The organism is Enterococcus sp. LJL99 (genome assembly GCF_054871725.1).
This window is the reverse complement of record NZ_JBTXLT010000005.1, coordinates 230,687-288,357: the sequence shown is the minus strand read 5'-3', so window position 1 is coordinate 288,357 and position 57,671 is coordinate 230,687. Positions and strand designations below refer to the sequence as shown.

General features: G+C 33.9%; 48 protein-coding genes (2 of these 48 running past the window's edge). 10 read left to right on the top strand and 38 right to left on the bottom strand.

Translation table 11 applies throughout. The features are described 5' to 3' along the window. From ACYSNW_RS10055 to ACYSNW_RS10010, 10 genes are all read right to left on the bottom strand, one after another. Positions 1 to 300 carry the 5' portion of an HsmA family protein gene (locus tag ACYSNW_RS10055; RefSeq protein ID WP_461744362.1) on the bottom strand. The gene continues 78 nt to the left of window position 1, outside the view, so only the first 300 of its 378 coding nucleotides appear in the window; its start codon is at positions 298 to 300; its stop codon lies beyond the left edge, outside the window. An 18-nt stretch (positions 301 to 318) separates the two neighbouring features. Continuing rightward, on the bottom strand, positions 319 to 735 hold the full coding sequence (locus tag ACYSNW_RS10050; protein ID WP_461744361.1) for a DUF2871 domain-containing protein: 417 nt from the start codon (positions 733 to 735) through the stop codon (positions 319 to 321). Continuing rightward, positions 735 to 1,157, bottom strand: a complete 423-nt coding sequence (locus ACYSNW_RS10045) for a hypothetical protein (protein WP_461744360.1) — start codon at positions 1,155 to 1,157, stop codon at positions 735 to 737. The genes ACYSNW_RS10050 and ACYSNW_RS10045 overlap by 1 nt, the downstream gene beginning before the upstream one ends. 61 nt (positions 1,158 to 1,218) lie before the next feature. Then, complete coding sequence (locus ACYSNW_RS10040; protein ID WP_461744359.1) at positions 1,219 to 1,776, bottom strand: TetR/AcrR family transcriptional regulator; 558 nt, start codon at positions 1,774 to 1,776, stop codon at positions 1,219 to 1,221. A gap of 364 nt (positions 1,777 to 2,140) precedes the next feature. Continuing rightward, positions 2,141 to 4,420 carry a glycoside hydrolase family 65 protein gene (locus tag ACYSNW_RS10035; protein WP_461744358.1) on the bottom strand — a complete coding sequence of 760 codons (2,280 nt, stop codon included), beginning with the start codon at positions 4,418 to 4,420 and terminating at the stop codon, positions 2,141 to 2,143. Between the two features lie 3 nt (positions 4,421 to 4,423). Further along, positions 4,424 to 5,173 (bottom strand): maltodextrose utilization protein MalA, encoded by a 750-nt coding sequence (locus ACYSNW_RS10030; RefSeq protein WP_461744357.1) that lies wholly within the window; start codon positions 5,171 to 5,173, stop codon positions 4,424 to 4,426. A 100-nt stretch (positions 5,174 to 5,273) separates the two neighbouring features. Further along, on the bottom strand, positions 5,274 to 6,122 hold the full coding sequence (locus tag ACYSNW_RS10025; protein WP_461744356.1) for a sugar ABC transporter permease: 849 nt from the start codon (positions 6,120 to 6,122) through the stop codon (positions 5,274 to 5,276). A gap of 2 nt (positions 6,123 to 6,124) precedes the next feature. Further along, positions 6,125 to 7,384, bottom strand: coding sequence for a carbohydrate ABC transporter permease (locus ACYSNW_RS10020; RefSeq protein WP_461744386.1), 1,260 nt, complete (start codon positions 7,382 to 7,384; stop codon positions 6,125 to 6,127). An 889-nt stretch (positions 7,385 to 8,273) separates the two neighbouring features. Continuing rightward, positions 8,274 to 9,518, bottom strand: coding sequence for an extracellular solute-binding protein (locus ACYSNW_RS10015; RefSeq protein ID WP_461744355.1), 1,245 nt, complete (start codon positions 9,516 to 9,518; stop codon positions 8,274 to 8,276). Positions 9,519 to 9,539: 21 nt separating this feature from the next. Further along, entirely contained in the window at positions 9,540 to 11,318 is a 1,779-nt protein-coding gene (locus ACYSNW_RS10010; protein ID WP_461744354.1) for a glycoside hydrolase family 13 protein, read from the bottom strand. 423 nt (positions 11,319 to 11,741) lie between these two features. Between ACYSNW_RS10010 and ACYSNW_RS10005 the strand changes: the two genes are divergently transcribed. Both ACYSNW_RS10005 and ACYSNW_RS10000 read left to right on the top strand, forming a co-directional pair. After that, on the top strand, positions 11,742 to 12,203 hold the full coding sequence (locus ACYSNW_RS10005) for a hypothetical protein (protein WP_461744353.1): 462 nt from the start codon (positions 11,742 to 11,744) through the stop codon (positions 12,201 to 12,203). Positions 12,204 to 12,588: 385 nt separating this feature from the next. Then, positions 12,589 to 13,545, top strand: a complete 957-nt coding sequence (locus tag ACYSNW_RS10000) for a LacI family DNA-binding transcriptional regulator (RefSeq protein WP_461744352.1) — start codon at positions 12,589 to 12,591, stop codon at positions 13,543 to 13,545. Positions 13,546 to 13,883: 338 nt separating this feature from the next. Here the strand turns inward: ACYSNW_RS10000 and gshAB are convergent, their stop codons facing one another. From gshAB to ACYSNW_RS09980, 4 genes are all read right to left on the bottom strand, one after another. Beyond that, entirely contained in the window at positions 13,884 to 16,151 is a 2,268-nt protein-coding gene (gene gshAB, locus ACYSNW_RS09995) for a bifunctional glutamate--cysteine ligase GshA/glutathione synthetase GshB (RefSeq protein WP_461744351.1), read from the bottom strand. Positions 16,152 to 16,828: 677 nt separating this feature from the next. After that, complete coding sequence (locus ACYSNW_RS09990; protein ID WP_461744350.1) at positions 16,829 to 20,107, bottom strand: polysaccharide lyase family 8 super-sandwich domain-containing protein; 3,279 nt, start codon at positions 20,105 to 20,107, stop codon at positions 16,829 to 16,831. Positions 20,108 to 20,147: 40 nt separating this feature from the next. Then, positions 20,148 to 20,840, bottom strand: a complete 693-nt coding sequence (locus ACYSNW_RS09985; RefSeq protein ID WP_461744349.1) for a SipW-dependent-type signal peptide-containing protein — start codon at positions 20,838 to 20,840, stop codon at positions 20,148 to 20,150. Further along, positions 20,815 to 21,351 (bottom strand): signal peptidase I, encoded by a 537-nt coding sequence (locus ACYSNW_RS09980; RefSeq protein WP_461744348.1) that lies wholly within the window; start codon positions 21,349 to 21,351, stop codon positions 20,815 to 20,817. Before ACYSNW_RS09980 ends, ACYSNW_RS09985 begins: the two co-directional genes overlap by 26 nt. Before the next feature lie 604 nt (positions 21,352 to 21,955). On the opposite strand from ACYSNW_RS09980, the gene ACYSNW_RS09975 reads away from it, so the two are divergent. Both ACYSNW_RS09975 and ACYSNW_RS09970 read left to right on the top strand, forming a co-directional pair. After that, the gene (locus tag ACYSNW_RS09975; protein ID WP_461744346.1) at positions 21,956 to 22,468 is read left to right on the top strand and encodes a GNAT family N-acetyltransferase; all 513 of its coding nucleotides are present in this window, start codon (positions 21,956 to 21,958) and stop codon (positions 22,466 to 22,468) included. A gap of 198 nt (positions 22,469 to 22,666) precedes the next feature. Next, positions 22,667 to 22,942, top strand: a complete 276-nt coding sequence (locus ACYSNW_RS09970) for a hypothetical protein (protein ID WP_461744345.1) — start codon at positions 22,667 to 22,669, stop codon at positions 22,940 to 22,942. A gap of 367 nt (positions 22,943 to 23,309) precedes the next feature. Here ACYSNW_RS09970 and ACYSNW_RS09965 read toward each other — a convergent pair whose 3' ends face one another. After that, the gene (locus ACYSNW_RS09965; RefSeq protein WP_461744344.1) at positions 23,310 to 23,726 is read right to left on the bottom strand and encodes a replication initiation factor domain-containing protein; all 417 of its coding nucleotides are present in this window, start codon (positions 23,724 to 23,726) and stop codon (positions 23,310 to 23,312) included. A 153-nt stretch (positions 23,727 to 23,879) separates the two neighbouring features. Between ACYSNW_RS09965 and ACYSNW_RS09960 the strand changes: the two genes are divergently transcribed. Next, on the top strand, positions 23,880 to 24,860 hold the full coding sequence (locus tag ACYSNW_RS09960; RefSeq protein ID WP_461744343.1) for a trypsin-like serine peptidase: 981 nt from the start codon (positions 23,880 to 23,882) through the stop codon (positions 24,858 to 24,860). Positions 24,861 to 25,612: 752 nt separating this feature from the next. Here ACYSNW_RS09960 and ACYSNW_RS09955 read toward each other — a convergent pair. Further along, positions 25,613 to 26,389, bottom strand: a complete 777-nt coding sequence (locus tag ACYSNW_RS09955; protein WP_461744342.1) for a hypothetical protein — start codon at positions 26,387 to 26,389, stop codon at positions 25,613 to 25,615. Between the two features lie 1,424 nt (positions 26,390 to 27,813). Here ACYSNW_RS09955 and ACYSNW_RS09950 point away from each other — a divergent pair. The 3 genes from ACYSNW_RS09950 to ACYSNW_RS09940 all read left to right on the top strand — a co-directional run bounded on the left by ACYSNW_RS09950 (position 27,814) and on the right by ACYSNW_RS09940 (position 29,536). Then, positions 27,814 to 27,987, top strand: coding sequence for a VOC family protein (locus ACYSNW_RS09950; RefSeq protein WP_461744341.1), 174 nt, complete (start codon positions 27,814 to 27,816; stop codon positions 27,985 to 27,987). Next, entirely contained in the window at positions 27,981 to 28,235 is a 255-nt protein-coding gene (locus ACYSNW_RS09945) for a hypothetical protein (protein WP_461744340.1), read from the top strand. The genes ACYSNW_RS09950 and ACYSNW_RS09945 overlap by 7 nt, the downstream gene beginning before the upstream one ends. A gap of 416 nt (positions 28,236 to 28,651) precedes the next feature. Then, positions 28,652 to 29,536 carry a YitT family protein gene (locus ACYSNW_RS09940; RefSeq protein WP_461744339.1) on the top strand — a complete coding sequence of 295 codons (885 nt, stop codon included), beginning with the start codon at positions 28,652 to 28,654 and terminating at the stop codon, positions 29,534 to 29,536. 913 nt (positions 29,537 to 30,449) lie between these two features. Here the strand turns inward: ACYSNW_RS09940 and ACYSNW_RS09935 are convergent. Beyond that, the gene (locus ACYSNW_RS09935; RefSeq protein WP_461744338.1) at positions 30,450 to 31,130 is read right to left on the bottom strand and encodes a winged helix-turn-helix domain-containing protein; all 681 of its coding nucleotides are present in this window, start codon (positions 31,128 to 31,130) and stop codon (positions 30,450 to 30,452) included. Positions 31,131 to 31,895: 765 nt separating this feature from the next. Between ACYSNW_RS09935 and ACYSNW_RS09930 the strand changes: the two genes are divergently transcribed. Beyond that, entirely contained in the window at positions 31,896 to 32,048 is a 153-nt protein-coding gene (locus ACYSNW_RS09930) for a transposase domain-containing protein (RefSeq protein ID WP_461744337.1), read from the top strand. 558 nt (positions 32,049 to 32,606) lie between these two features. Here ACYSNW_RS09930 and ACYSNW_RS09925 read toward each other — a convergent pair. The 11 genes from ACYSNW_RS09925 to ACYSNW_RS09875 all read right to left on the bottom strand — a co-directional run bounded on the left by ACYSNW_RS09925 (position 32,607) and on the right by ACYSNW_RS09875 (position 43,656). After that, positions 32,607 to 33,197 carry a hypothetical protein gene (locus ACYSNW_RS09925; protein ID WP_461744336.1) on the bottom strand — a complete coding sequence of 197 codons (591 nt, stop codon included), beginning with the start codon at positions 33,195 to 33,197 and terminating at the stop codon, positions 32,607 to 32,609. Between the two features lie 6 nt (positions 33,198 to 33,203). Further along, complete coding sequence (locus ACYSNW_RS09920) at positions 33,204 to 33,371, bottom strand: hypothetical protein (RefSeq protein WP_461744335.1); 168 nt, start codon at positions 33,369 to 33,371, stop codon at positions 33,204 to 33,206. A 378-nt stretch (positions 33,372 to 33,749) separates the two neighbouring features. Then, on the bottom strand, positions 33,750 to 37,007 hold the full coding sequence (locus ACYSNW_RS09915; RefSeq protein ID WP_461744334.1) for an isopeptide-forming domain-containing fimbrial protein: 3,258 nt from the start codon (positions 37,005 to 37,007) through the stop codon (positions 33,750 to 33,752). 276 nt (positions 37,008 to 37,283) lie between these two features. After that, positions 37,284 to 38,102, bottom strand: coding sequence for a WxL domain-containing protein (locus ACYSNW_RS09910; protein ID WP_461744333.1), 819 nt, complete (start codon positions 38,100 to 38,102; stop codon positions 37,284 to 37,286). Between the two features lie 63 nt (positions 38,103 to 38,165). Continuing rightward, positions 38,166 to 38,948 (bottom strand): WxL domain-containing protein, encoded by a 783-nt coding sequence (locus ACYSNW_RS09905; protein WP_461744332.1) that lies wholly within the window; start codon positions 38,946 to 38,948, stop codon positions 38,166 to 38,168. Then, the gene (locus ACYSNW_RS09900; protein WP_461744331.1) at positions 38,932 to 39,261 is read right to left on the bottom strand and encodes an LPXTG cell wall anchor domain-containing protein; all 330 of its coding nucleotides are present in this window, start codon (positions 39,259 to 39,261) and stop codon (positions 38,932 to 38,934) included. Before ACYSNW_RS09900 ends, ACYSNW_RS09905 begins: the two co-directional genes overlap by 17 nt. Positions 39,262 to 39,299: 38 nt before the next feature. Further along, entirely contained in the window at positions 39,300 to 39,812 is a 513-nt protein-coding gene (gene lepB, locus ACYSNW_RS09895; protein ID WP_461744330.1) for a signal peptidase I, read from the bottom strand. 9 nt (positions 39,813 to 39,821) lie between these two features. Next, positions 39,822 to 40,496, bottom strand: a complete 675-nt coding sequence (locus tag ACYSNW_RS09890) for a hypothetical protein (RefSeq protein ID WP_461744329.1) — start codon at positions 40,494 to 40,496, stop codon at positions 39,822 to 39,824. Further along, positions 40,493 to 41,581 (bottom strand): DUF916 and DUF3324 domain-containing protein, encoded by a 1,089-nt coding sequence (locus ACYSNW_RS09885; RefSeq protein ID WP_461744328.1) that lies wholly within the window; start codon positions 41,579 to 41,581, stop codon positions 40,493 to 40,495. The genes ACYSNW_RS09890 and ACYSNW_RS09885 overlap by 4 nt, the downstream gene beginning before the upstream one ends. A gap of 10 nt (positions 41,582 to 41,591) precedes the next feature. Then, entirely contained in the window at positions 41,592 to 42,269 is a 678-nt protein-coding gene (locus tag ACYSNW_RS09880) for a winged helix-turn-helix domain-containing protein (protein WP_461744327.1), read from the bottom strand. 598 nt (positions 42,270 to 42,867) lie between these two features. Next, positions 42,868 to 43,656: a TraX family protein gene (locus tag ACYSNW_RS09875; protein ID WP_461744326.1), complete on the bottom strand. Its 789-nt coding sequence runs from the start codon at positions 43,654 to 43,656 to the stop codon at positions 42,868 to 42,870. Between the two features lie 445 nt (positions 43,657 to 44,101). Here ACYSNW_RS09875 and ACYSNW_RS09870 point away from each other — a divergent pair, with 445 nt between their 5' ends. Next, positions 44,102 to 44,386: a hypothetical protein gene (locus tag ACYSNW_RS09870; protein ID WP_461744325.1), complete on the top strand. Its 285-nt coding sequence runs from the start codon at positions 44,102 to 44,104 to the stop codon at positions 44,384 to 44,386. Between the two features lie 168 nt (positions 44,387 to 44,554). Here ACYSNW_RS09870 and ftsY read toward each other — a convergent pair whose 3' ends face one another. The 10 genes from ftsY to ACYSNW_RS09820 all read right to left on the bottom strand — a co-directional run. Then, the gene (ftsY, locus tag ACYSNW_RS09865) at positions 44,555 to 45,853 is read right to left on the bottom strand and encodes a signal recognition particle-docking protein FtsY (protein WP_461744324.1); all 1,299 of its coding nucleotides are present in this window, start codon (positions 45,851 to 45,853) and stop codon (positions 44,555 to 44,557) included. Further along, complete coding sequence (locus tag ACYSNW_RS09860; protein WP_461744322.1) at positions 45,854 to 46,681, bottom strand: Cof-type HAD-IIB family hydrolase; 828 nt, start codon at positions 46,679 to 46,681, stop codon at positions 45,854 to 45,856. Positions 46,682 to 46,703: 22 nt separating this feature from the next. Beyond that, positions 46,704 to 50,282 carry a chromosome segregation protein SMC gene (gene smc / locus ACYSNW_RS09855; protein ID WP_461744321.1) on the bottom strand — a complete coding sequence of 1,193 codons (3,579 nt, stop codon included), beginning with the start codon at positions 50,280 to 50,282 and terminating at the stop codon, positions 46,704 to 46,706. 22 nt (positions 50,283 to 50,304) lie between these two features. Further along, a complete protein-coding gene (gene rnc / locus ACYSNW_RS09850; protein ID WP_461744320.1) occupies positions 50,305 to 50,997 on the bottom strand; it encodes a ribonuclease III in 693 nt (230 codons plus the stop codon). 352 nt (positions 50,998 to 51,349) lie between these two features. Next, positions 51,350 to 51,589, bottom strand: coding sequence for an acyl carrier protein (gene acpP, locus ACYSNW_RS09845; RefSeq protein WP_461744319.1), 240 nt, complete (start codon positions 51,587 to 51,589; stop codon positions 51,350 to 51,352). A gap of 137 nt (positions 51,590 to 51,726) precedes the next feature. Then, positions 51,727 to 52,728 carry a phosphate acyltransferase PlsX gene (gene plsX / locus ACYSNW_RS09840; RefSeq protein ID WP_461744318.1) on the bottom strand — a complete coding sequence of 334 codons (1,002 nt, stop codon included), beginning with the start codon at positions 52,726 to 52,728 and terminating at the stop codon, positions 51,727 to 51,729. Between the two features lie 177 nt (positions 52,729 to 52,905). Continuing rightward, positions 52,906 to 54,948 carry an ATP-dependent DNA helicase RecG gene (gene recG, locus ACYSNW_RS09835; RefSeq protein ID WP_461744317.1) on the bottom strand — a complete coding sequence of 681 codons (2,043 nt, stop codon included), beginning with the start codon at positions 54,946 to 54,948 and terminating at the stop codon, positions 52,906 to 52,908. Positions 54,949 to 55,174: 226 nt separating this feature from the next. Further along, entirely contained in the window at positions 55,175 to 56,857 is a 1,683-nt protein-coding gene (locus ACYSNW_RS09830; protein WP_461744315.1) for a DAK2 domain-containing protein, read from the bottom strand. A gap of 113 nt (positions 56,858 to 56,970) precedes the next feature. Then, entirely contained in the window at positions 56,971 to 57,333 is a 363-nt protein-coding gene (locus ACYSNW_RS09825) for an Asp23/Gls24 family envelope stress response protein (RefSeq protein ID WP_461744314.1), read from the bottom strand. A 155-nt stretch (positions 57,334 to 57,488) separates the two neighbouring features. Further along, positions 57,489 to 57,671, bottom strand: partial view of a DUF441 domain-containing protein gene (locus ACYSNW_RS09820; protein ID WP_461744313.1) — the final stretch only. The gene runs 279 nt beyond the window's last position; only the last 183 of its 462 coding nucleotides appear in the window; the start codon falls outside the window, past its right edge; the stop codon is at positions 57,489 to 57,491.

Sequence of the window (57,671 nt, the reverse complement as noted above, 5' to 3'; positions counted from 1 at the left end):
AAACGTGTGTTTAGCTTTAGTATCTTTTTTAATCAAAATAATCGTTGCCCAAATCGCATGAAACGCCATCAGCAATAAAGCAATCAAACCTGTGATTCCATGAAGATTGAAGGAAAAACCACTGCCTGAAATTTTACTCATAATTGTTGTCCCAGTTGTATCAAAGACAAAACCACACCAGAAAATGATTGCATGCCATGGCAATAACATCCCTTTTTTTCTTTCAGCAAAAACCCCAATTGTATAAAAGGTCAACGCTAAAGTCATACAAATTATCGCTAATAATAATAATGTCGACATCTTTTTTCCTCCTAACTATTAGCTATTCACCAATTCTTTCTTAATTGAAATTAACAACATAAATAACGCAACTGCCAGTCCAATATGAGACAAACCAGCAATGCCAGAAATCATTGCATCGACGCCACGGCTGATAGTAGTGTTGGTAACTTCCACTACACCTCGAGTGCTCATCATCACAATCATTAATGGGAATGACACATTATACAATACATAGAATTTTTGATACAATTGATTATTTTCTAAATTTGTCACTTTAAATAACACTGCAATTATCAAAAAGACCGCTGTTCCTAATGCCAATAGATGAGTATGAAGGACACCTAAAACGGTTTGACCTGAGAAGTCATTTAATTTGGTGAATTCCCGGTAAAAAACACCGCCAATCATCGCTAACACAAAATAAACAATCGCTGTATTCATTACTTTTTTCATTATTTTTCACTCCTTATTTTCTTTATTTTAAAATAGTTATAACTAAAAAGTACCCCTGCTAAAAATAGTGCGGCGCCTAACCCGCTATAAAAAACGGCAATAAATCGATTAGGCAATAAATTAAATACCCGGATTGTCAAACCACCAGTAATCATTACTGCCATAATAATAAATGACTTCACATCAAAGAATTTGATGAATAACTGTTTTTCTGCTTGATAATTCATAATTCTCGTCGTATGTTTGACCGTTAGTTTATGAAACACCAGCCACCAAAAAATTAAAAATACTACCACGGATAATAATAAATTGATTGGTTGAACAAAACCATGGTATGTTTCTATCCCGATTTTCAATACATTAAACCCTGCAATCATCCATACAAGACTCGCTACTACTAATAAATTTGCTTTTTTAATCATTAAATTTCAGCCTCCACCAAATGTGAACAACGTTCACTTTACTCTAAAAAATAGCGATTCACTAGTAAATCGCATTGCGTACTAGTTGTAATAATCCTTCGTATTCATTGTTTTCATCTATTAATGTATATAAAAACAACTCGAAAATATAATCAACAAACCGTTCCGCCGTTAGTTGATGATTAAACACATCTTTTCGTACCTTAGAATCTTTCGCTAATATCTCCACTAGACTTTCTTTAATATGAGACCAGAAGTTTACCATCATTTTTTCACTCATATTTTTTTCATCAAACGCCATCACTAAAGAATGATTGGTAAAAAAATTGGGATATAATTTTTTCCCTGCTTCAATACTTTTGAACAATGCGACTAAACAATCGATAAAGTCATTAAATTCAAATGACTCTTCTGAGCGATGAAAAATATCCGCCCAAATACTACCAATCGTTGCCGCTAATAATTCTTTTTTGGATGGAAAGTAATTATATACCGCGCCCACAGAAATACCACATTTTTCAGCAACGGAACGAATGCTAATCGCTTGAATATCCTTTTCTTGCACGATTTCTTTACAGTAAGCAATGATCTCTTCTTTAGAACTGACCGATATATTCATTTTTTCCGCTCCCCTCAATATGAACAACGTTCATTTTGAATAATAACTCCTAATTAGATGAAAGTCAACAGAAAATTGAGTCTACGATATAAAATTGATGAATCTTGATTATTTTATCGTAGTTATTCCTCTTGAAATTATTGTTCAGTTTCTTAGAGTTACGATTGATTTATTTCAAACTGTTATTGTTGAATAAAAGTTTTACAAAAATATTTGTCGTTTCGCCTATACGTGTATACATAAATAAAGAACAAACAGAAATTTTCCCTGTTTGCTCTCTTTTATTCATCTAGGTTTGAATTTACTTCTGTATTTTTTTCATAATGGAGTCTAGAAATGAAAAGTTACAAAAATACAGAAATTATTAGTATTTTAGTTTCTCAGCAGAATTCACTACTAATTCAAGTTCTTCTTCAAATAGTTTAACTTTTAAAGGGTCGCCTGAAAGAAGACGGATAGTTGCTTCTTTATGACCTACAGAAATATGAAGTAGCCTTCCTCGATAGTTAACAGAAAAAGAATAGCTTTTCCATTCAGTCGGACAAAATGGCGAAAAACTTAAGATCCCATTTTTCGAACGCATTCCTGCAAACCCTTGTACAATAGCTAGCCAGCTTCCGCTCATCGAAGTTATGTGCAGACCATCATCTGTATCATTATTATAATTATCTAAATCTAAACGCGCTGTTCGATTGTAAAGTTCAACTGCTTTTTCTTGCTTTCCTAATTCGGCTGCTAAAATCGAATGAACCGAAGGCGAAAGAGAAGATTCATGTACCGTCATAGGTTCATAGAAATCAAAGTTTCGTGTTTTTTCTTCTTTCGTAAACTGGTCATTAAAAAAATAGATTCCTTGTAATACATCCGCTTGCTTAATAAAACAAGAACGTAAAATACGATCCCACGACCACTTCTGGTTAATAGGTCGATTTTCTGGTGTCAATTGACTCACTGGAATCAACTCTTTATCAAGAAACGTATCATGTTGGACAAAAATACCTTCTTGATCATCTTTTGGAAAATACATCTTTTCAATGATTTCTCGCCATTTTTTTTGTTCATTTATACTCACTTGTAATTCTTCTTGTATCGTTTGGTCGCTCCTTGGATAATGTTCCAATGTATATTTTAATACCCACGTAGCAATATAATTGGTATACCAATTATTATTGACATTGTTCTCATATTCATTAGGTCCAGTGACGCCATGAATCATATACTGTTCTTTGTTTTTTGAGTAATGAACACGTGAGGCCCAAAATCTAGAGATAGCAACTAATACTTTCATTCCTTCTCTCAAAAGATATGAATCGTCTCCAGTATAGTTAGTATAATTATAAATGGCATACGCAATTGCTCCATTTCGATGAATCTCCTCAAATGTGATTTCCCATTCATTGTGGCATTCCACACCTGTAAATGTAACCATAGGGTATAAAGCACCAGAAAGTCCTTGACGTTGAGCATTTAGAAAAGCTTCCGCTAACTGATTGTAACGATACATCAATAGTTTCTTCGTCACTTCTGGATCGGCAACAGATAGATACATTGGGACAATATACGCTTCTGTATCCCAATAGGTTGCTCCCCCGTATTTCTCACCCGTAAAGCCCTTAGGACCAATGTTCAAACGTTCATCTTCTCCATAGTAAGTGGAGAACAATTGAAATAGATTAAAACGAATTCCTTGTTGTGCTGCTGAATCTCCTTCAATTTTCACATCTGATTTTTCCCAACGTTTGTTCCAAGCTAAAGATTGTTCTTTTGCATGGATTTCAAAATCTTTAAGAGTTTCTTGAGTTATCAGTTGCTGTACTTTTTCAATTTGTTTCTTGGGTAATATATCTCTGCTTGTTACAACAACAACTTGCTTTTCAATCGTCATTTCCGCACCTTCTTCTAAGGTAAAATGACTTTCTTCAACAATTAATAGGGGGAGCACCTCTTGTTTTATGTCACAAGACTTACTATACGAATGGTGCATTCCTGTCGTCACTGTATATTGCGGTACTTCGAAAGGGTTAGGAATAGTTTGTGTAGTCAAATAACCGCACGCAGAATCAAAACCACTAGCTTGTTCTAACCAAAAGTTTTCCTCATAATTACTATCTTCATTTTTTACTTGTCCATCCAAAGTACTCCTAACAGAAATAGACGCTTTTCCAGATAAAACTTCTATCTGCAGACGTTGAACTGCTAACTCTTGAGTAACAATACTTACAAAACGCTGAAAAGTAAAACGAATTGCAGTTGATTCATTTTTGTAAATAAATGAACGAGTCAAGATGCCATTACGCATGTCTAATTCTACTAAAAAATCTGTCACATCAATGGTTGCTAAATCAAGTACTACTTCATCAATTGTAATTTCCATACCAATAAAATTAGTGGCATTGATTACCTTACCAAAATAATCTGGATACCCATTTTTCCACCAACCCACTCTTGTTTTATCTGGAAACCAAATACCCGCTAGATACGTTCCTTGCAACGTGTCTCCAGAGTATGCTTCTTCAAACATCCCACGCATTCCCATATAGCCGTTACCAATTGATGTCAAACTTTCCATTAGTCGTTTATGTTCTTTATCTAAATGATGCGTGGATAAGACCCACGGATCTACTTCAAATAATCGTTTATACATCTTTTATCCCTCCACTAATTGCCCTTTAAATCGCGTTTTTACATAACTAAACATTAACATTACTACTAAAAATAAAGATTGAATTCCTACCATAACAATGATGTCAAAATAAACCAACCCAACTAAAAATGCAACGATCGATCCTGACCCTAAACTATTTATCACCATGTTTAAACTTTCCTTAAATGAATGAATCGTTGAAAAGCGACTTTTACGTGTTAACCACAGAAAGAATGCCGCTCCTAATACCAATAGTAAGTTCATTGCAAATAAGAAAAAACCAACAGTAAAACTTATGGATAAAAGAATACTTGCTTGATTACTTAAATAGAATTGTTCGTTGATAAACGTATTAAATGACTCTTTATCAGTGACTAGTTTGGGATCAAACTGAGTTGAATAACCCATCGTAAATGTAACCGGTTTTTCTTTTGTCGAATCAATTATCTCCCATTTTTCTGGATAAAAGACCATACTCAAACGTTTATTTTTGATCACATTTGACGATAAATCCACTCCTGAAATCATTGCTCCATTTTCAGATAGTATTAATGTATCTTTTGTTTCTAATTGACCATTTTTAACAACTAATTTTTGAAAAGACCGAGCTGCATCATCAGTCAACAAGAATTCCATATTGGGCAATGCTTGATTTACTGGGTATTGTTTCGATTGAATTAAATGGAGAGTTGTTGGAATGACCAGTAAAGCGGTCAAAAACAGATATGTAAAAATGAGTTGAAACCAACTCAAGTTTTTTCTCCCTTCAAAAACTTTTCTAGGTGAAAAAATGCACTGTATATAGTTGAAAGGGTAGTTCATTTCTTGCATGATCAATTCCTCTTTTCTACATTTATCCTTTCGTTCCTCCAGAAGTCAATCCAGTTACAAAATGTTTTTGTAAAAAGAAGAATAATACTGAAATTGGAACAGCAATCAAGATGGCCCCTGCAGCAAACAATGTCACTTGGGGATTTCTCGAATCACTTACAAAAGTTTGAAGTCCGACGGCAACTGTTAGGCGTTCTGGTGAGCGTAACAAAAATCGTGCTAACATGAAATCCCCAAACGGTCCCATGAATGCCCATAAGGCTTGAACTGCCACCATTGGTCGAACCAACGGTAAAACGATCTGAGCAAAAATTCTAAAGTGCCCCGCCCCGTCTAATTTAGCTGATTCATCTAAATCAATTGGAACAGTATCAAAATACCCCTTCATTAACCACGTATTCATAGGAATTCCTGTTCCTATATAAATCAGCGTTAAGAACCAATAGTGATCTAACCCATCTGTTAAAACAGCCATTACATAAAAAGCGGTTAAAGCAGCCATTGTTGGAACCATTTGAATAATTAGAAAGAAAATCAAACTTTTTTTGCGACCAGCAAAACGATAACGACTATATGTATAACCTGCTAAAGTTACAATAATTACTTGAAAAATCATCGTTGCGGTTGCAACAAATAACGTATTTTTATACCAGTCTCCATAAAGCGTATCATTAAAAAGTCTAGCAAAATTATTTAGCGTCCATTGACCAGTAAAATCTAATTTAAATGCGATTAAATTACCTGACTTAAAAGCAGAAGTTGCTGTGATCAAAAGCGGATAAACAATAATAACTGATAGCCCTATCAAAAAAAGATAAGTGAAAATCTTCGATAAATTTCTGTTTCTTTTTTCTGAATGTTTTATTTTCATCGTCAATCCTCCATACTAAAGGCATTTGTCCGCCTAAATACAATGAGTGATATAGTGATTACAATAGCCGAAATGATCAGTGTAATAGCTGAAGCCATTGAATACTGCGGTGAACCACCCGTAGTCAGCTTATAAATCCAAGAAATAAGAATATCTGTTGAACCAGCTCCTCCGCCTAGACTACCAGGACCACCTTCATTAAATAGATAAATCATTGAAAAGTTATTGAAGTTTCCTGTATATTGTGTAATAAATGTAGGTGCTGCAACTAGAAAAATGGCTGGCAATGTAATACTACTAAAGCGTTGCCACGCATTTGCACCATCCATTTTTGCTGCTTCGTACAAATCCTCTGAAATCGACTGTAAAATTCCCGTTACCATTACGTATATATAAGGGAACCCTAACCAACCTTGAATCATAATAATTGCTGTTTTTGTCCAAAACGGATCTGTTTTCCAAGCGATTACTGGAATATTTACGAAAGGGATCGCATTAAGTAAAGGAATAACTTGCGTGTTAATGGCACCTGCACTATCATTGAAAATATTTGAAAAACTCAAAATGGTAATAAAAGCTGGCACTGCCCACGGGAGTAAAAAAATCACTCCAAAAATCCGACGGAATTTGATAAATTTTTGATTGGCTACAACCGCTGTCAATATTCCTAAAGTAATTTGCAACGTAGTCGCGCAAACAGTCCAAATAATTGTCCAACTAAATACTTTTAGAAATGTATCACGGTAAGAACTTAGTGTAAAAATACCTGAAAAATTCTTCAGCCCAATCCAATCTAATAAGTTAGCTGGTGGAATATGTTTGAAGTCATAATTTGTAAAAGCCATAAATAAGGTTACTAGTACAGGAAAAATAATTGCTACAGTCATAACTAAATATGCCGGAATCGTTAATAAATAAGGAAATCCATTTTCATAAACACTTTTTGCAATTTCCTTTACAGTAATAGCAACTTTTTCACCACGATTAATCGCTTGCGCCACTTTTTTTGCATCTCTAATATTTAATAACATGAAAATAAGAAAAATAACGGTAATAATCACTTGTAGTGTTCCTTCAATGAGAAGAAATAAGGAGTTATCTTCCATTGGCACACTTCCCAAAGTAATCAAACCTATTAAAGCCTGCCCACCAAAAAGAATCATTTCTAAAATAAATAGAGCTGTAACAGCTAGAAAGATAAGCCCCTTTATCATTTGTTTGTTATATAATTGACCTAATCCAGGTATGCACGAAAGTAACATTGCCAACCTAGGATCTCTTTTTTGTATATGCGGTTCCACTATCATTGCCTCCTCTTTAATAACAGTCGGTTGATGGAGCAAGAAAATTTCAAAAAAATGATAAGATTGTGACAAAAATCGTTTTAGCTTGAATCCTAAGAATAAAATCCTCAAGTGACTAGTGAGGTTGGGACAAAAGCGGTTAGCTCCGAGAACCGAGTAGGTATGATACATCATCGAATCACTACGTTCTTCGTGATTTATCGCAATAAGAAGGAATTTCCGAAAATGACAAGAAACACGAAAGGTTTCCTTTCGATGTTGAATGATTCCTACTTGGTGTTCTTAAAATTTTTGGTAACCGAGTAGGTATTGTGCAACATCAGCTCATTTCATTCACTGTGTTTTACAACAATTTCGGCTTATTTCTGAAGCCTTCAATTCTTAGAGCTTTAGCTCTTAGAAATTGTTGTGATCGAAGCGCAGCGTAGTAGCTGCTTTTGCATCACCGTTTATCAGGCCATAAAACAATCGTTTAGAATCGAGCAATTGGACAAACTAGCAATTATTGCGCTCTTTGCAATGAATGATGGTTAGGAAATTGCCGAGATTCTGATTGTTTTATGCCGTTTGTTCGGTTTTAAGAGATAAAGCAAAAGTGTTCTTTACTTTTGTCTCACCCACCTCTTGATAATTCATGGTGGGAATTTTAATCCAATAAATCATCAACTTTGCTCAATTTACAAAGCTTAACGATTTTATCACAATATCAATCATTTGATTAAATTATTAAAAAATTATTTTTTATTACTATCCTTATCAATACCAATAAAATCAACTATAAATGAACTCTCTGATGAGAACATTTTCTATTTCTAAAAAAACATCTTCTTCATCATAAATAATTTTGTTAATATTTTTGTTTGATTGCATCTTCTATCGTCTTCACTGCACTATCCGCAGCTTCTTTAGGCGTCATTTTGCCTGAACCAGCATCAAACATCATATTCTCTCCGCCAGACCAAACTTCTGCCATTTCTGGAACATTCGGCATTGGTTGCGATACGCTATATTGTTCAATTACTGCTGTAGCAAGAGGATCATTTTTTGCTTTAACTTTTTCTTGAGCTTGTTTGTTTGCAGGAACATCATTTCTCATAGCGTATAATTCTTCTTGATTTTTTTCGTTCGTTACATAATCTAAGAATTTCTGAGCCATCTCTTTATCTTTCGCAAAGTTACTCACAACCCAAGCTTTTCCACCGCCGAACGTTTCGTAGTCATTACCATTATCTAGTGTTGGAATTTTTGCCACACCATAGTTGATTCCAGACTCCTTAAAGTTGACTGCTCCCCAAGGCCCATAAATAATTGCTGCTGTTTTTCCATTTGTAAAGTAGTCCAACATCAAATTTTCATTTGAACTAATATCAAGCATTCCTTGAGGCCATACATTTTTAAACCAATCTGTCGCGTAAGTAATTCCTTCAATTGCTCCAGTATTGTTTAATCCAATTTCATTTACATTTTTTCCATCATCACCGAAAATATACCCGCCATAACCTGCTAGTAATCCATACGTATAATAAAAGTCTGTCCAACGGGCTAAGAACCCAACATTTTTATCCCCATCTGCATACTTACTATCTTTTGACAATGCTTCTAGGTCTTTAAATGTTTTTGGTGCTTCAGCAATCAAATCTTTGTTATAAAACAAGATAACGGATTCGACTGCTGCTGGGGCACCATAAATCTTGTCATCGATCATCACTTGTTGCTTATCACGATCAGTATATCGATCTTCTTCTGGCAATTTCACTTCTGCAAGATTCCCTTGAGACCCTTGCTGACCCACACGATCATAAGGTGACATTGTCACATCTGGACCTTTCCCAGCAGGTCCATCTAATTGTAGGGCATCCATTTGATCAAACATGTCTTTTTCAATAACTTCAACTTTTATATCGTTTTCTTTTTCAAAATCTGTTTTTATTTTATTCATGTACTCGACATAATCTTTACTGACTGACACTTTTAACGTTTTTTCATCGTTACTTGCTTTTTTGGAACTTCCTCCATCGCAAGCAGCTAATCCAACCACTGCTATCGCTGCCAAAGCAACCAATCCTGTATTCCGCCATAATGTTTTCTTCATTTTCGTTCCTCCTAGTAAGATTTATTTTTTATTTTTTTCTACTAAAACAATTAATCCATGCTCACTTAACGTCGCTAATTCTGAATCGATAAATACTGCATTTTGACTCATCACTGGTTGACCTGTGATTGCAATTTGCTGTTCTTCAAGTGATTCATTAAAATAGGCAGTCAGTTTTATTCCTTGATACGTTTTTGAAAAACCGATAAAATCATGTGTATCATCAACGATTTCCCACTGTATATCTCCATAAGAAATAACTGGTTGATAATCTTTTCTTAATTGAATCAAGCGTTGTGTAAAAGTCAACATTGCTTGATTCTGTTGTTCTGTTTCCCAAATCATACACTTGCGACAATCTGGATCATCCGCACCTGTCATACCAATTTCTGTTCCGTAGTAAATGCAAGGAGAGCCTTGCTGTAAAAATGTAAAAGCTAGTGTAGCACGAGCTAAATCATGATTGTCGTTGCAAATCGTTAACAGTCGTGCCGTATCATGAGAATCCAGGACATTAAACATTACTTCATTAACTTGTTGCTGATAGAGCATCGTTTGTGCATTTAACCCATCAACCATTTTTGATACAGATAATTTTCTTTTCACAAAGTATTCTTTTATCATATCTGTAAAAGCATAATTCATGACCGCATGAAATTCATCTCCTTGTAACCAAGCTTGTGAAGAGTGCCAAATTTCACCTAAAATATAAATATCCTCTTTAACAGCCGTTACTTCTTTATGAAATCTCTTCCAAAATTGGTGATCCACTTCATTGGCAACATCCAAACGCCATGCATCAATATCGAATTCTTCAATCCAGTATTTCGCAATGCTAATCAAGTAGTCACTTACCTCTTTATTCGCGGTATTTAGTTTTGGCATATGTGGGGTGAAAGCAAACGTATCATAGGTTAAATCTCTAGCTGTTTCTGGGATATCACTCATTTCATAACTAATTGGAAATGAATGAATATGGAACCAATCTAGGTATTTTGACTTCTCTTCATCTTTCAAAACATCTTGCCATTGTGGAGAATCATCCCCAATATGATTAAATACCGCATCCAGCATGATTCGAATACCTCGTTTATGCGCTTCTTCAACCAACTTTTTAAACAATTTTTTATCGCCAAAATCAGGATCAATTTCAAAATAATCAATCGTGTCATACTTATGATTAGACGTTGCTTTAAAAATAGGACAGAAATAAATACCATTGATTCCCAGTTCAACAAGATAATCTAAATGATCGATCACCCCTTGCAGATCTCCTCCAAAAAAATCAGAGCGGTCAGGTGCTTTACTCCCCCATGGAAGTACTTCTTTACGATCATTTGAAGAATCACCATTCGCAAATCTTTCAGGAAAAATTTGATACCAAACAGTTTCTTTGACCCACTCTGGTGTTTTAAATCGATCAACCTCATGAAAATAGGGCATTTTAAAGTAAAAGTTACCCATTTTTATTATTTCTTCAGTATGTGGATATACTCCTTGATCACAGTAAAATACCTCAGTTCCATCATTTCCTTCAAGATAAAAACCATACTGTAGACGGTTGTAGGATGCATCTGTCTCAATTTCCCAGTAATCAAATAAACCTGTCGAAACACCTTTTTTCATTGGCATCCGTTCTAAATACCATTGCTCCGAGGTAAAAAGATACGGGTCTCCTTGAATAAGTTCAACTCGTTTCACATCTGAGCGTGCAGTTCTAATGCGTAGATGAATTTTTCCTTTCTTGTAGAGATAAGCAAATTCACTTTCAGGACGATGATAAATAGCTGCTGTATTCATGGCACTACTCCTTCTTGTTCTTTTCATGACCATCTTATCGGAAAGCGTTTACTTATTCAATTGATTTTTCTTTGTTACCGATAACAATATTTTTGTCCGTTTTAAATAATAAAAATTAAAATCTTCATTACAGAGAGTATCAACTATTCCCACGGTACTTATTCATTTTTTTACTAAGAGTTAGAGCAGCAGTGTGTAACCCCAAGAACCAAGTAGATACCACATCCATCGAATCACTTCGGACGTAGCGCAATAAGCGACAACTCACTAAAATGACAAGAAACACGAAAGATTCCCCTTTGATGTCGAATGATTTCTAGTGAGTGTTTCGCAAATTTTTGTGAATTCTCGCTTCTTTACGTAGAAGTTGCTTTTGCACCACCGATTATCAAGGTCATAAAACAATCGCTTAGGTTCGAGCAATTGGACAAAACATCAAGTATTGCGTTCTTTGCAATGAATGATGGGTTGGAAATTGCCGAGCTCCTGATTGATTTATACCGTTCAATCGAGGTCATAAAACAATCGCTTAGGTTCGAGCAATTGGACGAAACATCAAGTATTGCGTTCTTTGCAATAAATGATGGGTTGGAAATTGCCGAGCTCCTGATTGATTTATACCGTTCAATCGAGGTCATAAAACAATCGCTTAGGTTCGAGCAATTGGACGAAACATCAAGTATTGCGTTCTTTGCAATAAATGATGGGTTGAAAATTGCCGAGTTCCTGATTGATTTATGCCGTTCAATCAAGGTCATAAAACAATCGCTTAGGTTCGAGCAATTGGACGAAACAGCAAGTATTGCGCTATTTGCAATGAATGATGGGTTGGAAATTGCCGAGTTTCTGATTAGTTTATGCCGTTTGTTCGGTTTTAAGAGATAAGCCAAAAATATTCTTTACTTTTGGGTCACCTATATCCACATTTCTTTTTTATCCTTAGACTCGCTTTTATTTCTTTTATAATGGTCTAGTTATTGTTCAATGTTAGATAAAATCGACTTACTTTAGAAGCTATTTTCTGCTGTCTAATATCCCAATACATAAGCAATAAATAAAAAAGAAAATGAGCGTTTATCAATTAGTGGTTTTTATTCAAATGCTTGACATAAAACCTTCACTAAGTTTATAGTCAGAAAAAGTGCTAGTTTTCTCATTGCGTAAAAGAATACTCCGTATGAAAATCGACTCTAATATTTTTTTTAAGCGCAACATTAATTAAAACTAGTTATTTTATTTAAATTTTTTAGGGGAGGTTGGCCTTGGAAAAATGGCGAAAGTGACTTTATTGGATGTAGCCAAAAGGGCAAATGTATCAAAAATGACCGTTTCGAGAGTGATAAATCACCCAGAACAAGTGACAGATGAGTTAAAAGAACTTGTTTTTGCGGCTATGAAAGAATTAAATTATCAACCAAATATTGCAGCGAAAGCTTTGGCCACTAGTCGTTCTCAAATCATTAAACTATTTATTCTTGAAGAGATCGACACTACTGAACCATACTATATGAATTTATTGATGGGCATTGCAAAATCTGTTGGCGATGCTCACTATTCCCTGCAATTAATTACGACTAATGGTTTTGATGTTGGAATCTGTGATGGCTATATTATTACAGGCTTTCGAGAAAAAGATTTTGAGTGGATCAACCGATTGGAAAAACCTGTTGTTTTGTTTGGTGAAAATACCCATGGATTTGATTTCGTAGATAGTGATAATGAATATGGAACAACAATGACAACAAAATACGCACTGAAATCTGGCTATAAAAACTTGATCTACATTGGTATTGATGTCGATGAGCCTTTTGAACTATCTAGAGAAAGGGGCTATTTCAACGTCATGAAAGAGGTACGAAAAACGAGCTCGATTTATCGTTTTTCAAACCGTTCAACAGAAACAGAAAAATTTATTTTGGCTAATTGGTCGTTATTTAATAAAGGAAATTGTTGTTTTATTTGTAGTTCAGATCGATTAGCTTTAGGTATCGAGCGCGCTATTTTACGCAGAGCTGGTAGCATTCCAGAAGACTTTGGGATAATTGGTTTTGATGGTGTTTTCTTAGATCAAATAGGATCGCCTAAGATTACAACTGCAAAACAAGATATTATTAAAATGGGGGAAGTTTGTGGTGAAATGTTAGTCAAAAAAATCGAATCTGGAGGGAAATCACAAGGTTCTAAACGTTACCTACCTAAACTGATCGTTCGAGAATCAACTAAGTAATCTAACTTTTAAGAATATCGCTTATCATTTAAGCTCAGAGGAAATTTTCTTTTTAGTCCGATATAAAATATGAAAAAATCAAATTAGTTTTCTATTCTTTTACACCAAAAGGTATCCGTGTTTTTTCACCCCATCAAAAATCTAGCAGTAACTAAAATTGGCTCAAACACAAGAAGCGTACGAAACAAAAAGAAAATCGATTTTATTTTTATCTTTTGAAATTGAACAAAAGGAACCAACCACAAAGATATTAGAAACTATTTTCGTGGTTGGCACCTTATTTTTTTCTTCGTAAAGCCTCTATCTCAACTTCGTTAGATCCTTTATTTTATATAGATTTAAAAAATTTCTGGATACAACATTTTGAGAACAGCAAGAGTCAATTGACGATTTTTTCCTCTATATGGGTACATATGCATATGCATCGCAGGATTAAAGTTTGCTTCAATAATGCCATAGGTCTTGCTATGCTTCGAACCAGGTACATTTTTATCTGGAATGATTAAGTCAATTCCGCAAACTTTAGCGCCTAACGCAGCAACAGCATCAATTGCAATTTGCTTGTAACTTTCAGCTAATTCATCCGTCACATCGATTGAATCTCCACCTGTACTAACATTAGAATTTTCACGTAAATAAACAACTTGCCCTTGTTCTGGAACTGAGGTAATCAACAAGTTTTGCTCTTTTAGCATCAACTTTTCAACCGCACCTAATTCAATCAATTCTAATGGGGAACGATGATTCGTTCCTCTTAAAGGATCTAGGTTTTTCTCTGCTACTAAAGCTTCAACTGAACGAACGCCATCTCCAATTACATTTGCTGGAACACGTAGTAAAATAGCGTGAACTTCACCATCTAATACAAAGAAACGATATTCTGTTCCTGGAATAAATTCTTCGATTAAGACAGATGTATCTTCATTAAATGCAATTTTTAACGCTTCAGTATAATCTGCAAGCGAGGCGCCATCTTTGAAAATTGAAATTCCGATGCCATAGTTCGTCGATTTAGGTTTGATTACAAATGCTTTTTCAGAATATTTATCATAGGCAAACTCAGCTCTTTCAAAAGCATCGAACTCATCCCCTTGAGGGACAGTAAAGCCTGCTTCCGCTAAAACTTTTTTCGTCACAATTTTATTTTCCATCATCAACGGAACAATGTAACTATCTTTTCCTGTCATATTTGCATTTTTCACATATTCAATATGATCATTGTGTTTTAATTTCAAAAATTGATCTTGTTCATCTAGCACTTCAAAGGCAATTCCTTTTTGAATACTATCAAACAAAAATAATTGTGTGGATAATTCCATTGTTTGGAATCCAGCAAGTTGATAAGGAAACTCGTAAGCCATCGCTTGATACTCTTTCCCAAAAATAATACCTAGTTCTCGATTCGAGTTGTTTTCAATGATATTCCACATCTTTCCAGCAACCGTTAAACCTGGCGACTGTAATTGTAAATGATGTAGTCCAATAGTTTTTTTCTCTGTCATCAAACCTAGTTCATCGCACATATCTAGCATTTCCTCAAAAATACGTTCCCCTTCTGCTACAATGTTAACTTGGGAATACGGATGACCTAAAGCAACTTGTTCATTCACAATATCGCCAGTTGCTACCCAGTCATTAGGAGCTTCTTTTTCATCCGTCCAAAGTAAGAACAACATAAATAAATGTAGAAATTGTAAGGTATCTGCTTCAATTCCTAGACGAGTAAAAGGATTCAAATCCAGATTTCTTAACTCGATATAACGGACACCCTTTTGAGCCAAGTCTGCCATTTTAGCCCCGCCGCGTAAACGAACAGGAGAATAGAATTCTTTTTCTTCTGATAAAATCCCATTTTCAACCATTCGCTCAATATCTTGTGTGTATTTTGCTAAAGACTCATAGGATACTTTTACATCTTCATGATTTTTATAGCCAAACGAACTATTTCGAATACTACGAACTGGTTCTTGTGGACGACGTTCTCCATCCTTAAAATAGCCATCTTCACTAACTGGTGAAGCGCCAAACAAATACGTTACTAACCAACGATATCTTAAATAATTACGAGCAACCTTCATATACAAAACAGTTTTGAAGTCTTCAATTGTTGAATATTCTTCTTGCGCTAAAAATAATTTTTCAATCAAGTCAATTCCATATTCAAAATTAAAATGAATTCCACTTACCATCTGTTTTCTTTTTCCATAAGTTCTTGCCAAATAACGACGATAAAGAACCGCATCAAATTGTTCAAGCTTAGCAATTTTGATTTCTTCATCTTTTTTCGGTAATTGCGGCGGCATACTTAATGGCCACAACATTTCGTCTTTTCGCATTGAGCGAATCGTTACATCATGCATCGCTGCTAAATAACGCAGCATCTCATTAATCGAATTAGCAACTGGAGTAATTAATTCTATTTGTGTTTCACTAAAATCGGTTTGAATATAGGGATGGTAGGAACGATCACCTAAACTATTAGGATGGTCTGTTTTTGCTAAATCTCCATCCATCGTACTACGTTGACTTTCCTTCTCTAAGCCAAAACGTGCGGATAATGTAAATGGACGCACTGTTTTTTCCTGGAGTAACTCTTTAAATTTCATATTGTCACCTTTCTTTTCACAAACAATCTCTTCCACCTATTATATATAAAAGCAACGAGAAAAAACATCTTTTCACTCACTATTGTTTACATAATAGTTATAACGCCAATATTCTTTTTTATAAGTAGAGTATTCCTTATTTTACCTCGTATTGACTCAAGTTGGTAGTCTTCATTTTAAGGAATAGTCAGAAAATTATTTTTCATAATGAAAAAGATATATATATCAATAAATTATCGGAATAATGCCAGATGATATGGAAACAATATCGTTTAAATAAAAAAAATAAACATTCAATTTACAAATAATCAAACAAAAAAACATAATGTCATTAATTCGTAATCAACTTCTTATTTTCAGCGGATTAATCAACTTAAATTTTAATAAAATAACTTTTTTTTCCTTTCTCAATAAAAAAATTTGTGAAATATTTACCACTTTATCCAAACATTTTTTCTATTAAACACAATGAGCCAAAAAAATCAAGAAAATAAAAATGAATAGAAGGAACAACGAAACGTAATAAAAATTTTTTCTGATTACTATTACATTTTATTCCTCATTTAGTGCTACGCTGTTCATTTTTTCTTAAGAGGGTTCTTGTCCTTAAGCAAAAAATCCCCCTAAAAAGCGTGAATCAAGCTTTTTAGGGGGCATCATTTGAATCAAATACTTACTTAAGGCGTGACTCTTAATACAAAATGATCTGATAAACCATTTTTAGTCGTTACTGTTACTCGTGTTGTACCTGCTTTTTTCGCTACTAATTGATTATTTTCAATTGTTGCGATTGAAGCATCTTCTACTTTCCATTCAAATGAAGGATCTGTTGCATTTTCTGGTGAAATTGAGCAATCTAAAGGTAGTTTTGCTCCCTTTTTCAGCATCGTTAAACTATTTTGTTTTGACTTTACCCCTATCACATCAACGGTTTCATCTGCTTCTAATTCAACAGTAATACTCATCGTTTTTCCTAAAGCATTTTTAGTATTCACAGCAATCGTTTGGCCATCTTCTTTTAAGCTAATCGCTTCATCTTTTTCATGAACTGCTTTGACAGCGTTTGGTAACTTCACATCGATTACTTCATTTGATTGGCGTGGATCTGATACATTAATAGTATACTGGTTGCCAACTTTCTTCACTAATAATGCTGCAGGTTTATTGGTAGAAATATCCGCAATTGTTACGCCATTCGCTGCCCAAATATTTACGCCGATCGTTCCTGATTGATTGTCTTTTACCGCTTGAACTTCTTTAGTATTCGCTAAAACACTAAGTTGATTGTTGGCAACTAAATCATTCAATTTTTGTTCAGTTGCATCTGGATACGTCACATACGCATAATGTCCATCAGTCACTTTTTGCCCATGCTCAATCAAAACTTTTTGATAAGTTCCATTATATAGTTTATCACTAGGGAAGGCATCATTGATTTCTTTATAGGTTCCTGTTCGAGTTTCTTTTTGAGTCGTAATTGTTTGATCTTCGAGCATTAAGTAACCAATACTTTGATTTTCTTTCGTCGAATCCAATAAGAGCCAGTCATTGGCTTTGACTGTTTGATTCGTCCTATTTTCACTTAATTTACCTGCTTGATTTTTAAATTCATACTGACTTGTTTCATCTAACAAACGGTTTTCTACGACGGTTTCAATACTTGCATTCGTTGTTCCATTAATTCCAGCGCCTAGCTGAACGATTTTTCCATCAAGAATAAACCATGATTTTTTCGCTTCTAAATCCATCGTCGTTGCTTGGCTATTATTCAACGTTCCTTTTTTATTTAAATTCATTGCGACTGTAGCATCTTCGCCATCTGTCACGCCACCCACATGGGCTTCTTTCGAACGATAGGAAGTAAACTGGTCTTCATTTTTTAATGCCACAGTATCCACTGTTGTTCCTGGTAAACGATAGAAATCAACCGTTGGCCAATAGCTGTCACCAAATTGCTGGTCACTATTATACAAGTAAACCATGCCGTCTGATGTATGCCAGCCTTTTTTATTTTCTTTATTAATCGCTTCAAATGCCGAAATACGCGTAGAATACATGCTGATCCCGACAATATTAGAAGTATCGCCATAAACAAAACGATCCATCGCACCATAGACATGACTGCCTGTAAATGGACGCGTCTGACTGTTGACCGCATCATTTGCCATTAATTCTTTCGTTATCAATAAATCTTTAAAATCTCTCGTGTGCTTGTAGTAGTAATTAGGATTTTGAACCATCCAATATTTCGCCGTTTCTTGTAGACGAGCCTTACTTGTCTCATTCGCAAACTCTGATGTAATCAACAAATTATATAAGGTAGTTGAACCAAATCCCTCTTTTGTTCCAGCGGGTGCTCTTGAAATCGAACGTCCATTGACCATTGGCATGGTTTCACCATTAACCACTAATGGAATAAACGCATTTTCCACGTTCGTCACAAATTGATCAATTAATTCTGTTTCTAACTGCCAAGGTGTGTCTGCAACAATCGAGAAGATTTTACCCACACCTTTTACTAATACATTTCCATAAGAACCATTGTAAGGAATATCGTAGTGTTGAATAAATGAACCATCTTCATAAAAACCATCGCCAGATGAAACGATTTCGAAAACTTCTTTGATACTAGCAACTGCTTGAGTGATTTTACCTGAATCGTTCGCTAAGATTCCAATCCCTAAACAAGATAAGGCTTGATCGGTACGATTCGCACCTGAATTCGCAAAATTCGGAATAAAGTGTAGTTCTACAATTGTATCTTGCGATTTTCCATACAGTTGTTGTGATGGATTTGGTAAATAGCTAGATAGAATATTGGTATATTTTTGTAATTGCTGTTTCGGTATTTCTTCATGCATAATAAATAAAGTTGTGATGAATTCTTGCGGTACACCTACTTGCCAATCCCACCAGTTACCATAATATTTACCACCTGCATAACGACCCGTTTCAGTCATAAACTCCAAACCTGATAAAATAGCTTCTGCAACTTCTGGTTTCTTGTATAAACTCGTTCCTTTTGTGCCATATGCTTTCGCCAATGTATTCAGCTTTTTAAACTGAGTCGTTAAGTCAGCACTTTTGGTATCAGAAGCAACTTTTGCCCATAAATAGGTACGCCCTTCACTTTGATCCATTTGTTCATATAAACTTTCCGCGTTTGCTGAAAGTGAATCGATATATTTTTTTACATCTGGATCATCTAGTAATTCTGGAGAACGTTCAAAGTCACCTACTGCATTCGTTCTCCAACGATCACGCATCAAAGCCAATGATTCTTCATTTTCTGGTTCTGGCTCATTTGAAAAAGCACCTACTGGACCAGATTTCAACGCATTAATTTTTAAGGTTGAACGATTACCGAAAAATCTTACTCCTGTTTTTCCTTGCCAATCATTTGAAATCGTTCCTTTATTATTCGGGTAAGTAACTACCTCATTTTCATAGAAGACTTCGCCATTTAGATAGGCTTTGATTGATACCCCACTGTAGCGAATTAATAATTGGTAACGCTCACCCGCTTCAAGGGTTGGGCCTGCTATTTCAGAAATCCATTTACCACCAGGCTCACCCAAGGTCCATTTTCCTTCTGAATTATAAGCAAAGGTTTGCCAATTAGATGATTTCGTGTCATCCGCTCTAAAAATTAGACTAAAGTTTTTTTGTCCTTCATAGAGAAAATCTAATAACACTTCTCCGTCTTTCATAACTGGTGAGTCTGTTGCAATAGCGACCGATTCAATAGTACTGCCCGTTGTTGTATTACTAGCAACCAATTGTTTGGAAGAAACGGATAAATCGGTTGTTCCAACAATATCTTTCCAATTGCCCGTTTTACCATCTTCAAACGTCAATTCGAACGAATCATCTGCGGCTTGCACCTTCCCTCCCACTACTAAAAATACAATGCTTAAAACTATTGTTAAATATAAGTTTCTTTTCTTTCTGATCATAACATTTCTCCTCTATAAAAAAGTGATTATTGTTTTAGGTTCAACGATTGACTAATTCTTGTAATCTAAGTACAGCTCTATTATCTGCAAAAGCTCTCGTTTGATCCTCTAATCCAACTAATTCTTGGCTATTTATCTCAAATTCGCTTTTGATTGCTCCTTCTAAGACTTGTGTCGCACGCATCTTTGTTTTCACTTGAATCAATGATTCTTGATAACGTGCCCCCATGATATCACCATCAAAATACGCAGTACAGATAACTTCTACCTTCCCTTTAGGATCAAGTAAAAGATACGTGTTGTCTTGCCCATCTTTAAACCAATACGCCGTTGAATTACTTGGATCATTATAAAGACCTGATGTAGGTTTCATGCTCAATTGCACGCTGCCTTCTTGATCACTCACAAATTTGCGATCATTTGCTGGAATCAATGTCAATGCATCGTCACTATATACAAATTTGATTTGACTATTATTTTCAAGTCGAATAAGCGCCGGAATCGTTCCTGTATTCTTAATTTCACCAGACATCTCAGCAGACGTTCCCGGTTCATAAAGAGCCGCTTCTAATTGTGGAAAGTTTCCCGTAATATTCAAGTTTCCCATCGTGATATTTTGCGTTGTTTCAAACTGTGCAGTCCACCAAGCATAAGTCGTTCCAACAATTGACAGCAACAAAGCAATTCCCGTTAAAATAATCTTCGTTTTATTCGATAACTTGCTTTTTTTCATCCTTCTCAAACTCCTTCTTATTTTCTTTCATCTCAATTAAAATCAATCCAATAAAATGTTCTAGTAAGACCATATTTAACACTGATGAAACAAGGGCAATTTTTCCTGAAGTAGATTGAAGCAACCTAAAAAAATAGCCAACCTTTGGCATTGATACCAAAACCTTCCCAATTATCTCTTTTTCATAAGTCGCATCCTCGTAATTATTTGCATCTCCTTTCGTAATGATTTCCCCTGTATTTTCAATGAAAATAATCCTGTGTGTAATCACTTGACCATTCGCAGAAAAACTAATGATATCGTCCACTTTAAGTTTTTGTGGTGGTGTTCTTTTTACAACGACTAGACTGCCTACTGAAATATTCGGCTCCATACTGCCACTTAAGACAGATTTAAATTGATAGGGTCCATACCCATTCTTGTTTAGAAATATCGATAGAAGAGATGAACTAATAATAATCAATAAGAAAGTAATATAAATCCATGAAATTATTTTTTTGCAACGAATCATCTTTTTCTCCTATACTAATAAAAAACCGCGACATTATTTACACAAAATAAAAAATACTTTTCACCAAACTGTATAAAAACGCTTTCAAATAAAATGGAAACAAAGACAGTTTTTTATTGTTCTTCCAATCACTTTAAACTTTAAATTTAATTATTAACAAAAATCACATCAATTGGTTATTAATTCAAAATAATTAACATATCATCTTAACAAGAATATCACAAGTTAACATATTAGTAAATAATTAATTTAATATAATAACTACCTCTGATCCATCAATAAACTTACTTAGCGTCACAAAAAACGTCCTATCTGTAGCTTATACCCATAAAATTAATCTATTTATCAAAATTAAAATAAAATAAGCAGACAATCATGACAGGGAACAGCCAGAACCTCTTAACTTCTTCGTAACCTGTTTTATCTACTTGATTGTTGAAGCCTAACACTTAGAACAACCTTATTCTACAAACTAAAAATTTCTTTAATAAAAAAATGAATCTTTTTACTGAAATACCTCCCAGCTCATCGACTTCTTTTCAAACTTCATCTATGCTATCATGAAGCTAAATAATACTATAGAAGCGGATGTGGCGATAAACAAATGGGAACCATCAAACAACTTACGAAAGCAGATTTAACAACACTTAGAGACTTAAGTATCCGCACTTATTCGGATACCTTTGCACAATATAATGATCCTCAAGATTTAGAAGACTATTTAGCAACTGCCTACAATACAGAAAAATTAACTTTAGAAATGGCTAATTCAGAAACTGAGTTTTATTTTATTTATGTAGATGATCAATTAGCAGGTTATGTAAAAATAAATATCGGAACGGCTCAAACAGAACCTGTTAACGAAAACGGACTCGAAATAGAACGAATCTATGTGGAACGCGATTTCAAGGGGCAAGGATTAGGAAAACAACTTTATGCTAAAGCTTTAGAAAGAGCAAAACAATTAGGAAAAACCTCTATCTGGCTTGGAGTTTGGGAACATAATGCACCTGCTCTTCAATTTTATAAAGGTTTGGGTTTTACTAGAGTTGGTGAACATTCCTTTTTTATGGGAAAAGACGAACAACTTGATTTCTTGATGGAAGTACCGATTTAAAACTAGCAGAAATACTTATAAGAAGGTGCGTCTTTCTCTTATTTCAATTTCTACATCTTTACTTTAAATTTTAAAATTGAATCTCTTCCTGATTCAGATAATTTACATTGTGAAAACTATAAAAATACTTTTATACAGATAACCTATTCAACTTCTTTTCTTAACGAGGTATAATGACATAAAAGGGAGGTTTTTATCATGTCAATAAAAGATAAAGTACAGAAGAAAATTGATGACGCATTTGGAACAGTAGATCTTATCATCTCGTTTAAAAATGATAAAGAAATTGATGTTAAAAAGTTTAACGAACTAAGAAAAGCTGGTAATTGGATCAAATCAAATGGATCTCAAATTAGAGTACAAACAACCTTATCCCCAAAGGACTTAGCAACCCTGATAAAAAAAGAAACAGGAATTTGCCTAGACGATTTCAATATAACCAACGCAGCGGGTCTATATGTTCCGTTTGTTTAGTTTTTAAATAACTATCCTTTTGATTATGTACGCTCTATGTTCACATAAGCCTAATTAAACAAAATAGTCCACCAGTCATGTGATTGGTGGACTCTCTTTGTGAAATTCAATTGGTCTACCTAAACACCCACTGGTATCCCTTATTTTTCACTTCAAAAAGTTTATGAAATATGAAAAATCAATATAAAGGTTTAAAAAAGATATTAAAATAATATAGAGTATCCTACCTATCTTTCCAAATACTTTTTTTAGAACAAAAAAGAATAACTTTTAAGTGTAGTTAAATGCTAGAAAGAGAAAAATGCTCATTTGTTCATTTAAAACGTCTTAAAACACATAATAGAGTGCTTAGAATTCATCTAAACACTCATGAAATAATTTCACCTGTTTCTTTAGCAAGCAATCTTCCTTTATGACTTAATAAGTCCATTTCTTTTGCCAATTGCCATTCCAATACTTTTTGATTGGCTTCACTCAATTCTTCCACATTGGTTATTTGTTGTAAGTAATCAATTCCTAGTTGTTCTCCTGCTACTTGCATAACATAAATGGATTGACCACAATAATTTTTTAACCAACGGAACTTTCGGTCAAAACTCGGCTTAATTGGTTTCATACTTAAATCGACATATTTTGTTGCACCAATAAACCGTGTCCATTTTAGCCATTCATAAAGATCACCATATCTATTCTTTTCAAGTAAACAAATTTGTTGGTATACCACACTTCGAGCAGACCGCAATAACCATATGTCTTCTAAGTAATTCTCAATAAATCGTTGCACTTAAACTGTAACACTAAGAGAATCAAAAGAACATAAGTTCCCTTATTCCGTTCTGCCATATTTTTCAATAATCTCAACTTATTACAAAAAATATATTGCAACATATAATGTAAGCGCTTATTATTAATCTATATAAATAAAGGAGGAATTTAAATGCACAAAATTAGATTAAGAAGCTTATTTACTAGTTTGTTGTTGGTATTATTTTTTTCTGTTGGACCTATCCCTTCAAATGCAGAGGAACAAATTGTCAGTAATAATGGTGATATATCAATATTAGAAGAATCCAATCCTAATTCACGAACAGTTAAAAGTTCAGAAGCATTTGTTGTTGAAAATGACACAGCTGTTTCAAGAAGTATTAAAACAGAACTACCTGATGATATAGGTTTTCCTAGAACAACAGAAGGTTTTGACTATTCATTTGAAACATTACAACCTAATAACAATCTAAACAGTAGAGCAATACCAGCAGTTAATAACAGACAAAGGGTTTCTAATCCTAATTCTTTTCCCTATAGAGCTTCTGTCTTAATAATATGTGATTATAGAACTAAAAATGGAGGAACAGTTAGAGGTCATGGATCTGGAAGCATTATTGGTCCCAACAAAGTTGTTACTGCAGCACATGTCATTTATGATAGAGAACTTGGTTGGGCTAAAACAGTAAGAGTCTATCCAGCTGTAAAAAATAATGCTACTGATTTTAACATGGCTTATGGAAGCATACTATACACTTTTGGCGGCTATATTCAGTCAAGTGGGACTTCATTAACTGCCCAACAAAGAGATGTTAGTGTAATAAAATTAGATAGTAATCTTGGGAATAGCACCGGTTGGTTTGGATATACAACTGCAAAAAGTAGTTATTTAAGACTTAACGGATATGATGGTGATATAGATGATGGACGAACATTGGTAACTAGATATGGCACTAACACTTGGATTGATTCTGGAATTCTAAAATATCCTTGGCTTACTGCTGGAGGTTCAAGTGGAGGTGGAGTATATAATCCTAGTAACAATCAGTTAGAAGCAACTCATGCTTATGGCTATTCTGAAGGTAAAGTTAAAACAGGTGGGGGAGGAGCTAAAATAAATAATGCTATTTTTGACTTCATGTCTAAGTATTAAAATGAATAAACATATAAAAAAAATATATATAATTATATGCATGATAACTATAATTTGTATTTCATTCCTATTTTCTAAGAAAGAGAATTTAGATACTTTAACAAATAGTAGTGAAAACAACAATAGAGAATCAATTAAAAATACATCCGAGAAAGTCTCAGATGATTTTAGAACTACATTAACTAGTATTTATGATGAAAGTGATCCAAATATACAACACAAAAGAACTAAATAAGATATATAGTATAGTTATCCAAAGTGAAAATTCGTAAATTGAGTTTTAAATAGTAATATGCTAAAATATACTTGCAAAACGAAAGTAATTCAAACATTTTATACATCAAAAAACCACCCTATTGCGAGTAGGGTGGTTTTCTTTTCGCTGTTGCGACTCAGCGTTTGAGCTAGTGACAACTGCTTGATTCTCTTCTAATCACCTAGCCAATGATCAACTAATATTAGTCAACAAAAAACGGTGCGATAACCAACGAAAGTAATATTTCAAACATTTTATACACCCCCTTACGGGCAGTTGCCATTGTCAATTATACCCTAACAGAATATCAATTATTTTAAATTTAATACTATTCAATATATTAGTCTTTATTAAGGCTATCAATACTTTTAAGTTTTGACAGCTTGGTTATATTTACAAAAAAAGATAATCTTAGTAGATCATCTTTTTTGTTAAATATTAAATTTTGTTAATTAAAATCAGGATAGTTAAGACAGTTCATATATATTTTTGACCTTTAATACCATGACACAGGAATGATAAAATTTTGAGTCGTCAAAAATCCCTCTTGCCATGTGAACGTTTCAGAGGACCCTTCTAAAATTAATCTCACTTCTTTTGTATTTATATCCAGATTATCGATTACTAATGCATTATTTTTTTCTTCTACAAATAGTTCGTCTGATTTGTCACTACTTGCCTCAATATTTCTTTTAGTAAACTGTGATGAATATTTTACAGGATTTTTAACAATAAATTTTCTGGTTTCTTGACTGACATATACTGTTGGTAATTTTAATTCATCACCAAATGAATAATAATATTTCAAATCTTTTAAATTTTCTATTGGCGTTAAATCAGTTACATTAGCGTATCCTAAATTTAAACTTTCAAGCTTATTTAATGGTGAAAACACTCTTAAATCAATAATTTTTTCCGTGTTTTGATCCATAGAAGAGTATGAGTAATAAGTTTTTAAATTAGTTAAAGATGAAATAGGTCTATAATCAATTACATTGGAAGACTCAACGCTTAATTTTTCAGTGTTTTTCGCATATTGTAAACCTTCTAAACTGCCATAAGTAGAAAATAAACCAAGTTCATCATTTAAGAGTAACATATCACCAACTGTAGGAAGTTCATTTTTGATTGTGGTAGGTTTCAAAGCAGATAAGATATTCCGTCTGATATCGGGATCAGGTATAAATACATTATTTTCTGCCGCTTCGCTAAGAGTAGAATAACTCAACAAACACGCCATAAACAGACATAGACTTAAAATTTTTTTTTTCATTTTTAAAACTCCATTTCTTACCAACTGATTAACTAAAACTGAATTAGCTCATTAGTGGAAATTTATTTTATTTAGAAAAATTCTACTATTCACAATTTATTGTCAGTTATTTTCCACTCCTTTCTAAGGTAAAAATTATATATATCAAATATTTTATATTTGATATAAAAGTATACATACTAACAATAATGTGAGAATATTTCTTTTTTTACTATAACAATAAAAAAGTATAGATAAAATGTTTTTTTACTAAAGATACAACTTTATCAGAGATAAAATACTTATAAAATAACTATATATTTCTATAATCTAATAAATTTTATTAGCTAACAGAACTTTTATTTTCATGATCCTAATTAAATATGGTAAACGAAATTTACATTCTCTCCGTTTAAATAAATTACTTGATAATTAATAATATTTCATAACCCTTAAATTTAGGTAGTCGAACAAACACGAGACGATTATCCCATAATAAAATAAAAATCCCCAACTTCTAAAACTAATTTTTTCGTTATTTTATCTTATATATAAGGAACGACTTTTTGTTGTTATTTAATTATTAATTGTCGTTTTTTTGTTGTGAATCGTCTGATTTTTATGAATAATTATAGCTATAGGATAGAAATACAAAACAAAAGAATAAATCCTCTTTTTATTTAGTCTGGTACTTAATGAACATCTTCTTTTGACATTAAAATAAATCATTGGCGCTTTAGTGTTTGGCTACCACCCAACGCATAAAGTCTTGATTAAACAACATACTCTGCTTAACCAATTGCCAATAGCGTAGCCTTAATGACCTATTTTCTTTTGTGTGCCCGTCAATTCTCTTTGCCCTTTAGCCACAAAGCCAGAAAAAGATGGTTCTTTAGCATACCTATTGTGTGAACGAGTGCAGGAAAAGCTGTTCTCGTTTTTTTGTTTTCTATCCTAGATTCACCAAGAAAAAGAAATTAGATGTAGGGTGAAAAGATAACACGATAGGAATAGTGAATTTTATCTGAAACTACATTTAAGAAAAAAATAAATAGGCACTTCATTTACTAGTACCACCTAATAAATGAAGCCCCGAATAGACGTCATACTCCATCTATCCAAGTTGCCTGATTACTAGTACCATAGCACTAGCTTCTTTATTGTACATAATTTTTGTAAGAATTTCTAGACACTTTTTGGAATTTCTTTCAATTCGATAAAGATTCTTATGGTTTAGTGATCATTTCAACGGTAGAGGCTGCAAACTCTACCGTTTTTCTTTTTCTTTGGTGTTTTGATAGTACGCCTATTTCAAAATACCTTGTTTTGCAAAATTTATGGATACGCATTTTTTACATAAATCGAATTACTCTAATTTATTATTACTCTTGACATTAACTCAACGTCAATCATTATACTCTTAAGTAAGAGAGGGGAGTTAAGCTATGGAATTTTATATAATGCCAGCATTTAATAAGATTATGGTCAATGATATTACTAAAGCTACTAGATGGTATGAGAACACTTTAGGATTTAAATCATTATTTAAATTTAGGAATGAAAAAAATGAGGTTATCATGGATCATTTACGCCTTTCAAACTATCAAGATATATGTTAATCCAATCTAATGATTTTACTGTCGGAAATGGTTTAAGATTGAATTTATCGATTAATACTATTGATAATCTAAAAAATAAACTGGCTAAAAATGATATTATTGAACCAAAAACAGTTCAACCCTGGAATGCTACAGAAATTACAATTAAAGATTGTGATGGGTATTTAATTACGTTGACACAAGTAAATATAGAGAATCCCAAAACGTTTGATACTGTTATGGAAAGTAGTAGAAAAAGTTACAACTAAGTGATTTATTCATTCTTTCAAATAGTTTCAATTATTGTGCATTTTAAAAAAGGATTAACTACAGAAGTAAGTACCTCATCCAATCACTTCGTTCTTTGGATATATCGCGATAAGAAGGAATTGTCGAAAATGCCAAGAAACACAAATGGTTTACTTTGATGTCCTATTATTTTTATTTGGTAGTTTTTATTTTTTTGTGAGTTCTTGCGCTCTTTGTATTAAATAATGGTTTGGATATTGTCGATATTTCGATTAGTCTATGCCAATTATTCAGTTTTAGCGGATAGAACCAGAGTACTTTTTATTTTGTCTCACTCACTTCTTGTTCTACATTAAAACAATTTAATGTTTTTGCTTCTATTTCGTGATAGTATAGCTAAGGAATTAGCAATTATTTTTATGATATGGAGGGAATTATGAAAGCATTTATTCGAAAAAAACAGTTTCTAGACACACTTTATGTTACTTTAGGTTCTCTTGTTTTAGCGATATCGATCAATTGTATTCTATTACCGAATAAGCTGGTAGCTGGAGGAGCTAGTGGAATCAGTGTTGTAATCAATTATTTATTCGGGATTAATCCTGCGATTGTTTTATATGCAATCAATTTACCACTATTAGTTCTTTGCTTTTTTCTGCTTGGCAAAGAGGTAGGAATCAAAACAATTTATGGTGGCTTGATTTATCCATTCTTTGTAGGAATCACAACTGATTTACCAACGTTGACACATAATCTTTTTTTAGCAACCATCTTTGGTGGTGTTCTAACGGGAATTGGTTTAGGTTTGGTATTTAGAGGAAATGCTTCTACTGGAGGAACCGCGATTATTTCACAAATCGTTAATAAGTATTTCAACATTTCACTTGGTGTTTCTATTTTGTTTGTTGACGGTTTGGTTATTTTATCTGCCTTATATGTATTCGACATCGATACAGTACTGTTTTCATTGATTTGTCTGTACTTGATTGGTCGTGTGGTCGATTTAGTCCAAGTTGGTTTTGCTCGTTCTAAAAACGTCTTGATTATTTCGCCTAAATATATGGAAATTAAAGAGAAAGTATTAGTCGAATTAGACAAAGGATTAACGATGATTCCTATCGAAGGCGGTTATCAAAAAGAGGAAAGTATGTTGTTGATGTCTGTGATTAGTGAAAAAGATTTTAGTAAAATGAAAGATCATGTTTTAGCTATCGATGAACATGCGTTTATTGTTTCGATGAACGCAAGCGAGGTCTTTGGTCGTGGCTTTAGTTTGAAAAAAATGGCGGAAGAATACGGAATCGAGACAAATAATCTTTAACTCAACTCCAACATTTATTTCCCACCTATTTTCTTAAACAAACCTAAAAGAAAATAACTCAGGATTAATTTTTTACCCTAAGAACTAAATTGATGTCTAACGACTTCTTTCTCCAAATGTATCGTAATAAGCGACTACTCACAAAAATGTAAAAAAACACGAAAAATTACCGTTTAAGGCTGAATGATTTCTATATGATGTTTTTCAACTTTTTGTGAGCGTTCACTTATTGTTTCATCATTATCTATTAAGGTCTTAAAACTATTGTTTAAAATCGAGCCATTGGATGAAGCATCCGTTATTGCGTTCTTTGCAATGAATGTCGGGGCGGAAATTGCCAACATTCTGTGGAAAAATCGATAGAACTATTCAGGGCAATCTCATTGTTGCCTTCTCTCAACAAAGTAACAATTACATAATATGTTCATTTTTTATACGACAGCCATTGTTGTGCTAAACCGTAGTCTCGCTTTCTTTAACTTTTAAGTCAAACCACTTGCAATAATATCTTCATAAGTAACTTCCGCCATCTTAATTATTAACTATAGTGTCTTTGTTTTTTCAAGTTATAATACTATATATTTTTCAATAGTAACCACGATATTACAATCAATCACTAAACGATGCACCTTTATCACACTTCGTTTGATTGTATTCAGTGAACTCATTACTGTTTGTTTTTGCTAAATCTGATATCTTCTCGATAATTGGTTCTTACTCTGATAAATGGATCAATGTAACTTTTTTCTGTCCTATATGAGAAACCAATCACAAGGTTTTCCACATAAGTTAAACAAAAAAACAATACTAACAATGGTATAAACAGTAAGAAATTCGACCAGTTACTTTAATTTTTGTTCAAAATAACTGTTCTAATTAATTGCATATGTACAAATTCTTTTAGAATACAAAATCAGCATTCGACTTCATTTTTTGTAAAAACATACCCCTTTCCACGCGTCGTTACAATATCAAAATTACTAAGCTTTATTTTCTCTCGTACATGAAAAACAACATTCGCAACTTTCGGTCTAATTTCTTCTTTTTTTTCAGTTGAAAGATCTAGCCAAATAGATTTTGCAATTTCCTCATAAGTCACAGTACTATTCATTTTACTAACTAGTAAAGAGAGAACTTTATATTCCATCCCAGTAAGCGAGCGTTCTTCATTATCAATTACAATGGATTGATTACTTTCATTTAATATTGAATGATCTTCCATTTTTTCTTTTACCAATGTTTCCATCATCGACAAACGACTAAACATATTTTTTATAATATAATTAAGTTTTTCTAAATCCTCTGGGAATGACAACACACTATTGACTCCCATTTCAAGTAGTATTCGTTGCTCCTCTCTTTCCAAATGGGAAATTCCTACCCACAAAAACATAGTTGGCATCGATTTGAAGCACAATAAACAATCAATAATTCTGGCAAAATAATTATCGCTGCTAAAATACATAATTACTCCATCTAAATTTTCTACCTGTTTCTTCTCTTTAACCAAAATAAATGTTGTATCTTCCAAGTCAAAAACATTTGTTATTTTTTCGTATATATCATTACAATCTGTGATAATACCTATTTTCATAAATCAGTCTCCTTATCCTTATTAAAGTATATATAGCAATCTTTTAGCACACTATACAACTCCAAAAAATATAATGATTTTTTCAATATCATTTTCGTCCAAAGTTATATTATATTATTATTTTTTGATTGTCTATACAAAAAAACTCATATTTTTTTCATATTTTTTTATTTCGGTAAAAAAAAATGATAATTAATTCTACAGCAAATGAAATAAAATCATTTCTATACAATATACTAAGAAATAAAAAAATATTCTAAAGAATATAATAATGAACTAAAAGATAATTATTCAATGCCAAAAAAAGTTAAAATCAGCTGAAAAAAAGTCTACTTAAAAACATATTCTTGTCTTCCTCTTCTTTATTTAAAGCAAATCGATTCATCTCCCTCCATATTCCATTTTTTTATTTCACATCATTTTAACTGGCAATAAACAAAAAAAACGAAAAATAACTATATATTTACGCCTCAAAAAATACAATTAAAGCGAACTGTTAGTGCAAATAATCTAACTAAAAAGGAAATAAAATATGAAATTGTAACATGCAGTTAGCGAATTAAGTTTTATAGCAACAACATTTAGCTTCGAAATCAAGTTTATACGATGTATCATCGATTTACTTCATTCTCTGTAATTCATCGCAATAAGAAAATGATAGGAAACACGAAAATTCCTCTTCCAAAGTCTGATAATGCCTATTTGGAGCTTTGCATTTTTTGATAATCAGAGGTTGGGGCAATAGCTAATGGCATTTCTTATAGCTTGATTGACACAGCCAAATCTAATGGGCTCGATCCAACCAAATACTTAGCTTTTTTATTTGAAAAACTACCCAATCTTAAGGATTGGTCAAATTCTATCGAACTTGAAACTTATTTACCTTGGGCAAAACAAGTTCAACTTGCTTGTAAATAAACGAATGGGACTCACTATGTATACTATACAACTGTGAATCCCTATTTGACATATACTTTATTATTTCCCGCTTACATTTTATTCTCTTTATGTCGCAATAATTCCACTTCATTACTGAGCGCTTCAATTCTCAAACGCAAAAAATAAATGAACACTAATTCCCGTGTATACAAATCGTAAGAGGAACTCTTGCCCATAAGTACTATCCTTATTGTTATATCCATTTTAAACAAGCCTAAAATAAGGTTTTTATCTTATTAAAGAATCCCTACCTACTTCAGATGAATAATTTAGTGAAAAGCGACGAACTCATTTTAGATTTGAACAAGGAATGTACAATCCCCATGACTTATCTATACTTTAAGATTAAAAGAGTACCAAAACACATACCTTAAACATATTTTTTATAGATTTAAATCATTTAAGAACACAAAAATATGATTTTTTCTGAGCAATAGCTTGATTCAGACAACATAGCAAAAAACAGAAATTACATTCATTAAAAAGCATGTGCCCTGCTATTATTTACGCGTTAAATTACTTCTTTAAAAGATACTTTTAGTACCATGAAACAGGAACACTAAAGCTCATTGTAGAACTAAATCCTTCATTCCAATCAAAAGAGTCGGATTGACCGTTCATTGAGAGAGTTATTTCCTGTATATTTGGATCTAGATTTCTAATAATAATAGCATTATTAGAAAATTCGCAAGCTAGCTCTCCACCGTTTGCTTGGACATCTATTTTAGTGAATTGCGACGAGTATTTAACAGGACTTTCTATAATAAATATTTTGTTTTCTTTGCTGATATAAGTTTTTGGTAATGTTATAGTGGAACCCTGACTAAAGAATGATGTTAAATGGTTTAGATTTTCTAATGGGGTTAAATCTGTAATATTTGCGTAACCGAAGTATAAACTCTCAACATTATCCAGTTGAGAAAAAGGACGTATGTCTATTATGGAATTCGTAGCTGAAACCATAGAGTTATAGGTATAATATGTTTTCAAATTTTTCAAATTTGAAATTGATCTGTAATCTACAATATTTTCAACTGGATTTACGTTTAGATTTTCGACATTACTTGCATATTGTAATCCTTCAATAGTTCTAGCTGGATTTGTTCCTAGAAATGTCAACTTAGACATTTCAGCTTAATTAGGTAATTGATAAGAATTATTTATTGTTTCAATTTGACCAACTACCGCATTTCTCATATCCTTATCAGGAATATATACATAGTCTTCACTCGCTTGAACTTGTGTCGTACAAGCAATGCCTCCCAAAAATAAAAATCCTAAACCTAACAAAACTTTTTTCATAAAAAAATCTCCTTTATAAATAATGTATGATGATATTAATTCTGTTACAAAACTTCAAAACGAATGAACCATTCTTAAAATTCTAACTACTTAGACAAAAATTCTTAGTAGTATTTTAATTTTTTATAAACTGAAAAGCCGAAAAGAACCCCTTCTTTTCGACTTTTCTTATATCTCTCTCAAATTATTCCCATGCCTTTTATAGTGATTGTGGCAGTTCATAACTTTCGATACAATTCTTTAAACCGACTCGTCTTCGTTCCAATATAAATACTTTATATTGGCGGAAAACTTTGCAGTAGAACCGTTTAATTTAGCCTGTCAGTTCGATTTGAAAAGAGCTGGTAAAAATAATCGTACTCCTTTTCACATCGCGTATTATAGTTTAGGGACTTCTGATAATGTCCACTGAATCGTTCCAGTGAAATCACCTAATGCATTACCTGAATTCATTGACGCAGGATTATACATTAGTTTAACCCCATTAGAATCATCCGTTGTACCCCAATCTGAAGATATATTCACGCTACCTTTTGATGTTCCATTTTGGATTGGTAAATCATCTCCACTTAGAACAACTGAGTTCTGACCATTGTTACTATTGTATTTCAAAGCGTTTGGCATAACCATTCCAGTCACATCATTTGTCATTGGTTTGGTTACTTTCGCTGACAATACCCAGCCAATTGTTTGATTAGATCGTGTATCAGAAACGGTCAAGTCACCATCTATAGTTGGATCATCTACGGTTTGTATATTGCTGGAAACTTTCAATGAACCAAAATCAATTGACTTAGGTGCTGAAATAATTTTCAATACTCCGTCAAAAGTATATGTTGCATGATCCCCTTTACCAGAAATAACAATAGTAGATGGATTTGGCGAACTCATTAATTGATACTCTGTTGCAGTTAATTTAGTGATAACTTTTTGTACATCAGTATTTTTGTTTAAATCGATAGACGCATTTACTGAAGAATCTATAACGATAGGATCGTTTAACACATTTCCATCTAAATCAACAAAGTGAACAGTTAAAGAAGTATCTAAAACTGTATCTGTAGTGACCGTATTAGATTCTCTTTCAAAAACAGCTCCAATATCGTCTGTACCAGAAGCCTTCGCTGTATTTGAAATCGTTGTTAATAATTTTTCTTTATTAACTTTTGCTTTGAATGTAACGGTCATTTTGTTTTCATTTTTAGAAGTTGTCGGCAAAATAGTTCCTAACGGTACTTTTAGCGTCCGTGAATTTGCATCATACGTTGCATTTTCTACTGAGTTCCCGTTTACTTTTACATCTGCCGTCTTTAGATCAAAGTCTAATCCTTCATCAAGAACATCTGTTAATTCAACATTATTCCATTTTATATTGCTACCTTCATCTTCATCATTTGAGACAACAACACTGTAGGTAAGTGTACTACCAACACCGATTTTATCTGTATCAATTGAATAGTTTTTCCCAACACTACCTTTAGTAATAACTCCTTTTTCAACTACATAAACAGTTGCAGGTTCAAACGTGGCATCCGCATATTTCAAAACTGCTGAAGGATTTATATTACCAACTGAATTATTTGTAATAGGTAACGGTTGTGTTTTCAGATTTGTTGGTGCCAACCCAGCACTATCTTGCAAATAGAGCTCCACTTTATCCCCAACAGATAATGGTGTTGTAAGCGGAAAATCAAACTCTCCATTTGAGTTAACATTAACAGTATCAGATAGCAAATTCCCATTTACTTTTACAAGTAATTTGGCCCCAGGTTCTGCACCTTTACCGGAAATGCTAGTATCTATGTTATATATTTTCCCAGAACTAACTTTCGCTGGTAAAGGAGGTGTTATTTTGAAAACTGCTTCTGAATCTGTAGGATCTGATACCAACTTCCCTCTCGTTGCAGTTGCTGTTAACTTGGTTCCAGCATTATAGAAGTCGTTTACTATCGTAGATACATATCCATCTTTATCTGTAGATAAATCTATAACTTCACTATTAGCGCTATTACTAATAGTTACTGGAAGACCCAAACCGGCATATTGTTCTATGAAAGTTAGATTACCATTTTCATCTAAACCTGAATCATCAGGAATTAATCCTAATACGACTCTTGCCATATTTTGAAGTTTTGAATCTGCATCTGATAAACGATATTGCCAATTTACTACTGGCTTTGAATTTAATCCAGTAATTCTGGAAATATTTAATCTAGAAGTTGTCGTTATACTGTTTATACTTTCCGCAAGTTCTGTCTCACTACTAGTAATAACGTTTCCTTTGGTGATTGAAAATGATCCAACATCGGAGTAATTAAAATCCGCTGAAGTACTAAAGGATGTCCCTAATTTCCAAAGTGATAGATTACTATTTAAGATATCTAGACGATTTCCAGATCCATTATTTTTAACTTGAACAGCATCAAATCTATTGTTATTTCTAGATCCGTTATTTCTAATATCAAATTGTTCTGGATTATCTATAGTAATTACATTATTTGTATTGGCAGCATTCGTCCCCAACTGAATTAGTCCGTTTGAAGCGCTCGTTGTTGAACCAATTATAAATAAGGATGATCCTTTTTGAAAATCCATATTTAAATTCGTAGCATAAGAACTATTCCAATTCATTATTGGAGTGCTTGCATTTGAAGACTCTGCATTTATATAATAGTTCTGCTCATCTTTAATAGATGGATTACTATTTAGGGAAGTAAGTGTCACAACAGATCCTTTTTTAGCAGTAAATTTTTGTCCATTACCTGCGAATTGTAACGCCGATCCAGGAACGGTAGAAGTAAATTTACTATTTTCTCCTACTTCTATATTCCTAAAGAACAAATAAATAGCTGGATAGTTCGTTCCAGTACCAGTATTTCGTAATTTAACATCGGCATTATCTCCGATTATAAAATCACCTGTACCCGTGTCCGAAGCGCCAACTTTTGATCTAAACCACATAATAGAATAATTAGAACTTGTTATTTCTCCATAATATTTTGTTCCATCAGCAAAGTTAATTCCACCTAAATAAAAATTCTCAGAGGTAGTAGAAACATAGTTTGTTCCAGAAAAGTTCATTTGTGCTCTAGGTGTTCTTGCAAGCCTAGAAGTTCTTCCTTTAGGAACATAAATATTTTCATAGTCAAATGTCCAATACTGCCCATATTGATTTCTACTAGCAGTATCATAACCACTAGGTGTACTTATAAACCCAGCATTCGTACCTGTACCATCATCACCTCTATTACTCACTGTAATATTAGATAGTTTCATAGTAGCATAACCTGAAGCTTCAGTCGGTTGACCTATTCGTAGGCTCGTAGCACCAAGTGTTATAGAGTAGTTTTGAAAATCTCCTGTCGTACCAGGTTTTGTTCCATCAATTTCTATACTAGTCGTTCGAATTGCAAGATATGTTCCACCCGTATAAGAAACATCATTTGTTAACGTTATTTTTGTTGTCGCTGGATTTTCGTATGCTGATTTAAACTCATCCCAAGTACCTGCTGTCACCTCTGCTGAAAACGCAGACTCTGCATGAAATAATCCTCCCAAAAATACTAGTATTAGTACTAGTGTAAATTTAACAAAATAATTATTAAAAATTCTTTTGTTATTTGTTTTTAGTTTCATTCATTCTCCCTCCATTCGTTCATAAATCACTAGCTGCAATCTATTAGTTAAAGAATTTCTAATTTTTATAGTTACTTTACTTTTTCATTTTCTATGCTCAAAAGAAAAAAGTAGCTTTGCATTTCGCGAAATTCTTTTTCACCCTAAGTTCATGCAACTAGCATAAAACTGGAGATTTTATTACAAAGTGATTTTAAGTAATTTTTCTTTTCAGTATATTACAATATTACAGAACAGGCAGGACTTCTAAAGCCCTACCTGATTCAATACATTTTATTATTGAGCTGGGTCAGTTGGCGCAGCCACGATAGACCAAGTAACAGTTGATGTATAATCACCTAATGTCATTGATGCTACTGTTGCTTGAGGAACAGTTAATTTAACAGAAGAAGCAGTTGTATCTTCACCCTTTGGTGTAACGCTTGTTCCAATAACCGCATTTGATGCATCGTAATCAGCACTTTGACCAAACTCTAGAACGTACGTACCAGCACCTTTTCCAGTAGCAGCATTTACAACTGTTACTGCAGCTCCATCTTCACCCAATGTGAATGCAGACGCATTAGCTGTTAATGCAGGCGCAATCTCTTTATTAATTGATTTTGTTTCAATTAATGGATTTGTATAACTAATTGTTGCTCCACCTAATTTTTTTGAATTATCAGCAAGTGCAAATTGTTTTGTCATCGCTGCTGTAATTGTGTATCCAGCATTCGTACCTCGAACATCAGACCAAGCAACTAGTGCTCCACGTTTTTCTCCTGTTGGTTTTTTATCTGCATCAATAAGTGAAATAGCATCAGCATTTCTTTCGATGGTTGCATTCCCAGTTTGAATAGTCCCAAATTCTAAATCAGTTGTATTCGTGATTGCTAAAGGACCTTCTTCCCCTGGATGTACTCCTGGTGTGTCTGGATCAACGTCAGGACCTTTATCAGGTTTTTCTGGATCAACAATCGGATCTGTAGGTTTAACTGAACCAGATTCAACTTTCACATGACCATTTGATTCTGCAGCATTTGCTGCTGTCGGTACCGCCAAACCAGCGACCACCGCTGTTAATAATACGATAGAACTTAAACTTCTTACTTTCATTTCGTTTTCCTCCTTGGAAATTAAATTATTTATACAAAAGAGAATTTCTCTCTGATGTCCTGATTAATTTGGACCTGCAATCAGTGTCCATTGTAACGTTGTTGAATACTCAACTGGATAAATTTTGGTTTCTTTAGGAACTGTAAGAGAAATCGCAGAATTTTTATATTCTGGTTTATTATATTGTTGATTCGTCACGGCGTTTCCTTTTTTATCTTTCAAAGGAGTTAACGTCGGTTCTTTCTCTTGAGGGTTCGATTCAGAAGAACCAAAAGCAATGGTCCAAGAACCTTTCCCTTCGTTTGTTCCTGCAGTAGCAATCGTATATGCCATATCTAAAGAGTCGAGAGAGACAGCATCTCTTGTAACCAATGGTGCATTACTTGTTCCGTTCGTATTTGCCCAACTTTTATCAAAGGAAAGGACCGCCCCTTTCAGGAATCGAGTGTCATTATCTTGAACAATCGAACTGCTGAATTGACTTTTTTGTGTCAATTGCAATTCCCAACCATCATCCGGACGAAAATCTGATACTTGTACAAAATAGCCTCTTGCCGATGTATCATCCATAAACAATTGACCTAAGGAATCAAATTTACGACCAGATTTATTTAAATCTTCTGATCCAAAATTCAGCGAAGAAATGTAATCAATTCGAAGTGATCCTGTTGTCGAAGGACCTTCTCCTGGATCAACAACCACTTCCGGATGTTCCGGATCAATAATTCCTGATACACCAGAGTCTTCAACTGAAACATGACCCTCTTGCTCAGCGGCTATTACTGGGGAAGAGCTCACAAGAATAGAAAACAGAATACAAGCCAAACCACTAACTCTCTTTTTCATCATGATCTCTCCTTTTTTTACCTATTAAGAAAATAATGATGCATAAGATCAAACCAATCCCAATCCACATACTTGTTTTTTTTACTATTTCTCCTGTATTTGGAAAGCGTCCAACTGGTTTTTCGTGTAACTCACTTGACTCTTTTTTCGTTTCAGTACTACTAGATGATTCTTTCGGTTTTTGCGAGCTACTATCTTCATAAAATATAATTTTTCCAGGTACATCAGCCTGCCCACCATTATCTGCTAATGCAGTTATCGGTATCATAAAAAAGATAACTACTGCACTAACCAAAACAACTAATTTTTTCATAAACAATACCCTTTCTTTTCCAAATAAATACACAATCATCAAGTTACATGAAAGCTGCTTTTTAATACCCCTTTGATTGCTGAATGTTTCACCAGACCATAAGTACGACTATCGTTTTCAATAAATCGATTGTCACAAAGAACTAAGTACTCACTCTCAGGAATAGTGCTTTTTTCACTAATCGAATATAGCGAAAAATTTCTTGTAAAGAAACCTCCATATAGTTGACTTTCACCGATTTCATTTCGTATAAAATTTTCCGGTTGTTCTTTTTCATTCACATACAAAACATCATCTGTATAACGAACCTTTTCACCAGGCAGACCGATAACTCGTCTAATTGAATACGTTGAATTTTGTTTGATTAATACGATATCAAAACGTTTCAAGTTTTCGGTATTCTTATCGAAAAGAACAAGGTCATTTTTTCTCAGGGTAGGAGTCATCGTATATTCCCCAACCCTTCTTAGTGAAAATTTAAAACTGGCTAAACTACTAAAAATCAGAATAGATAGTGTGAAAATTAACAGAATTCGAATTGTTACTTTCATAGTCAATTCCTACTTCTCCACGTTGTTATCCAAAGAATTCGCATTAATTTTATAATATTCAAAGGCTTTGCTCTCATTTTCCTTCACTCGAGCTAATTCTGATTTATAAGAAGCCAAAATATCGTTCTTATCCCCATAAAATGAGTTGATATCTCGCGTTGCATTCATTCCTAACTGTCCAATTTGTTTATAATATTTATTAATTAGTCGTTGCCCTTCTTTTGTATTTGAAGTATTAGCTGTTTTGTTAGAATAGGTCGCCATCGACAACGCTAAGTATTTGATATTTTGCTTACTCGCTTCTTCATCATTTGAGGTAGCAGAAGCTTTTTCGATTTCTTTGGTAAAATCATCTACTAGAAAATAACCTCGTACAATTAAATCAGAATCTGTAGATGAAATATTCGCGTTCTGATAGTAAATGAATCCATATAGACCTGAGATTAAGAGTACTTCTAAAATTACTAATACGATAATCGAATGTTGTTGCTTTTTGATACTTTTTTCTAAAAGAAATTTATTTTTTTTAAATCGTTTCTTCTTTTTTCTATTCTTCTTTTTCTTTAAAAACTCTTTTAACTCTTTTTTCTTTACAAAGAATAAGAAACTTCGCATAGCTAAGAGAATCAGCAAAATAATAATTAATGAGATTAAAGCTACTTTAATAATTTGAGTGAGTGTCATAACTCAGTCTTCTTCTTTCTTTTTTTCTTCTTCTTTCTTGCTTCTTCCGCTTTTTTGGCCTCTTTTTTCTTTTTAATAAGGAAATAATAGATACTCGAAACTACTGCTAGAATAGCGATAAACCCACCAACTAATAGTAAAATCAATTTCCAGTCAACAGTTTCCTGTGTCAATGCCGAATTCTTCTCATTATACTTATCTGCTTCTTTTTTAGTTATTTCAAATTCTTCATCCCATTCCCAAGTTTGGCTACCAATAGTTGCTTTCCCTTTTGATCTATATTTGCCTGGAACCATTTCATCGTTATTCATTGATATTGGAAAATCGATGAAACTATTTGGCGCCATTTGAATTCCCGTTTGTCGTCCTTCATACAAAATTTCTTCACTGCCTGCTTTAGTAATTTGAGTTTCTAATGTAACATCCTTTTGGTAAGCTGGGACAGCATTTGCAACACGTGTATAAATCGTATTGTTATAATTTCGATCGCCTGCATATGATTTTCTATATTGTAATTCCGGCTTCACTTCATTACTGTTTTCTTTTAACAAAATAGCAATCACATACGCATACTCATTTTTCACACGCGCACCTGAAGAAGCAGTTGAATTTTCATCCTCTTTCGCTTTTAAAGTTAAGCCACCTGCAATAACGCCATCATAAGCTACTTCTGGCATTTTTACTGAAATTTCTAATGTCTTAGTTTCTTTTGCTTTAAGCACAAATTCTTTTTCAGTAGAAACAAGATCATTAAAATTAATCGCTAATGATTCATCTGTATCAATCTTCGTTTGGTTGTATTCAATAACGCCATTGCTATTAGTTTTCGCTGAATCTAAAACGGTTTGTATCGTTTGATCCTTATCAGATAAACTAGTAATTGATATTTTTAACACTTGTTCTTGACCAGGTGTCATCATTAAATCAAAATAAGCAATATTTTCATCTATTTGATTATCAGGCTTTTCTATCCTGTATGTATAGGCTATTCCAGAATCTTCTGCATATGTCGAACACGGAAATACAAACATGAATAATGATATAAATAGAACTAAAAATGACCATCTAGTTACGTTTTTTTTCATAATAACTCCTTTAATTTTCTACTTTAGTTTTTTTTAAAATGTATCCTTTTCCTCTTGTAGTAACAATATCAAAAATTCCAGATTCAATTTTTTCTCGAACATGAAAGATAATATTGGCTATTTTAGGTCTAACCTCTGCACTATCTTCTGAATCATTTCCCCAGATAGTTTTAGCTAGTTCATCATACGTTACTGTATTATTTAATTGATTAATTAGTAAGGAGAACACTTTATACTCTGTTCTCGTAAGCGATCGTTCCTCATTATTAATTATTACCGATTGATTATTTTCATTCAAAACTAGTTTTTTACTTGTTTCTTGTAGCTCTATATTTTCTTCGACACTTATACGATTAAATGCATTCTTGACAATGTAAAAACTTTTTTTAATTTCATCAGGAAATGAAAAAACATTATTAACACCCATTTCTAATAATATATTTTCTTCGTCATCCAATAGTTTCGGTACACCTACCCACAAAAAAGCTGTTGGTTTTGTTTTTAAATAAAGTAAATTTTCAATAATTTTTGCAAAATAATTATCATTCGCAAAATAAATAATTATTCCTTTTAAATCATCTAACTGATTCTTATCTTCAACTAAACATATAGTTTCATTTTTCGATTGAAAAGTATTTTTAATTTTTTCATACATATCAGTGCAGTCTGTAATAAATCCAATTTCCATTAATATTCCAACCTCTCTATTTATTACTCATCCAAAAATTATTGAATAAAATATGAAATAAATATAAAATGTTTTTGTATGTTGAAATAATACTATCTCATCATTATTTAAATGTCTATATAAAAAACGAATTATTTTTATCATTTTTTTTAACGATATATAAAAATAATGATAAAATAATTTATTTCAAAAGAAAAAAATAAAATATACAAACAAAAAAATGTTTTATATATATTTTTAAAAGGATATAATTATAACCAAATGTACTTTTATTCATATCTAAAAATGTAAATTTTTTTTAAAAAAACAAAATATTAATAACGTTTGTTTTTTTTTAGATATAAAACATATCCAACACTAATTAAACACAATTTTATTGATATTTTAAAAAAATTTAAAAAATCACAAAAGATATTTTATTCCCATGCATTAAAAAAAATACTCTCCTTTCAATAATTCACATTTTTTTAATCTACACACTAAAACTATCTATAATTTAAAGAAACGCTAAATCACAAAATTTCTTCTGTGTTTTAACGTTTCTATCTAAAAAATTTAATTATTTATTTGTCTATTAAATAAAATAACTAATTCAATCTTAATGCATATAAATATACGCAGAAATCAAATATAGAATCCAAATATGCAATGGATAAAAGAAATAGAAGAAGTTTCTCATCCCTTTACCTTTTTGACCATTAAACAATGCAATTGGAACAATCGCAAAAATCATCATCCACTGTATTACCCCTAAAGAAAAATAATAGCACGCGGTCAAAGCAATCAATGAACATTGTAACGAAAGATGTTTTCTTGTTATATACATCAACGGAATCAGCAACACTCTAATATTATTTTCGGTAAATAGTAACGATGGAACAAAATTACCAATCCAAACAGACGCCATAATTGTTGAAGGATTCATCATCAATAGAGTCAAAATCCAAGATGTAATAAACGGAAAGGAAATTGCAATAATACCAAATAAAATAGTACTCGTTTTTTTAGTTGAAACGCCTGTAGTTATTTTATCGATTCCATACATCATTAAACTTCCAACTAATAAGTCACGGAAAATATTATTCATCAATTGAACTTCTTCATAGCCAACTATTTTTTGTAGCATAAAACTTCCTAAGGTCATTACAACCATTCCGATATATAGCCGCAAAAGATACTTTTCTTTGCTTCTTGTGTGACTAAATCCAACTACACTTACAAAGAAAAAAATGGTAGCAACGGGTCTGCCAAACCAATCCAACCAATTTGGTGCTCCCATAGGCACAAACATTTGATGAATATGATCGATAAACATCAAGATAATTCCTATCATTTTCAAGTCAAAGGTTGTTAGTCCATTAAATTTATTTTTCGTTAAACTATTCAATTATTTCATCTCCTCATTTATTGATTTATCCTAGTATAGCTATTTTAAATATTTTTCAACATTGATTTATCTTTCAGGTGACTATCAATTTTGTTATATTATAATCATTGAATTAGAATAAACCGACTAAATAATATTTTTTAAAAAATTTATTATAATAAAATTAAAAAGGGTAAAAATACTTAATAAAAGGGGTAATAGGGATAAAAAGATGAAACATGGGGGCATTTGTTTATTTTTAAGTCTATTAATTTTTGTAGTTTGTGAGAAAGAAAGTAAGAGTGCTGAGAATAATTCTAGTAATACTAAAAAAGAACATACATAACAAGCTACTTCGACAACTTCGACCCGCCAAAGAGAATCAAGAGCAAAAAGCGTCGAGTCGACAAAGACGATAGAAAATTCTAATAGTACAGATTCTAGCAATACAAGCCCACTTTCACTTATGATTGTGGTCGCGCAATCACAAATAGCAACAATCAAAGAGCAAGTAGGGGATTTGTATACCGATATTACAATAACCGAAAAGGATAATGATACCATTATTTACACTTATTATTTAGCACAAGATGCAGGGTTCGATTTTGATACTGACGCGCTTAAACCAATTTTTGTAAAACAATTAGAGCCAATTATTAATTCAGTGAAGAGTATGGTATCAGATATCAAAATGCAAGTTATTTTCATCAACCCTGACGGTTCAGAAACAATTAATATGACCTATACATAAGACGATGCTAATGCACTTTAGTAAGTCGAAATTCATAAATTCATATGGACAGGAACAATTCGTTAAAGTTAGCAATTAAAAAGAAGAAACGTGTATTTACAAAAATCAGTAAAACAATTTTTATAAATACACGTTTTTTACGTTGTAAGCTTCTGTCTCAAGCTCTTATTAATCTTCTATTTTTAATAATCCTTTAAATAGACCAATTGCAAAATCATTTGCATCAAACGGTTCTAAATCATCGATTCCTTCACCTAGACCAACTAATTTGACTGGTAAATGGAGTTCATTTCGAATCGCAAGAACAATCCCACCTTTGGCAGTTCCATCTAATTTAGTCAAAACAAGCCCAGTGACATCTGTCGTTTCTTTAAATTGCTTGGCTTGAGATAACGCATTTTGCCCCGTTGTCGCATCGACTACTAACAACACTTCATGTGGTGCATCGGGGATTTCACGTTGAATCACTCGTTTAATTTTTTCTAACTCTTTCATTAAATTCACTTTATTCTGTAAACGCCCAGCTGTATCCACTAGTAGAATATCTGCTTGCTCTGCCTTTGCTCGCTCTACAGCATCAAATACCACAGCCGCAGGATCGCCGCCTGCATTGCCACGAACTACTTCTACATCAGCACGTTCGCCCCAAACCACTAATTGATCGATAGCTCCCGCTCTAAAGGTGTCCGCCGCTGCCATCAACACTTTTTTCCCTGCTTGTTTGTATTCATGTGCTAACTTTCCGATACTGGTTGTTTTCCCCACACCGTTAACACCTACAAAAAGCATAACTGTCAAACCATCTTTTTGAATATTCAATGCGTTATTTTCTTCTACGCCCTCAGCTTCATATAAATCAACCATTTTTTCAATGATTGTATTTTGGATTGCTGCTGGTTTTTTAGCATTTTTTAGTTTCACTTCTTGACGTAAAGATTCGGTAATTTTGATTGATGTATCAAAACCAACATCGGCACCAATCAACGTTTCTTCTAATTCTTCAAAGAAATCTTCATCGACTGAACGGAAATTCGCAAATAATTCATTCAAACGTTGCCCGAATGTTTTTCTCGTTTTTTCCAGTCCTTTTTCATATTTTTCTTGAACGATGGTTTCTTCTGGAGACTCATCTACCGTTTCTGGAATTACTTCTGCTACGATTTCTGGTACCGATTCTTGTACTGGTTCAGGTATCGTTTCCTTTGCAATTTCAGCTATTTCTTGTTCTTCACTATCTATTGACGGAACTTCAATAACTTCACTCTCTACAATTTGTTTAGCTGGTTCTGTCAGTTTTTCCGAGTCAGTTGTCTCAGTTTCTAGTTCGATTTGTTTTTCCGACTCAACGCTTTCTGAAGTTTCAGGATTCAGCACGGAGTCTTCTTGGGTTTCAGAAGATTCAATCTCGGAAGGTTGCTCTTTTTTTTCATTCATAAAGGCTTTTTTTATTTTATCAAAAAATCCCATTTATTTTCCACCTTTCAACGGATCTAAGACATAGGTTTCCACCACTTTTGCTACACCATCACGATCATTTGTATCGGTAATAACTTGCGCAGCCGCTTTAACTTCTGGCACAGCATTTTCCATGGCAACACCTAATCCCGCATATTCAATCATCGGCAAATCATTCTCTTCATCACCAATCGTCATGATTTCTTCTTGTTTGATTCCTAAATCTTTAGCTAACAGAGAAATCCCATATGCTTTTGTGATTCCTTTTGGCATAAATTCCAATAAATTTTTTCTTGTTTTAATGACCTCATAACGATCATAGAATTCACTCGGTATTTTTTTTATTTGTTCATCTAAATACTCTGCCTCTAAAGCAACCACCGCTTTATTATAGACTCCGTCCGCTGATAATTGTTCCAGTTGAGCGGCTTCAAATGTCAATAAATTGTTCAACTCACTATAAATAGAAGGATAGTCTGGAGAAGAAGGTAATTGTAAAACCAATCCATCCGATAAAACATCTAACGGAACATTCAATACCACCGCCAATTCGTGTAGTTCATGAATATCTTCTAATGGCATTAATGCTTTTTCCATGATTTCACCAGATTCATTCTTTTGCACTAAACCGCCATTGAATGTAATGCTATAATCTCCATTATCGCGTAAACCAAGCTCTTCTAAATAGACTTCGATTGCTTTTAAAGGACGACCAGTGCAAAGAACGACTTTGACTCCAGCAGCTTTTGCTTCCATCAAAGCAGTTTTACTACGTAGAGAAATTTCTTTTTTGCTATCTAGTAAGGTTCCATCTAAATCGATTGCGATTAATTTAATCATTTCTTTTCCTCCTATCACTAAACTAAATTTCTGCTGAAATGGCGCCGCCTTCTTTAACATCTTCCAAACGGACCGAAACAATTTTCGAAACACCAGATTCTTGCATCGTTACACCATACAACACATCCGAAGCTTCCATAGTTCCTTTACGATGCGTTACGACAATAAATTGCGTATCATCTTCAAATTCACCTAAATAATGACCAAATCGCGAAACGTTGGCATCATCCAAGGCCGCTTCTACCTCATCCAACACACAGAACGGTACTGGACGAACACGGATAATCGAAAACAGTAAAGCGATTGCCGTTAAGGCACGCTCGCCACCAGAAAGTAAGCTCAAATTTTGTAATTTTTTTCCAGGTGGTTGGGCTTCAATTTCAACCCCTGTATTCAGTAGATCTTCTGGATTCGTCAAAATCAACTCCGCACGTCCACCACCAAACATATTAGGGAAAACTTGCTTAAACTGATTACGAATCGCTTCAAAAACTTCACTAAAGCGAATTTTAACTTCCTGATCCATTTCATCCATTGTTTCAAATAACTGGTCTTTAGCATCCAACAAATCATCTCTTTGGGAGACCAAAAATTCATGTCGTTCATTGACTTGCTCGTATTGTTCAATGGCATTGATATTAACTGGACCCAAGCGCTCAATTTCACGTTTCAAGCGTTTAACCTCTGTTTTTGCTTCTTCTTTTTCAGTCGTTCGCGGATAATCCAATATTGCTCGTTCAAACGTCAAACTATACTCTTCTTGCAAATATTGCAGAGAATTGTCTAACTTGATTTCTGCACGATTTTTCTCGACTTCGATTTTTGTTTGTTCACCCAATAATTGTTGTTGTAATTTATTTTCTTCGGCTAAACTACTATCGATTTGGTCTACTTTATCTTGCAAACCATGTCGTGTGCGTTTAGCTTCTCCAATGCTGACTTGTAAAGCTTCTTTTTTCTCAGCTAGTTGTTCCAACTGAACAGCTAAGCTTTCTTCTGTCACTTGATGATCCGAATGATTACTATTTAATTGTTCCAACTGTTGACGAAGAGCTGTTTCTCTAGCCAATAATTCATCTAAAAGCCCTTGCTTTTCATCGCTTTGTTGTGTCAAATGGTTCATTTGTTCGACGACAACTGCTTGTTCTGCTTGAACTTGATTTAATTTTTCTAAGGCTCCTGTCTTCAATTCTTCCATCTGACTCGCTTCTTGATCCACTTGTTTCATTTCTTGATCCAAGCGATTCTTTGTTTGAGCTAGTTCTTCCTGCTGTTCTACTAGCTCTTCTTTTTTGATTTGATAATCGGTCAAGAATTGGTGTAGTTCTTTGGTTTCAAACTCAAATAAACGTTTTTCCTTCGTTAAACGAGTCAGCATCTCTTCTTGATTCGTCACTTTATTTTGTAATTCTTGTTGTTTCAAACGACTGGTTTCACCCGTTGTACGTAAATGCTCTAATGCTTCATTGATTTGTTTTACTTCGGTTGTCAATTGCTGAACTTCTCGCTCAACCAGAGTCAACTGCTGTTCTAAGCGTTCCATTTGTTCGGTAATGTTTTGCAACTCTTGCGTTTGAGAAAACAGACTTCCCTGATTGCCTTTTTTGTTCGCTCCACCAGTCATAGAACCACCCGAGTTCATAACATCTCCTTCTAAAGAAACCACTCGGTATTGATAATTAACTAATTTCGCTAATTGATTCGCTGTTTCCAAATTTTCAGCAATTAAGGTTACACCTAATAAATTCTGAATCACATTACTAACTGAATCAGCGTAGCCCACGATGTCACTAGCAATCCCCAAAAAACCAGGCACATTTTTTACTCGATCACGAACGGCATTCGATAGCGATCGTGGTTTGATTGTTGTTAGCGGTAAAAATGTTGCTCGACCACTATGCTGTTGTTTTAGAAAAGTGATTCCGGCACGACCGTCTTTTTCATTTTCTACAACGACATGTTGCGCTGCTCCGCCAAGTGCTGTTTCAATCGCTACGGTAAATTTCGTTGGTACCTCGATTAATTCAGCAACCGCTCCAACAATTCCTGAAAGTTGTTCTTTATGCTTTAAAACCGCTCGAACTCCATGATAAAAACCAGAGTAATTTTCTTGAATCTCTTGCAAACTTTTTTGACGTGCTTTCGCTTGTTGAACTTGGTTCATTGCTTGGTACATCAATTTCTGTTTCTGATTCAATACTTCTTGCTTTTGTTCTAATTGTTGTTTTTGCTGAGCATATTGGCTTCGCTGATCACTTAATGCTTGTTCCGATTCTGCTAATTGTTTTGTGAGTTCCTCTTTTTGAATCAGCGCATCCGCCATTTGTTGCTCAAGTAATTCATGTTTTTCAACTGATTGTTGATTTTTAGCTGTTTCTTGTTGATATTGACGTTCCAAATATTTTAGATCATTCGTTGTGTTGGCTTGTTGTTGCATCACTTCAACGTACTGACTACGTAATTCTTCTAATAATTCTTTGGAAGATTTACTGTATTTTTCGACGTTTAATTCTGCTTCTTGAAGTGCATTCACTAATTGTTGTTTCACTTCATTTTTTTCAGTAATCGTTGATTGAATCTCTCTAATTTCTTCTCGATAACGAGTGATTTTTGCAGCATTTTCATCTAATGATTGCTGGTATTCACTTGTTGTTTGCAAATTGTGTTTGGACCGTTCGATTAAAACGTCTTTTTGTCCTTCTGTTTGCTTTAACGCTTCTGTTACATGAAGCAATTGTTGTTGTTCTTTTTCAATTTGTTCGTCCACTTTGTTTCGCTGACTTCTTAATTGGAAAAGTTGGTCTTCTGAGTCACGAATTTGTTTGCTCGCAGAAGTCAGTTTTTCTGCTATTTCGTCCAATTCTAAACTCTTTGCTTCCCAAATTTGTTTTGCTGCTTCGATTTCAGTGACCGTCAAGCTAACATCCACTTTCGTCAATGTTTCCTTAAGCCTTAAAAACTCCTTCGCCGCCTCGCTTTGCGCAGCTAGAGGAGTTAATTGGTCTTCTAATTCATAAATAATATCTTGAACACGACTCAAATTATCTTCTGTTTCGAAGAGTTTTTGTTCCGCTTTTTTCTTTCTTTGCTTATATTTCAATACGCCAGCCGCTTCTTCAAAAATCCCACGACGATCCTCAGGTTTACTATTAAAAATCGCTTCAACTTTCCCTTGTGAAATAATCGAGAACGATTCTTTTCCTAATCCTGAGTCCATAAATAAATCTTGGATATCTTTTAACCGACAGCCTTGTTTATTAATAAAGAAATCACTTTCTCCTGTCCGACGATATCGACGTGTAACACTAATCTCCGTGAAATCCAATGGCAAATAATGATCACTGTTATCTAACACAACAGTCACTTCTGCAATATTGAGTGATTTTCGACCTTCCGAACCAGCAAAAATAATATCTGGCATTTTACCGCCACGAAGACTTTTAGCTGACTGCTCGCCTAAAACCCAACGAATTGCTTCTGTAATATTACTTTTGCCACTCCCATTCGGTCCGACTACAGCGGTCACGCCATTTTCAAACTCTATCACCGTTCGATCCGCAAAAGATTTAAATCCTGCGATCTCTATTCGTTTCAAATGCACAGATACACTGCTCCTTCCAAACCTACTTAGAAATGTCTTTTAACGCGCGTTCTGCGGCATCCTGTTCAGCTAACTTCTTAGATCTGCCTTGACCCGTTCCAATCAGTGTATTATCAACATACACTTCAATAGAAAAAATACGGTCATGGGCAGGCCCTTCTTCTTTGATCAAGCGATACTCGATCGTTACGTCTCCTTGACGTTGTAAAACTTCTTGTAAATGTGTTTTATGATCCATCTCATGTGAAAAAGCACCGGCATCGATTTTGGGAAAAATAACTTGAGCAATAAACTTTTTAGCAGTTCCTGCTTTTTGATCTAAATACAACGCACCTAAAAACGATTCAAATAGATCACATAGTAAAGAAGGACGATTTCGCCCACCAGAATTTTCTTCTCCTTTTCCAAGCAGAACATATTGATCAAAATGGCATTCTTTAGCAAACTTAGATAAACTGTCCTCTCGAACAATTGCTGAGCGCATTTTTGTCAACTTTCCTTCGGGTAAATCTGGAAATTCTTCATATAAATATTGAGAAACAACTAGTTCTAATACTGCATCTCCTAAAAATTCTAAACGTTCATTGTCGGATAATTTTAAATATCGATGCTCATTCACATAGGATGAATGAGTAAAAGCCTGTTCTAGTAGGTTAGCATCATGGAAAACAACGCCGTAACGCTCTTTCAATTCCGTAGTTAACTGATTGTCCATTCTCCACATTCCTTTAATTTTATTTACAGTCCTTACTATTATACTTTTTTTTCGTCTATTTTTAAATGGTTGTCCTTATAAAAACAACGAAAAGACCACTTCTCTAACTATTTTATCAGAGAACAATTAATTTTTTGGCTATTTTTTTAAATTAAAGCTAATTTGTTACTAAATCGATTCATTTTCTATGTAAATTTACTTTATTTACTCTATACAGCAAAAAAGGGCTGAGATATAACTCTTTGAGTCACATCCTCAGGCCCATAAAATCAAAGTAACCATTAAAGCTATTTTCTTATTCTAACTAGCTAAATAATTCCTCGCAACTAGCTCGAGAGTGAATCTGTGTATGTTACAAATGATTAACGATATAATCAGTCGCAGCACCAACGGTTTCAATCTTTTCTGCATCTTCATCAGAAATCTCCGTTCCAAATTCATCTTCCAGTTCTAAAACAAATTCCATCACGCTGATTGAATCTGCATTTAAGTCGTCCTTAATATTTAATTGATCTGTCACATTTTCAGCTTCAATATCAAAGTGGTTCGAGATAATCTTCGCTACTTTTCCAAATACTTCTTCACGAGTCAACTGTATTCACCTCCACTATTTTGAAAAAAGTTGTCTTAAAAAAGTACAACGCTATGATACATTGTACTCAGAAAAAGCAAATTTGTCCATCTTTTTTTCAAATTAATAACAGAAATATTGCAATCACGTTGCAGTCCTTAATTATTAACTTGTTCATAATGAGTGACTAATTGTTTGACAACATCTGTTTCTAACATTGTGTGAATTTGGCGAATCGTATATTTCACAGCTTCTGGACCAGTCGAACCATGCGTTTTGATTACAGGAGCTTTAAGTCCAAAAAGAACTGCGCCACCGTGTTTTGAATAGTCCATTTCATTTTTCATCCCACGCAAAGCATCCTTTAGCAGCATCGCTCCTACTTTCCCTTTGACACCCTCAGCTAAAATTGATTTTTTCAACAAGTCCATCATATTCAGAGCCGTACCCTCAATTGATTTCAACACAGCATTTCCAGTAAATCCATCTGTCACAACGACATCCGCCACACCAGTTAGCAAATCACGCGCTTCCACATTTCCGATAAAATTAATGCCCGCTTCTTCAGAAAGTAGTTCAAACGCTTTTTTCGTCAATTCGCTACCTTTTGTTTCTTCTGTTCCATTATTTAAAAGTCCTACTCTTGGATTTTTAATTTTACGTACTTTTTCCGCATAAAACGTTCCTAAAACAGCATACTGTGCTAAATGTTCTGGTTTATTATCGGCATTCGCTCCTAAATCCATCATATCAAAGCCACCATCGACTTGCCCAATGACTGGCATTGTAGACATCAAGCCAGGTCGCTCAACATTTTTGATTCTGCCAACAATAAATAGACCTGCTGCCAACAAGGCTCCTGTATTTCCTGCTGAAAAAATCGCATCCGCTTCTCCATCCTTGACGGCTTGCGCCGCTAAAACCATTGAAGCAGTCTTCTTTCTTCGAATCGCTTTAACAGGTTCATCATCACTATTAATTTTTTCATCCGTATGAATAATCGTTACATTTTTTTCATCTGTCACATATTTTCGAATTTCAGCTTCTTTTCCATATAATAAAAATTCAATAGCAGGAAACTCCTGCTTTGCCAACATAATTCCTTCTACAATCGCTTGTGGAGCATTGTCTCCACCCATTGCGTCAACTGCAATTTTCATAGAACCGTTCCTCCTAAATCATTTACAAAAACTAGTATAACATATCGAAAAGTGAAGAGAAGCGTTTAAACTTTGAGTAAATTAGGAAAAGGGACGAAAGAGGCTTTTTCTCTTTCGATCCTTTTATCTATTTACCGAAAAGTTTGCTACACTTAATCTAAATTAGGAAACATTACCTTAATCAAAAAAGCGCTGTTCTGCATCGTCTGGTTTGATACGTTCAGCTAAACCACTATAATCAGGCAGATGCCACCAGTTTTTCTTTTGCCAAATTTGGCTAGCTTCTTGTCTTGCTACTTCTAAAATATTAAAATCTGCAACAATATCACCAATTAAAAATTGCGGGATTCCTGATTGGCGCGCACCGAAAACTTCTCCTGGTCCGCGTAATTCTAAGTCTTTTTCACTTAAAACAAAACCATTATTTGTTTCCGTCATAATTTTCATCCGTTCAGCGCCCATTTCATTCTTTGGATTCGCAACTAAAATACAATATGATGCTTCTGAACCACGCCCTACACGTCCACGTAATTGATGCAATTGAGCCAACCCAAAACGATCCGCATCCATAATCAACATAACCGTCGCGTTTGGTACATTTACACCTACTTCAATAACAGTAGTCGAGACCAATAATTGCAATCGGTTTTCTTTAAACTCCTGCATAATCTCATCTTTTTCTTGATTTTTCATTTTCCCATGCAATAACCCTACTTGATAGGTTGGATTAAAGTAAGCAGACATATGTTCAAATATTTCTGTAGCATTTTTTACATCCAATGCTTCTGATTCTTCAATTAAGGGACAAATAATATACGCTTGATGTCCAACTTGTAATTCTTTTCCCATCCATTCCAACACAGTATCTAGCTGTGGCGGACGAACCCAACGTGTCTCAATCGGAATTCTTCCTGCTGGCATTTCATCAATAATCGAAACATCCATTTCACCATAAGCCGTGATAGCTAACGTTCGAGGAATTGGCGTAGCTGTCATAAACAAAACATCTGGTTGCAAACCTTTTTCTCTTAAAATCTTTCGTTGATTCACGCCAAATCGATGCTGTTCATCCGTGATTACTAATCCTAAACGATGAAAAACAACATCTTCTTGAATCAACGCATGGGTTCCAATAATAATATCGATTTCCCCAGAGGCTAATTGAGCTAAAATTTTTCTTCGTTCTTTTGTTTTTGTTGAACCAGTTAACAAAGCCGTTCGCACTTCTAACGGATCATATAATTGTTGTAAACTTTCCATATGTTGTTGCGCAAGAATTTCCGTCGGTACCATCAACGCACCTTGAAATCCCGCGGTCATTACTGCATAAAGAGCAACTGCTGCAACAACTGTTTTTCCACTTCCTACATCTCCTTGTAGCAATCGCTGCATATGTTGCGGACTCATCAAGTCGCGACAGATTTCATTGGTCACTTTTTTTTGTGCTGCAGTCAGTGTAAAGGGCAACTTTTGTGTAAATTGTTTTAAACGTTCAACATCATAATGAATCGACAAACCATTTTTTTCAGCTTTTTCTTGTTTTTTAAGCCCTTGAAGCTTCATTTGAAATAGCAAAAATTCTTCAAAAACAATTCGTCTTTTTGCTTGATGACTTTCTTCTGGATTAACAGGAAAATGCATCGCAAACATTGCTTCTTTTCTAGGCATCAAACGATACTTTTCAATCAATTCTAATGGCAAAATTTCTTCAATCAAAGTCCCATATTTTTCAAATGCTGTTCGAATCAATTGGACTAAACTACTTTGCCGTACTTTTTTATTCACATGATAAATGGGGGCAAAATCTTCGCCATCATTTTTAGCGGCTAAAATTTTCATACCATTCAATGATTTTTTCTTGGCGTCCCATTTCCCATACACCGCTATTTCTTCTGACAAAATCACTTTATCTTTTAAATAAGGTTGATTGAAAAAAGAAACATTAATTATTGCATGATCTTGCATCATACGGAAGGTCAACCGACTCTTCTTGTACCCAAAACGGCTAAGTACCGCTTCTGAAACGACCAAACCTTTCAACGTAACTTTTTCCTGATCCTGAATTTCATTTAAATCTTTTTCTTGAATATCTTCATAACGAAATGGATAGTAAGCAAGTAAATCTTCTACCGTTTCAATCCCTAACTCTTTTAAATTATCCGCTCGTTTCGGTCCTACTCCAGGCAATACACCAATTGGATCAAATAGATTCATTTCCATCCTCCTCTCATCATTAGTTACGCAAATCAGCTTATTTTGAAAAATTTTAGGTAAAACTAATGAAATAATTCTACATCATTTTTTCACACAGACTCTAACTAAATAATACGATAAAAAAAGGGTTGGACAGAAGTTTTTCATTTTAAAAACAAGAAGTCCGTACATTTTTTGTACAGAGTTACTTGTTATTTCAAAATGAAATACTGCTGCCGCAACCTTATAGTTTTTATTCAGCTGAGAATAGGTATGGATAAACAGGCTGATCACCAACATGAAGTTCTGTTTCAAGATCTTCATTGTCAGCAGTTATCGCTTCAATCATTTTTTCGGCTTCTTTCATAGTTCCACCTTCGCCAACAATAATCGTTACGATTTCTGTTTCTTCATCAATCATTTGGTTTAATGTAGCTAAAGAAGCTTGGAAAATATCAGGTTCTGAAACAACGATTTTTCCGTCAATCATTCCTAAGAAGTCATCCTTTTTGATTTCTACATTATCGATTGTCGTGTCACGAACAGCGGTTGTCACTTGTCCACTGATTACACTTTCAATCATCTCAGTCATGTTTGCTTGATTTTCTTCAAGTGTTTGATGGTCATTGAATGCCAACAAAGCGGTCATCCCTTGAGAAATTGTTTTCGTAGGAACAACGGCTACCGGAACATCTGCCACTTCTGCTGCTTGATCTGCTGCCATAAAGATATTTTTATTGTTCGGTAAAATCAATACTTGTTCAGCATTTACTTCTTTCACTGCTTTCAAGATGTCTTCTGTACTTGGATTCATTGTTTGACCGCCACTAATGATATAGCTAGCTCCTAAACTTTTGAATAATTCTTGGATTCCTTTACCTGCAGCAATCGCAATCACAGCATAAGGAACTCGTTCAGCTTGAGCAATTGCTGATTGTGCTACTTTTTCATCATGCTCAACTAATGTCTCGTGCTGCAAACGCATATTATCTACTTTGATTTTTACCAATGAGCCGAATTTTTGTCCATAATTCATGACTTCTCCTGGATGTTCTGTATGCACATGAACTTTGATGATTTCATCATCATTAACTACCAGTAATGAGTCTCCTAATTCGTTCAAGTAATTTCTAAATGTCTCATAATCAAAGGTACTGTCCACTGTAGGACCTTCACCGATTTGAACCATAATTTCAGTACAGTAACCGAATTTAATATCTTCAGTCGCTACATGACCACTGACACCACGATGATGTTCAGCATTGACCATTTCATCCATTTCTACAGGTGATGGTTCATAAATTTCAGAAGCTGAAAACTCACCAGATAATACTTCTAAAAAGCCTTCGTAAATGAAAAGTAAGCCTTGTCCGCCACTATCCACTACACCCACTTCTTTTAAAACAGGTAAAAGATCTGGTGTTTTAGCTAATGCACGTTTCGCGCCTTTAACAACGGCAGTCATGACTTCAACACAGTCATCGCTTTCTTTTGCCTTACGTTCACCAGAACGTGCAGCTTCTCTTGAAACAGTTAAAATCGTTCCTTCAACAGGTTTCATCACTGCTTTATAAGCCGTTTCCACCCCATGAGTGAACGCTGCTGCTAAATCTTTGGCGTTTAAGGTTGTCACTTCAGGAATTTGTTTAGAAAATCCACGGAACAATTGCGATAAAATAACGCCGGAATTCCCGCGCGCACCCATCAATAGTCCTTTTGAAAGAACCGTTGCTAGTTCGCCGACTTTCTCAGAACGAGAGTCAGCAACCGCTTTAGCTCCGCTAGTCATCGATAAATTCATATTTGTACCTGTATCTCCATCGGGAACAGGGAAAACATTCAAAGAATTGACATATTCTGCGTTTGCATGCAAACGACTTGCGCCTGCCTGAACCATTTCTTGGAACTGACTTGCACTAATTTCTGTTACATTCACCTAAAAAATCCTCCTTTAGATTTACCGTTGCGTAGAAAAGTGACTCAAACATTCGTTATCTGAATGGTTATAGCTAGAAAGCTAGACACTTACTCATCGCTAACAGTAGTTGCCTAGTCAGGCAACACACGGACACCTTGAACAAAGACGTTGACAGAGTTAGCTGACACACCAAGTAACGTTTCAAGATTATATTTTACTTTTTCTTGTACATTTCTAGAAACTTCTGAAATTTTTGTTCCATAACTAACGATCGTATACACGTCAACAGCGACACCATTTTCTTCTTGTCGAACTACTACGCCACGAGAATAATTCTCCTTACGTAAAATATCATTTAAATTGTCTTTAATTTGGTTTTTACTTGCCATTCCGACAATTCCGTAAATATCTGTAGTAGCTCCGCCAACTACTGTAGCGATAACTTCGTTGGAAATCTCGATGGTCCCAGCAGGCGTTTTAATTTTTACAGCCATTGATGAAAGCCTCCTTCAAAGAGCACTCTTGCCCTATTTTCTTCCATAACATTTTAACATAGCTAGGCACTAATGAAAAGAAAGGAAGTTAGTTAATGATAGTTCCTCTAATCAATTTAAGATTTGCTTATCATTTCACAATAAGCCTTTGTCACCTATTTTGTCCAAAAAAACTGAATCGCTGTCATCACATAGTAGGTAATTCCTGAAGCAATGATTGGACCTGCAGCGATGCCTTTAAAGAAAACAACGCCAATGATTGTTCCTAAAACCAAAGTCACTGTCACTTCTGGTGAATCAGCAATCAAATGAACACCTTTACTAGAGAGGATGGCAAC

What these genes read in the sequence shown, in the direction of transcription:
- gshAB (WP_461744351.1), bottom strand. Translation starts at nt 16,151, where the DNA reads ATGAAATTTAAAGAGTTACTCCAGGAAAAAACAGTGCGTCCATTTACA.
- rnc (WP_461744320.1), bottom strand. Translation starts at nt 50,997, where the DNA reads ATGGACAATCAGTTAACTACGGAATTGAAAGAGCGTTACGGCGTTGTT.
- ACYSNW_RS09920 (WP_461744335.1), bottom strand. Translation starts at nt 33,371, where the DNA reads ATGAAAAAAGTTTTGTTAGGTTTAGGATTTTTATTTTTGGGAGGCATT.
- ACYSNW_RS09955 (WP_461744342.1), bottom strand. Translation starts at nt 26,389, where the DNA reads ATGAAAAAAAAAATTTTAAGTCTATGTCTGTTTATGGCGTGTTTGTTG.
- ACYSNW_RS09970 (WP_461744345.1), top strand. Translation starts at nt 22,667, where the DNA reads ATGTCAATAAAAGATAAAGTACAGAAGAAAATTGATGACGCATTTGGA.
- ACYSNW_RS09890 (WP_461744329.1), bottom strand. Translation starts at nt 40,496, where the DNA reads ATGACACTCACTCAAATTATTAAAGTAGCTTTAATCTCATTAATTATT.
- ACYSNW_RS10035 (WP_461744358.1), bottom strand. Translation starts at nt 4,420, where the DNA reads ATGTATAAACGATTATTTGAAGTAGATCCGTGGGTCTTATCCACGCAT.
- ACYSNW_RS09860 (WP_461744322.1), bottom strand. Translation starts at nt 46,681, where the DNA reads ATGATTAAATTAATCGCAATCGATTTAGATGGAACCTTACTAGATAGC.
- ACYSNW_RS09945 (WP_461744340.1), top strand. Translation starts at nt 27,981, where the DNA reads ATGTTAATCCAATCTAATGATTTTACTGTCGGAAATGGTTTAAGATTG.
- ACYSNW_RS09960 (WP_461744343.1), top strand. Translation starts at nt 23,880, where the DNA reads ATGCACAAAATTAGATTAAGAAGCTTATTTACTAGTTTGTTGTTGGTA.
- ACYSNW_RS10010 (WP_461744354.1), bottom strand. Translation starts at nt 11,318, where the DNA reads ATGAATACAGCAGCTATTTATCATCGTCCTGAAAGTGAATTTGCTTAT.
- ACYSNW_RS09870 (WP_461744325.1), top strand. Translation starts at nt 44,102, where the DNA reads ATGATTGTGGTCGCGCAATCACAAATAGCAACAATCAAAGAGCAAGTA.
- ACYSNW_RS09975 (WP_461744346.1), top strand. Translation starts at nt 21,956, where the DNA reads ATGGGAACCATCAAACAACTTACGAAAGCAGATTTAACAACACTTAGA.
- plsX (WP_461744318.1), bottom strand. Translation starts at nt 52,728, where the DNA reads ATGAAAATTGCAGTTGACGCAATGGGTGGAGACAATGCTCCACAAGCG.
- ACYSNW_RS10000 (WP_461744352.1), top strand. Translation starts at nt 12,589, where the DNA reads ATGGCGAAAGTGACTTTATTGGATGTAGCCAAAAGGGCAAATGTATCA.
- ACYSNW_RS09880 (WP_461744327.1), bottom strand. Translation starts at nt 42,269, where the DNA reads ATGGAAATTGGATTTATTACAGACTGCACTGATATGTATGAAAAAATT.
- ACYSNW_RS09990 (WP_461744350.1), bottom strand. Translation starts at nt 20,107, where the DNA reads ATGATCAGAAAGAAAAGAAACTTATATTTAACAATAGTTTTAAGCATT.
- ACYSNW_RS09980 (WP_461744348.1), bottom strand. Translation starts at nt 21,351, where the DNA reads ATGATTCGTTGCAAAAAAATAATTTCATGGATTTATATTACTTTCTTA.
- ACYSNW_RS09915 (WP_461744334.1), bottom strand. Translation starts at nt 37,007, where the DNA reads ATGAAACTAAAAACAAATAACAAAAGAATTTTTAATAATTATTTTGTT.
- ACYSNW_RS09900 (WP_461744331.1), bottom strand. Translation starts at nt 39,261, where the DNA reads ATGAAAAAATTAGTTGTTTTGGTTAGTGCAGTAGTTATCTTTTTTATG.
- ftsY (WP_461744324.1), bottom strand. Translation starts at nt 45,853, where the DNA reads ATGGGATTTTTTGATAAAATAAAAAAAGCCTTTATGAATGAAAAAAAA.
- ACYSNW_RS09985 (WP_461744349.1), bottom strand. Translation starts at nt 20,840, where the DNA reads ATGAAAAAAAGCAAGTTATCGAATAAAACGAAGATTATTTTAACGGGA.
- ACYSNW_RS09910 (WP_461744333.1), bottom strand. Translation starts at nt 38,102, where the DNA reads ATGAAAGTAAGAAGTTTAAGTTCTATCGTATTATTAACAGCGGTGGTC.
- ACYSNW_RS09940 (WP_461744339.1), top strand. Translation starts at nt 28,652, where the DNA reads ATGAAAGCATTTATTCGAAAAAAACAGTTTCTAGACACACTTTATGTT.
- ACYSNW_RS09905 (WP_461744332.1), bottom strand. Translation starts at nt 38,948, where the DNA reads ATGAAAAAGAGAGTTAGTGGTTTGGCTTGTATTCTGTTTTCTATTCTT.
- ACYSNW_RS10050 (WP_461744361.1), bottom strand. Translation starts at nt 735, where the DNA reads ATGAAAAAAGTAATGAATACAGCGATTGTTTATTTTGTGTTAGCGATG.
- lepB (WP_461744330.1), bottom strand. Translation starts at nt 39,812, where the DNA reads ATGAAAGTAACAATTCGAATTCTGTTAATTTTCACACTATCTATTCTG.
- ACYSNW_RS10020 (WP_461744386.1), bottom strand. Translation starts at nt 7,384, where the DNA reads ATGTTACTTTCGTGCATACCTGGATTAGGTCAATTATATAACAAACAA.
- ACYSNW_RS10040 (WP_461744359.1), bottom strand. Translation starts at nt 1,776, where the DNA reads ATGAATATATCGGTCAGTTCTAAAGAAGAGATCATTGCTTACTGTAAA.
- ACYSNW_RS10025 (WP_461744356.1), bottom strand. Translation starts at nt 6,122, where the DNA reads ATGAAAATAAAACATTCAGAAAAAAGAAACAGAAATTTATCGAAGATT.
- ACYSNW_RS09825 (WP_461744314.1), bottom strand. Translation starts at nt 57,333, where the DNA reads ATGGCTGTAAAAATTAAAACGCCTGCTGGGACCATCGAGATTTCCAAC.
- ACYSNW_RS10045 (WP_461744360.1), bottom strand. Translation starts at nt 1,157, where the DNA reads ATGATTAAAAAAGCAAATTTATTAGTAGTAGCGAGTCTTGTATGGATG.
- ACYSNW_RS10015 (WP_461744355.1), bottom strand. Translation starts at nt 9,518, where the DNA reads ATGAAGAAAACATTATGGCGGAATACAGGATTGGTTGCTTTGGCAGCG.
- ACYSNW_RS09925 (WP_461744336.1), bottom strand. Translation starts at nt 33,197, where the DNA reads ATGTCTAAGTTGACATTTCTAGGAACAAATCCAGCTAGAACTATTGAA.
- ACYSNW_RS09950 (WP_461744341.1), top strand. Translation starts at nt 27,814, where the DNA reads ATGGAATTTTATATAATGCCAGCATTTAATAAGATTATGGTCAATGAT.
- ACYSNW_RS09935 (WP_461744338.1), bottom strand. Translation starts at nt 31,130, where the DNA reads ATGAAAATAGGTATTATCACAGATTGTAATGATATATACGAAAAAATA.
- recG (WP_461744317.1), bottom strand. Translation starts at nt 54,948, where the DNA reads ATGGAAATGAATCTATTTGATCCAATTGGTGTATTGCCTGGAGTAGGA.
- ACYSNW_RS09885 (WP_461744328.1), bottom strand. Translation starts at nt 41,581, where the DNA reads ATGAAAAAAAACGTAACTAGATGGTCATTTTTAGTTCTATTTATATCA.